Source organism: Kineothrix sp. IPX-CK, from assembly GCF_039134705.1.
Classification (GTDB): domain Bacteria; phylum Bacillota; class Clostridia; order Lachnospirales; family Lachnospiraceae; genus Kineothrix; species Kineothrix sedimenti.
This window is the reverse complement of the sequence record NZ_CP146256.1, coordinates 4,498,376-4,556,046: the sequence shown is the minus strand read 5'-3', so window position 1 is coordinate 4,556,046 and position 57,671 is coordinate 4,498,376. Positions and strand designations below refer to the sequence as shown.

Annotated in this window: 47 protein-coding genes (2 of these 47 running past the window's edge); 35 read left to right on the top strand and 12 right to left on the bottom strand. The window is 42.9% G+C overall.

From position 1 onward, the window contains the following. Together V6984_RS21545 and V6984_RS21540 are read right to left on the bottom strand one after the other, a co-directional pair. Positions 1-281, bottom strand: the beginning of a protein-coding gene (locus tag V6984_RS21545; RefSeq protein WP_342757648.1) for an undecaprenyldiphospho-muramoylpentapeptide beta-N-acetylglucosaminyltransferase. It extends 793 nt beyond the left edge of the window; 281 of the gene's 1,074 nt are visible here — the first part of the coding sequence; it begins with the start codon at positions 279-281; its stop codon lies off the left edge, out of view. A gap of 30 nt (positions 282-311) precedes the next feature. Beyond that, the gene (locus V6984_RS21540; RefSeq protein ID WP_342757647.1) at positions 312-554 is read right to left on the bottom strand and encodes a TIGR03905 family TSCPD domain-containing protein; all 243 of its coding nucleotides are present in this window, start codon (positions 552-554) and stop codon (positions 312-314) included. A gap of 240 nt (positions 555-794) precedes the next feature. On the opposite strand from V6984_RS21540, the gene V6984_RS21535 reads away from it, so the two are divergent. From V6984_RS21535 to V6984_RS21460, 16 genes are all read left to right on the top strand, one after another. Beyond that, positions 795-1,625 (top strand): hypothetical protein, encoded by an 831-nt coding sequence (locus V6984_RS21535; RefSeq protein ID WP_342757646.1) that lies wholly within the window; start codon positions 795-797, stop codon positions 1,623-1,625. A gap of 554 nt (positions 1,626-2,179) precedes the next feature. Beyond that, positions 2,180-3,529 (top strand): glucose-6-phosphate isomerase, encoded by a 1,350-nt coding sequence (locus V6984_RS21530; RefSeq protein WP_342757645.1) that lies wholly within the window; start codon positions 2,180-2,182, stop codon positions 3,527-3,529. A gap of 109 nt (positions 3,530-3,638) precedes the next feature. Next, on the top strand, positions 3,639-4,058 hold the full coding sequence (locus tag V6984_RS21525; RefSeq protein ID WP_342757644.1) for a DUF4430 domain-containing protein: 420 nt from the start codon (positions 3,639-3,641) through the stop codon (positions 4,056-4,058). 27 nt (positions 4,059-4,085) lie between these two features. Then, positions 4,086-4,586, top strand: coding sequence for a hypothetical protein (locus V6984_RS21520; protein ID WP_342757643.1), 501 nt, complete (start codon positions 4,086-4,088; stop codon positions 4,584-4,586). 33 nt (positions 4,587-4,619) lie between these two features. Beyond that, positions 4,620-5,528 carry a LysR family transcriptional regulator gene (locus tag V6984_RS21515; protein WP_342757642.1) on the top strand — a complete coding sequence of 303 codons (909 nt, stop codon included), beginning with the start codon at positions 4,620-4,622 and terminating at the stop codon, positions 5,526-5,528. A gap of 364 nt (positions 5,529-5,892) precedes the next feature. Continuing rightward, a complete protein-coding gene (locus V6984_RS21510; RefSeq protein WP_342757641.1) occupies positions 5,893-7,053 on the top strand; it encodes a site-specific integrase in 1,161 nt (386 codons plus the stop codon). A gap of 356 nt (positions 7,054-7,409) precedes the next feature. Next, positions 7,410-8,228 (top strand): HD-GYP domain-containing protein, encoded by an 819-nt coding sequence (locus V6984_RS21505; RefSeq protein ID WP_342757640.1) that lies wholly within the window; start codon positions 7,410-7,412, stop codon positions 8,226-8,228. Between the two features lie 121 nt (positions 8,229-8,349). Beyond that, a complete protein-coding gene (locus V6984_RS21500) occupies positions 8,350-10,251 on the top strand; it encodes a sialate O-acetylesterase (protein WP_342757639.1) in 1,902 nt (633 codons plus the stop codon). Between the two features lie 42 nt (positions 10,252-10,293). Beyond that, complete coding sequence (locus V6984_RS21495) at positions 10,294-13,761, top strand: glycoside hydrolase family 2 TIM barrel-domain containing protein (protein ID WP_342757638.1); 3,468 nt, start codon at positions 10,294-10,296, stop codon at positions 13,759-13,761. 144 nt (positions 13,762-13,905) lie between these two features. Beyond that, the gene (locus V6984_RS21490) at positions 13,906-14,841 is read left to right on the top strand and encodes an IS481 family transposase (protein WP_342756820.1); all 936 of its coding nucleotides are present in this window, start codon (positions 13,906-13,908) and stop codon (positions 14,839-14,841) included. A gap of 123 nt (positions 14,842-14,964) precedes the next feature. Continuing rightward, entirely contained in the window at positions 14,965-15,594 is a 630-nt protein-coding gene (locus tag V6984_RS21485) for a TetR/AcrR family transcriptional regulator (protein WP_342757637.1), read from the top strand. Between the two features lie 112 nt (positions 15,595-15,706). Continuing rightward, on the top strand, positions 15,707-17,485 hold the full coding sequence (locus V6984_RS21480; protein ID WP_342757636.1) for an ABC transporter ATP-binding protein: 1,779 nt from the start codon (positions 15,707-15,709) through the stop codon (positions 17,483-17,485). After that, on the top strand, positions 17,478-19,217 hold the full coding sequence (locus tag V6984_RS21475) for an ABC transporter ATP-binding protein (protein WP_342757635.1): 1,740 nt from the start codon (positions 17,478-17,480) through the stop codon (positions 19,215-19,217). The genes V6984_RS21480 and V6984_RS21475 overlap by 8 nt, the downstream gene beginning before the upstream one ends. A gap of 32 nt (positions 19,218-19,249) precedes the next feature. Continuing rightward, positions 19,250-19,834: an MptD family putative ECF transporter S component gene (locus tag V6984_RS21470; protein ID WP_342757634.1), complete on the top strand. Its 585-nt coding sequence runs from the start codon at positions 19,250-19,252 to the stop codon at positions 19,832-19,834. Between the two features lie 17 nt (positions 19,835-19,851). Then, the gene (locus tag V6984_RS21465; protein WP_342757633.1) at positions 19,852-20,547 is read left to right on the top strand and encodes an energy-coupling factor transporter transmembrane component T; all 696 of its coding nucleotides are present in this window, start codon (positions 19,852-19,854) and stop codon (positions 20,545-20,547) included. Between the two features lie 14 nt (positions 20,548-20,561). Then, positions 20,562-22,046, top strand: coding sequence for an energy-coupling factor ABC transporter ATP-binding protein (locus tag V6984_RS21460; protein WP_342757632.1), 1,485 nt, complete (start codon positions 20,562-20,564; stop codon positions 22,044-22,046). Positions 22,047-22,051: 5 nt separating this feature from the next. Here V6984_RS21460 and V6984_RS21455 read toward each other — a convergent pair whose 3' ends face one another. Continuing rightward, the gene (locus tag V6984_RS21455) at positions 22,052-23,008 is read right to left on the bottom strand and encodes an AraC family transcriptional regulator (protein WP_342757631.1); all 957 of its coding nucleotides are present in this window, start codon (positions 23,006-23,008) and stop codon (positions 22,052-22,054) included. 361 nt (positions 23,009-23,369) lie between these two features. Here V6984_RS21455 and V6984_RS21450 point away from each other — a divergent pair, with 361 nt between their 5' ends. From V6984_RS21450 to V6984_RS21430, 5 genes are all read left to right on the top strand, one after another. Next, positions 23,370-25,508 carry a glycoside hydrolase family 3 C-terminal domain-containing protein gene (locus V6984_RS21450; protein ID WP_342757630.1) on the top strand — a complete coding sequence of 713 codons (2,139 nt, stop codon included), beginning with the start codon at positions 23,370-23,372 and terminating at the stop codon, positions 25,506-25,508. Positions 25,509-25,529: 21 nt separating this feature from the next. Continuing rightward, on the top strand, positions 25,530-27,548 hold the full coding sequence (locus V6984_RS21445; RefSeq protein ID WP_342757629.1) for an alpha-glucuronidase: 2,019 nt from the start codon (positions 25,530-25,532) through the stop codon (positions 27,546-27,548). 48 nt (positions 27,549-27,596) lie between these two features. Continuing rightward, the gene (locus V6984_RS21440) at positions 27,597-28,535 is read left to right on the top strand and encodes an ABC transporter permease (RefSeq protein WP_342757628.1); all 939 of its coding nucleotides are present in this window, start codon (positions 27,597-27,599) and stop codon (positions 28,533-28,535) included. Between the two features lie 15 nt (positions 28,536-28,550). Further along, the gene (locus V6984_RS21435; protein WP_342757627.1) at positions 28,551-29,429 is read left to right on the top strand and encodes a carbohydrate ABC transporter permease; all 879 of its coding nucleotides are present in this window, start codon (positions 28,551-28,553) and stop codon (positions 29,427-29,429) included. An 86-nt stretch (positions 29,430-29,515) separates the two neighbouring features. Beyond that, positions 29,516-31,213, top strand: coding sequence for a sugar ABC transporter substrate-binding protein (locus V6984_RS21430; RefSeq protein WP_342757626.1), 1,698 nt, complete (start codon positions 29,516-29,518; stop codon positions 31,211-31,213). 99 nt (positions 31,214-31,312) lie between these two features. Here V6984_RS21430 and V6984_RS21425 read toward each other — a convergent pair whose 3' ends face one another. Continuing rightward, positions 31,313-32,071: a MurR/RpiR family transcriptional regulator gene (locus tag V6984_RS21425; protein ID WP_342757625.1), complete on the bottom strand. Its 759-nt coding sequence runs from the start codon at positions 32,069-32,071 to the stop codon at positions 31,313-31,315. 296 nt (positions 32,072-32,367) lie between these two features. Here V6984_RS21425 and V6984_RS21420 point away from each other — a divergent pair, with 296 nt between their 5' ends. Genes V6984_RS21420 through V6984_RS21390 form a run of 7 tightly spaced genes read left to right on the top strand, consistent with a single transcriptional unit; the run spans position 32,368 to position 37,962 of the window. Continuing rightward, positions 32,368-33,711, top strand: coding sequence for a PTS sugar transporter subunit IIC (locus V6984_RS21420; RefSeq protein ID WP_342757624.1), 1,344 nt, complete (start codon positions 32,368-32,370; stop codon positions 33,709-33,711). After that, positions 33,711-34,655 carry a GNAT family N-acetyltransferase gene (locus V6984_RS21415; RefSeq protein WP_342757623.1) on the top strand — a complete coding sequence of 315 codons (945 nt, stop codon included), beginning with the start codon at positions 33,711-33,713 and terminating at the stop codon, positions 34,653-34,655. The genes V6984_RS21420 and V6984_RS21415 overlap by 1 nt, the downstream gene beginning before the upstream one ends. Positions 34,656-34,668: 13 nt before the next feature. Beyond that, positions 34,669-35,343: a PIG-L family deacetylase gene (locus tag V6984_RS21410; protein WP_342757622.1), complete on the top strand. Its 675-nt coding sequence runs from the start codon at positions 34,669-34,671 to the stop codon at positions 35,341-35,343. A 26-nt stretch (positions 35,344-35,369) separates the two neighbouring features. Further along, positions 35,370-35,672 carry a PTS sugar transporter subunit IIB gene (locus V6984_RS21405; protein ID WP_342757621.1) on the top strand — a complete coding sequence of 101 codons (303 nt, stop codon included), beginning with the start codon at positions 35,370-35,372 and terminating at the stop codon, positions 35,670-35,672. Positions 35,673-35,675: 3 nt separating this feature from the next. Further along, positions 35,676-36,014 carry a PTS lactose/cellobiose transporter subunit IIA gene (locus V6984_RS21400; RefSeq protein ID WP_342757620.1) on the top strand — a complete coding sequence of 113 codons (339 nt, stop codon included), beginning with the start codon at positions 35,676-35,678 and terminating at the stop codon, positions 36,012-36,014. 5 nt (positions 36,015-36,019) lie between these two features. Beyond that, a complete protein-coding gene (gene murQ / locus V6984_RS21395) occupies positions 36,020-36,925 on the top strand; it encodes an N-acetylmuramic acid 6-phosphate etherase (RefSeq protein WP_342757619.1) in 906 nt (301 codons plus the stop codon). After that, a complete protein-coding gene (locus tag V6984_RS21390) occupies positions 36,922-37,962 on the top strand; it encodes a MupG family TIM beta-alpha barrel fold protein (RefSeq protein ID WP_342757618.1) in 1,041 nt (346 codons plus the stop codon). Before murQ ends, V6984_RS21390 begins: the two co-directional genes overlap by 4 nt. Here the strand turns inward: V6984_RS21390 and V6984_RS21385 are convergent. Further along, positions 37,954-38,349, bottom strand: a complete 396-nt coding sequence (locus V6984_RS21385; protein ID WP_342757617.1) for an iron chaperone — start codon at positions 38,347-38,349, stop codon at positions 37,954-37,956. The two genes, V6984_RS21390 and V6984_RS21385, sit on opposite strands and share 9 nt — an antisense overlap. A gap of 15 nt (positions 38,350-38,364) precedes the next feature. Next, the gene (locus tag V6984_RS21380) at positions 38,365-39,276 is read right to left on the bottom strand and encodes an AraC family transcriptional regulator (RefSeq protein ID WP_342757616.1); all 912 of its coding nucleotides are present in this window, start codon (positions 39,274-39,276) and stop codon (positions 38,365-38,367) included. A gap of 128 nt (positions 39,277-39,404) precedes the next feature. On the opposite strand from V6984_RS21380, the gene uxuA reads away from it, so the two are divergent. The 3 genes from uxuA to uxaC are packed head-to-tail and all read left to right on the top strand — an operon-like array spanning position 39,405 to position 43,532. After that, positions 39,405-40,478 (top strand): mannonate dehydratase, encoded by a 1,074-nt coding sequence (uxuA, locus tag V6984_RS21375; protein WP_342757615.1) that lies wholly within the window; start codon positions 39,405-39,407, stop codon positions 40,476-40,478. 17 nt (positions 40,479-40,495) lie between these two features. Further along, positions 40,496-42,097: a mannitol dehydrogenase family protein gene (locus V6984_RS21370; RefSeq protein WP_425324268.1), complete on the top strand. Its 1,602-nt coding sequence runs from the start codon at positions 40,496-40,498 to the stop codon at positions 42,095-42,097. 31 nt (positions 42,098-42,128) lie between these two features. Further along, a complete protein-coding gene (uxaC, locus tag V6984_RS21365; protein ID WP_342757613.1) occupies positions 42,129-43,532 on the top strand; it encodes a glucuronate isomerase in 1,404 nt (467 codons plus the stop codon). Between the two features lie 38 nt (positions 43,533-43,570). Here uxaC and V6984_RS21360 read toward each other — a convergent pair whose 3' ends face one another. The 6 genes from V6984_RS21360 to V6984_RS21335 form a co-directional block, all read right to left on the bottom strand. Next, the gene (locus tag V6984_RS21360) at positions 43,571-44,428 is read right to left on the bottom strand and encodes an AraC family transcriptional regulator (RefSeq protein ID WP_342757612.1); all 858 of its coding nucleotides are present in this window, start codon (positions 44,426-44,428) and stop codon (positions 43,571-43,573) included. A gap of 146 nt (positions 44,429-44,574) precedes the next feature. Beyond that, positions 44,575-45,216, bottom strand: a complete 642-nt coding sequence (locus tag V6984_RS21355) for a hypothetical protein (protein ID WP_342757611.1) — start codon at positions 45,214-45,216, stop codon at positions 44,575-44,577. 321 nt (positions 45,217-45,537) lie between these two features. Further along, positions 45,538-47,601, bottom strand: a complete 2,064-nt coding sequence (locus V6984_RS21350) for a methyl-accepting chemotaxis protein (protein ID WP_342757610.1) — start codon at positions 47,599-47,601, stop codon at positions 45,538-45,540. A 31-nt stretch (positions 47,602-47,632) separates the two neighbouring features. Then, complete coding sequence (locus tag V6984_RS21345; protein WP_342757609.1) at positions 47,633-49,456, bottom strand: heparinase II/III domain-containing protein; 1,824 nt, start codon at positions 49,454-49,456, stop codon at positions 47,633-47,635. A 57-nt stretch (positions 49,457-49,513) separates the two neighbouring features. Beyond that, positions 49,514-51,112, bottom strand: coding sequence for a response regulator transcription factor (locus V6984_RS21340; protein WP_342757608.1), 1,599 nt, complete (start codon positions 51,110-51,112; stop codon positions 49,514-49,516). Further along, on the bottom strand, positions 51,109-52,977 hold the full coding sequence (locus V6984_RS21335; protein ID WP_342757607.1) for a sensor histidine kinase: 1,869 nt from the start codon (positions 52,975-52,977) through the stop codon (positions 51,109-51,111). Before V6984_RS21335 ends, V6984_RS21340 begins: the two co-directional genes overlap by 4 nt. A 335-nt stretch (positions 52,978-53,312) precedes the next feature. Between V6984_RS21335 and V6984_RS21330 the strand changes: the two genes are divergently transcribed. The 4 genes from V6984_RS21330 to V6984_RS21315 all read left to right on the top strand — a co-directional run. Continuing rightward, entirely contained in the window at positions 53,313-54,695 is a 1,383-nt protein-coding gene (locus V6984_RS21330; RefSeq protein ID WP_342757606.1) for a sugar ABC transporter substrate-binding protein, read from the top strand. A gap of 71 nt (positions 54,696-54,766) precedes the next feature. Next, a complete protein-coding gene (locus V6984_RS21325; RefSeq protein WP_342757605.1) occupies positions 54,767-55,816 on the top strand; it encodes a sugar ABC transporter permease in 1,050 nt (349 codons plus the stop codon). A 25-nt stretch (positions 55,817-55,841) separates the two neighbouring features. Next, on the top strand, positions 55,842-56,708 hold the full coding sequence (locus V6984_RS21320) for a carbohydrate ABC transporter permease (protein ID WP_342757604.1): 867 nt from the start codon (positions 55,842-55,844) through the stop codon (positions 56,706-56,708). 22 nt (positions 56,709-56,730) lie between these two features. Continuing rightward, positions 56,731-57,671 carry the 5' portion of a glycoside hydrolase family 88 protein gene (locus V6984_RS21315; RefSeq protein ID WP_342757603.1) on the top strand. It continues 223 nt past the right edge of the window, so only the first 941 of its 1,164 coding nucleotides appear in the window; it begins with the start codon at positions 56,731-56,733; its stop codon lies beyond the right edge, outside the window.

Here is a 57,671-nt window from a genome sequence, read left to right as displayed (position 1 = left end):
TCGGGCTTAAGATCCTTAAGATATTTTCTTGCTTCCGAGTAGCCTATCATGACGCGGAAAGGATCTGTAAAATTCTTCGGATCGAAATACCGGCGGAACTTGCCGGTGGCTATACCGTAGTATGGTATGTCGAAATCCTCGATTAATTTTTTCTCAATGCCTTCATAAGAACCTATATAGTATATTTCGTAGTTCAATTCCCGAAGTCTTGGAATTAACGCAATATTTGGAGTTACATGACCGGCTGTTCCGCCGCCGGTAAGTACGATTCTTTTTGCCATATATTAAATGCCTCCAGACTTAATCACTCGTTATTCACCTATCATAGCTGCAAGCGCATTTGCAAGCTGATCGGGACAAGAGGTGGACTTGAAGCCGCACGTAGTTCCCTTCAATTTATCGATTGCTTCTTTCGCATTCATTCCTTTTACCAGCTTAGATATACCTTGTAAATTGCCGTTGCATCCTCCCGTAAAAGAAACAGACTCGATAATCCCGTCATTTAATTCAACATCAATAGATGTTGCACATACGCCTTTTGTCTGATATTTCATATGAATAACCACGCCTTTCTAAAAACAAATTGTCAAAAAATATGCAAACCAAAAGAACGCATCCGCGTTCTTCTCTTAGACATATATACATTGATTGCAATAATTATAACAGAAAAGATTATATTTTTCCAGTGGTATTCCTTCGGCTTGTCGAAAAATGCAATGGATTACAGCCTGCTGTCTATTGAGATGCGGTATACTTTTGTTTATAATATCTAAATCGGGAAAAGGAGGTTTGCCATGCTTGAGGTCTTTTTGGAACACAAGCTTCTTTGCGGAGCTTTTTTGATACTCTTATTATTGAGCATAATATGCCAGATTATGATAGGAGCAATATACCAAAAAATGATAAAAGAGACGGATAATATGTCCTCTACCAACAATAAATTTTTGAAGCAATGCAAATTGAAGTTCGCCAATTGCTATAAGTTGAACGAAGGAGTGTCTAATATCCCCATATTTGTGGATAAGTTTATTTCCAAGGTATCCTTTATGGGGATATCCCTAACAGGATTTAAACATTTATCCGGACAGCTGATGCTCTTGTCTATCGTGGCTGCGGGAGCAGGGGCCTGCAGGGAAATCGTACGCGGAGAAACAGTAGGAAAGGTGCTTCCTTATTATATTATCAGTTTTTTAGGATTATATGTATTTTTTTCTATTTCCGGTTTGGTTGATATACAGGGAAAACGGGAAAGATTGAAGATTAACCTTGTGGATTATCTGGAAAATCATATGGCTAACAAACTGCGTCAGTCCGCTATCGATTGGGCGGAAATTATCGGGGGAGAAAAGGCGGATAATGCCGGAGCCGTTAAAGAAGCGGAGAAGGCGGACAAGCTGGAAAAAAGCAGCGCGGAAACGAAAAGCAGTCTGGAAACAAAGAGGGATATCGAGGCCATGCGGGAGGAAATAGGTCTTGCTCCCAGGCGCAAAGAACAGGAACCCGAATGGAAAAGCAAAATGGAGGAGGGCAAGCCTCAGCCATTTCGTAAGGAAGAGAAGAAAACAATATTTTCCCATCAGGAAAAACAAGAGCTGGAGGAGCTGCTCAGAGAATTTTTCGTATAGGAGTGCTGTAAACATCAGAGAATATATCCTCTGATGTTTACAGACCTTTTTAATTATTAGTCAGAAAATTTCTTTTTACTTATTCACTTAAAGTATCTGGAACTTCAATATCTTGTTCTTCTGTTACCTGGTTACCATCTTCAACAACGACAGAACCATTTTCATCCAGCTTTAAAACTGTTTTTTTGGAAGTTATGTAATTATAAAGCTCCGATACTTGTTCTATATCAGGATGTGCGATTACTACACCGTCGCCGTCAATAATAAAAGAATACTTACTTCTTCACTATATTTTTGCTTTATAGACTTCATTTGTACTTCCCTTTCTTAACAGTATTTTTATCTTTTATGCCCGAATTATAAACAATATGTTAACTGTATCACAAATAGTCAATTCTTTCAATCCAACGAAAACTCAAGAAATGTTTCTCTTGAAAAAGAAATACAACTTTGCTAAACTTAACATGATTACTTAATGAGTGTTTTATACTCATTTATAAAATGAATATAAACCCGGGAAATATCAGTCCGGGCAGATAAAAGGAGCGAGACAAATGAGTAATAAAGTTACATTTGATTATTCCAAGGCTTCACAGTTCATAAGCGGTCATGAAGTGGAGCTTATGAAGAAGCTGACCTTGGATGCAAAAGAAGTTCTGGTTTCCAAGACCGGCGCAGGTAATGATTTTCTGGGATGGATTGATTTACCGGTAGACTACGATAAGGAAGAGTTTGCCAGAATTAAAAAGGCGGCAGCTAAGATTCAGTCCGATTCAGAGGTGCTTCTCGTTATCGGTATCGGAGGATCTTACCTCGGTGCCAGAGCAGCGATCGAATTTTTAAGGCACAGCTTCTACAATTCGGTGGATAAGTCTGTGAGAAAAACGCCTGAAATTTACTTCGTAGGCAATTCCCTCAGCTCCACATATATTAAGCATCTTATAGAGGTAATCGGGGATAGGGATTTCTCCATCAATATGATAAGCAAATCGGGCACTACTACGGAGCCTGCTATCGCATTCCGGGTGTTCAAGGAAATGATGGAGAAGAAATACGGCAAAGCCGAAGCGGCAGAAAGAATCTATGCTACGACGGATAAAGCAAAGGGTTCCCTTAAAAATCTGGCTACGGAGGAAGGCTATGAATCTTTTGTTGTTCCCGATGATGTAGGCGGACGCTTCTCTGTACTCACCGCCGTAGGCTTGCTTCCGATAGCGGTCAGCGGCGCGGACATCGAGCGTTTGATGGAAGGTGCTGCCAGCGGAAGAAAACGTGCGATGGAAGCTTCCTTTGAAGACAATGACGCATTGAAATACGCAGCACTTCGCAATATTCTACTGCGGAAAGGCAAGACAATAGAGATTCTCGCTAATTATGAACCCGGTGTACATTATGTTTCCGAATGGTGGAAACAGCTGTATGGAGAGAGTGAAGGGAAAGACCAGAAGGGTATCTTTCCTGCAAGCGTAGACCTTACTGCAGATTTGCACTCCATGGGACAGTTCATACAGGATGGATCGAGAACTCTTTTCGAGACGGTGATCGATATCGAAACGAGCAGAGAAGAAATTATACTCGGTACGGAGCCGGTGGACTTGGATGGTCTTAACTATCTCGCAGGCAAGAACGTAGATTTTGTAAATAAGAGCGCGATGAACGGAACTATTCTTGCCCATACCGATGGCAATGTGCCGAATCTGGTCGTACGTGTACCTGAGGTGAATGAATTCTATCTCGGTGAATTGTTCTATTTCTTCGAGTTTGCTTGCGGAGTCAGCGGATATCTGTTAGGTGTTAATCCTTTTAACCAGCCAGGTGTGGAAAGCTATAAGAAGAATATGTTCGCACTTCTGGGCAAACCCGGCTACGAAGCGCAGAGAGAAGAATTACTGAAAAGATTATAATAATATAATGGAAAGGGCTTCTATCGTTTAGATAGAAGCTCTTAAAAGTATAAGAAAAATTGGAAGGCCATTCGTCTTTGGTAAAGGACGAAGAAAGTATGAAAGGAACATGGACGTAAGAATGAAACAATGGACTAAGAAACAAAAAGTTATGCTGGTGGCGGTTTTTGCCATCATAGTGGCAGTAGTGGGTATCGCAGCAGGGATAGTGAACTACCGCGTTACGCAGGAAGGTGTAAAGCACTTTCAGGTAGAAGTGACTTCCGAGCGTGACGGATATTCTGAGACAACAGACTGTAAGTCGGAGGAGGAATATCTGGGGAATTTCATGCGTACCTTCGAAGGCTGTGAATGGCAAGAAGCTGAATATGGCATTTATATTACCGGATTTAACGGAATGCAAGAGGATATAGACAATCAATACTGGTGGTGTGTGATGGTAAATGGTGAATCGGCAACGTTCGGGGCTGACGAGATACCTTTGCAGGACGGCGAAATTTATAGCTTTGTTTTGACGCAAGGCTGGTAAAGCCTGAATGCGGAAAGGCGGGAACAGATGCCGATTAGAAAAATAACGAGAATTGCTCTTTTAAGTGCGGTTCTTTATGTTGCGAAGGTGGCGTTAGAATTTTTACCGAATGTGGAACTGGTATCGTTTCTGACCATTATTTATACGCTGGTGTTTGGAGCAGAGGCCTTCCTCATTGTTACTGTTTTCAATATGTTCGAACTGATCCAGTGGGGATTTGGCGTGTGGTGGGTGTCTTATCTCTATGTATGGCCTCTGCTTTGTCTGGCGACGCTTCTATTAAAAAAACTCTTGCGGGAAGAATTCGTGCTGTGGGCTATTGTTTCGGGGCTGTTTGGACTGATATTTGGTTCTTTGTTCGCCATAGCCTATCTTCCTTTGGACCCTTCTTATGCGCTGGCTTATTGGCTCAGCGGATTGACTTGGGACGTATGGCATGGAATCTGCAATTTTATTATTATGCTTCTTATCGGCAAGCCGGTGCATTCTGTGGTAATATTGGCGAAAAAGAAGGATAGTTTTCTTTAGTTTTATTTACAATTATTCAATGGAGGAATTGGTATGACCCTACAACAGTTGAAGTATATAGTAACGGTAGCAGAAACGGGAAATATTACGGAGGCTGCAAAACAGCTTTTCGTTTCCCAACCCAGTCTGACCAATGCAATTCATGAATTAGAGAAAGAAATGCAGGTAACCATATTTAATAGAACCAATAAGGGAGTTGCTGTCTCAAATGAAGGGGATGTGTTTCTGGCTTATGCCAGACAAGTTCTGGAGCAGGCGAACCTTTTGGAGGAAAAGTTTCTGCATGTGAAGGAGCAAAGCCCCCGGTTTTCCGTATCATGCCAGCATTATTCTTTTGCGGTTAACGCTTTTGTGGATGTTATCCGTGAATTCGGCGGAGAAAAATATGACTTTACCTTGCGGGAAACACAAACATATGAAATTATTGAAGATATAAGCCGGCTGAAAAGCGAAATCGGAATATTATACAAATCTTCTAAGAATGAAGAAATCATTGACAAGCTTATAAAACAGTACGGTTTGAAGTTCGAAGAACTATTTACGGCGGCCCCTCATGTCTTTATTTCCTCAAGGCATCCGCTTTCGGTAAAAGAAATTTTGACCTTGGAAGATTTAGAGCAATACCCGTACCTTTCCTTTGAGCAGGGAGATTATAATTCCTTTTACTTCTCCGAGGAAATTCTAAGCACTTTAGACAGAAGCAGGAATATTAAGGTCAGGGACAGAGCTACCTTATTTAATCTGGTAATAGGTTTGAACGGATATACTGTCAGTTCCGGAGTGATCAGCAAAGAGCTGAATGGAGAGCAGATTATTGCCAAATCCCTTCAGGTGGACGAGTATATGACAATCGGAACGATTACGCAGAAAAATATGGCACTGAGCAGATATGGAAAAGCATATATGGAATCATTAAAAAAGTATACCGGCGGCTTGATGTAGTTTAAAGATATATCAGGTTGTTGCTCTTGTATTTTTATAATGACTATGAAAATGTATATTTATTCTTAATATAAACTCATAAAAATGCCTCTTTACAAGAAAGTAAAGAGGCATTTTTTTCACAGTATAATCAATACTGCGATACCAGAATTCTATTTTTACTACATATTATTATACATGAATAGGGTATTTTTTGTCAATTATCTGTTTATATCAGAGGATTTCGCAAAAAAATAAGGGGATTAGTTTTTAAATGGCTCATGTTATATAATATGTCTGGCGCTTTTCAAACGATTTCTATAAATAAACCGTCAGAAAAATCGTCATAGCACACGAATTTGACATTACAGAAAGGAGTAGTATAATGGCGCGAAAAGGCGAGAATATCTACAAAAGAAAAGATGGGCGATGGGAAGGGAGGATACGTCGTTCAGATGGAACATTTAAGTATTTTTATGCAAAAACTTACAAGGCGGTTCGAATGAAAATGAAGGATTTTCTAGTCTTGAAAATTCCATGCAAGGTGCAATCTGTCAGCCGGCCGGAGAATGCTTCGGAATTGTTTGAGCAATGGATAAAAGGTGAAATTTGTTTTCAGGTAAAACCCTCCACTTATGAGAGTTATTTTTTTTGTGTTCAAAATTATGTTATTCCATTTTTTCAGAAAACTGAAAACAGATATATCACGGAAGAATCTGTTTGCAATTTTATAAAATATATATGGAGTGCAGATATTTCGGATTCTTCCAAGAAAAAAAATCTTATCATATTTAAAAGAGCGTTAAAAGAAGTGCTGGCAATGAAGCCGGAGCAGTTATCTTTGTTAGCTTATATTAAGATTCCAAAAATAGAAGATAAAGAAATCAAAATCTTTTCTATTAAGGAGCAGCAAGAGCTGGAGACAACAATCCTTCATTCGCAGGACAAGCGTGCTCTCGGTATTTTACTGTGCTTCTACACAGGAATACGACTTGGTGAGCTTTGTGCACTGAAATGGAGCGATATTGACATCGAAGCCGGAACTATATCAATTTTGCGGACTGTTTCAAGAATAAGGTGTTTTGATCCTGAAAAACCAAAAACAGCGCTGACGGTTCGTACACCAAAGAGCAAAAAATCAATGCGTGTCCTTCCTATGCCGGATTTTTTATTGAAAATGACAGATGAATTCGATGTGAACCACATGGATAAAGGTTGTTATATTATTTCTGGACAATATGAGCCTATGGAGCCGCGTTCTTTTCAAAGTTTATACAAGAAGCAGCTGGCTGATGCAGGCTTGCCGGAACGTAAATTTCATGCGATCCGTCATACGTTTGCAACTCGGGCATTGGAGCTGGGAGTAGACATTAAAACTCTCAGCGAACTATTGGGGCACTCCAGCGTTTCAATTACTCTGAACATTTATACCCACTCTCTTATGGAGCATAAAAAAGTCGCTATAAATAAACTAAATAGTATACATGTTTTGAGTGAGCATAATATTTCTTATGCTGTCAATGATGCCGTCAAAGATAAACAATAGATAGTGTAAATATAGCGATATATACATTTATCTCGCAGTATTGATTATACTGTGAAACGCGAATAAAAAAATAGACGATTATATTATTTCTAACAAAAGACTGTTTTATTCAGAAGTCTAAATAGTGTGCTAACAATTATGATAATTATATTAAATTCCTTAAGAAAGCAAGCGGTATTGGCGGCTGATCGGCAGAACAAGTGTTGCAGACTTTTGGAATTTTCTAGTCCTTTGGCGGGCGCTGCTTTTTATATTTGAAATATACTTGAAGCTTCAGTGTAATAATTACTCATTTACCTATATTGGATTTTTATTGGGAGCTTGTGGTTGGATAATTTGGAAAGGAGTGATTCAATATGAAAGATATTATTGCAAAAGAGAATATTTACAACTCAAAAGGGGTACTATTGGTTGCCAAAGGCCAGAAAATAACAAGAAATATAGAACAGAAATTACAAAGTTTAAGTTTAGGTTCAGAAAACGAAGAGATCTCTGACTTGAATAAACGTATCTCAATAACAGAATGTTCGGAAAAAATCACAAAAACATATCCCTATATTGACAGCGCACTGATAGAAAAGGCGACTGTCATACTAAATAGTAAAATTTTTTATTCAAAATCTGAGCCCTGGTGGTTTCTTATATGTACATTAAGCAATTATGATGAATGGTTGTATACCCATTCTATTGATGTTGCGTTAATTTCAACAATGATGTTAATTAAGTTAACAAATAATGAGAGAGAACAAAATCAAATTTGCCTTGGTGCATTATTACATAATATAGGAAAATTACTAATTCCAAAGCGATTACTACAGGATTTCGACAAATTAAGCGACCAGGAAAAATCCATTGTAAAGCAGCATTGTGAGTTGGGTTATGATATGATAACTAAAATAAACTTATCAAAGGAGTGTGCGGATATCGTATTACAGCATCACGAACGTATGGATGGGAGCGGATATCCTAATCAAATAAAAGAAAAAGAAATTTCTGAATTTGCCAAAATAGTTATGATAGCGGATGCTGTTGATAATATTACATCTTATAGCTCAAATCAAGAAACAAAAGATCTAAGAAACGGCATCCAAACATTATTGGAAGAACAATCCCAATTTAATCCGGGATATGTTCGTCTCCTGTGTGAATGTATAGGTGAAAAAATAAACAAATAAAGAGCAATAATTGCATATCGTTTAACTCGAAATGAAAAGAGAAAAAAATAAAAAGCCCTTATACTGTAGATAAGATAACAGGTTGATCAAGTGATACAGCACGGAAAGGGCACGATATAAAATGAATGATTTTAAACTCCCGAAACTTTTCAGTGACGGTATGATACTCCAGCAAAAAACAGAGGTACATCTATGGGGTTATGACCTGCCGGGAAGGAAGGTCATGATTTCCTTTTTGGGAATCGAAAACACAGTTACGGCAGATGATAACGGGATATGGGAAACCAGACTTTATAACTTGGAACCCGGAGGCCCGTTCGTCATGTACATAAACGACAACAGCGGAAATATGGCCGTAATCTCAGACATTCTTGTTGGAGACGTATGGATGTGCTCAGGACAATCCAACATGGAGCTCCCTATGGAGCGTGTAAAAGATAAGTACCCTGAAGAAATTAAGAATTGTGAAAACTCAAAAATAAGAACTTTCAAAATAACCGAGCACGCGGATTTCCATGGTCCGCAAAGAGAGTTGCGTTCAGGAGAATGGAAACAAGCAGGCCCGGACAACATCCTGCAATTCTCAGCGACCGCATATTTCTTTGCCGAGGAAATGTATCGTCTCACCGGGATACCGATAGGTCTTATCAATGCAAGTCTGGGCGGATCAAGAATAGAATCGTGGATGGGAAGAGATATGCTGTCCGGCTATAAAGAATATCTGGACACGGCAGACCGCTACGGTGAGGATGCCTTCATACAGCATCAGCTGACCCAAAATCAGGAGCAAATGGAACGGTGGCATAGTGCTTTAGATGCCGCAGATGAGGGCTTAAAAGAGCATTGGGAAAAAGATTTTGCTGAATTAAAAGGCAAAGAAGATATAGAAAAATCATGGAAGCCTATTGAAATTCCTTTCTTTTTCAAGAATACGGCGTTAAAAGGTTTTATCGGCAGCGTTTGGTTTAAACGTACTTTTATGGTACCATCGAAACCGGCGGGAAAAGCAGCCGTACTTTGGTTGGGAACTATGGTGGACAGCGATACCGTTTATATTAACGGAATATGGGCGGGCCATACCGATTACCAGTATCCCCCCAGAAAATATCAGATCCCCGAAGGGCTTTTAAAAGAGGGAGAGAATACAATTACAATCCGGCTGAAATGCGAAAATGGAGAAGGCCGTTTCACTCCCGGCAAGAAATATGCTATATGGGGAGACGACGGAAATGAAATCGACCTTACGGGAAGCTGGAAATACAGAATCGGAGCATCCTGCGGGAAAATAGAGGAAACCGACTTCGTAAATTGGAAGCCTACCGGGCTATATCACGGCATGATGGCTCCTTGCCATTCCTATACCATCGGCGGCTTCATCTGGTATCAGGGGGAATCCAATACCCATGAACCGGATAACTATCGCGACCTGATGAATCGGCTGATTGAGGGCTGCCGGAAAAAGTGGGAAAATCAAAACCTTCCTTTTTTCTATGTACAGCTTCCTAACTTTTCCATCGACTTGACGGAGAAAGACAGCGGATGGCCTGAACTTCGTGAGCAACAGCGACTGGCACAAAGCTTGCCCGGTACCGGAATGGTAACGTCCATCGACTTAGGGGAAGACAATGACCTGCATCCTCTGAATAAGAAGGAGGTGGGAAGACGCCTTGCCCTCCTTGCAGGAGCGAAGCTGTACGGGAGCAAAGAGGAATGCGGCGGCCCCAGCGTAGACAAAATAACGGTAAAGGGCAATACAATACATTTAGTGTGTTCTCATGCGGATGGAATGCACGCTGCTTCCTATGATAAAGGGGATTCGATTGAAGACTTTGAGGTAGCAGGAGGCGATGGTATATTTGTCCGCGCCAGGGCACAAATAAACGAAAACTGCATCATATTGACTTATCCGGAAGAAGTGGAGAAACCGGCAGCAGTGAGATACTGTTTTGCCAACACTAACAAGGGTGCATTAATTTATAATTCATCAGCATTGCCGATGAGCCCCTTTACAGTGAAAATATAAGCGATATATAGACGATATGGAAGGCGGCGGAGGTTTCGGGATATGAGGAAGTTATTTAATGACGGATGGCAGTTTTTAAAGCTGGAAGCAGATGCAGATTATAGAAAAGCTATGGGAAAGCTTAAGGAGTTTCGGCCCGTTTCCCTTCCCCATGACTGGCTGATTTATGATTCAGGCCGCTTATATGAGGACAGTTCAGGATGGTATGTAAAGACTCTCGTGTGGGAAAAGGAGGGAAAAAGAGCATTCCTTATCTTTGACGGCGTTTATATGGACAGTACTGTCTATGTAAACGGAGAAAAAGCAGGGGAGTGGAAGTACGGCTATTCCGCTTTTACACTGGATATCACGGATCATATTCGATCCGGAGAAAATCAGATTGCTGTGCAGGCAAGATTTCTAAGCCCTAACAGCAGATGGTATTCGGGAGCGGGCATCTATCGGGATGTGTGGTTCAAGGTGACGGGAGAAACTTATCTGGAGGAGGATGGGATTTACATCAATGTCAAAAGAGTGGGGACCGGCCCCCATAGGGAGGAAGAGGACTTTAAGCTGTCCGTGGATACCGCCGTGGGCGGCATAATACAAGACAGGAAAGTAGACATTGTGCATAAGCTTTTTTTCGAAGGCACAGAAATTCCTATCAATTCACTCCATACCATAGAAGGCGGTGATGCCTTGCAGGAGTTTTTGGTAAAACGTCCCAGGCTGTGGGCTATAGAGTCTCCCTGCCTCTATGTGCTTCATACCAGTCTGTCGGTAGACGGAATCATCGCGGAGGAGGCGGATATCCGCTTCGGTTTCCGTTATCCGGAATTCCATCCTGACAAAGGATTTTTCTTAAACGGTAGAAAAGTCAAGCTGAATGGAGTCTGTGAGCATCATGACTTAGGCTGTCTGGGAGCCGCTTTTAATAAGAGTGCCATGGAAAGAAAGTTCAGAATATTAAAGGAAATGGGAGTCAATGCGGTGCGGGGCACTCATAATATGATGGCACCCGGCTTCATGGACCTTGCGGATGAAATGGGTATACTGGTGATTTCCGAAGCCTTCGATATGTGGGAACGTTCCAAGACCACTTATGATTACGCCAGATTTTTCACGGAATGGGCCGAGAAAGACGTACAAAGCTGGGTAAAGCGGGACAGAAACCATCCAAGTGTCATTATGTGGAGCATCGGAAATGAAATTTATGATACACATGCTGATAAACGCGGACAGGAAATAACGAGAAAATTACAGAAAATGGTAAATACCCACGACCCTGGTCACAACGCCGGTATCACCATCGGTTCCAACTACATGCCGTGGGAAAATGCCAGAAAGTGTGCGGATATTGTAAAGCTGGCCGGATACAATTATTCTGAAAAATATTATCGGAAGCATCATGAAGAACATCCTGACTGGGTGATTTATGGCAGTGAGACCTCTTCTATCGTGCAAAGCAGAGGAGTGTATCATTTTCCCTTAAAGGCAGGCATTCTTGCGGAGGATGACGAGCAGTGCTCGGCGCTTGGAAACAGCGCTACAAGCTGGGGTGCCAAATCTATGGAAGACTGCGTATGTCTGGACAGAGATATGGATTTTTCCATGGGACAGTTTCTATGGACGGGATTCGATTATATTGGAGAACCCACCCCTTATCATACGAAGAACTCCTACTTCGGTCAGGTGGATACGGCGGGTTTCCCCAAGGATGCTTATTACGTATGGCAGTCTGCGTGGACGGACCATAAAAAAGCGCCTATGGTACACATATTTCCTTATTGGGATTTTAACGTCGGTCAGCAGATAGACGTAAGAGTCTGCTCCAACGGGCCTGAGGTTGAGTTGTTCCTGAATGAAAAAAGTCTCGGAAGGCAAAAGCTTACTCATGATCCGGGAAGCGGGAACCATATCATTGCGGATTATCAGGTGCTCTATGAAGAAGGAGAACTTCGGGCGGTAGCCTACGATGAAAACGGGCAATCTATTGCGGTAAAGGTCAGAAAATCCTTCGGCAATTCCCATAGTCTGACATTGAAGGCTGAAAATACAAGGATTCGGGCAAACAGCACAGATTTGTTATTCATAGAAATCGGTACGCTGGATAAGAAGGGCAATCCCGTAGAAAATGCGGCGGACAGAGTAAAGGTAAGCGTAGAAGGCGCCGGACGGCTGATCGGGCTGGATAACGGAGACAGTACCGATTATGACAGCTATAAGGGAATATCCAGGCGGCTGTTCCAGGGTAAGCTTCTGGCGGTAGTCGGAGCGAAAATGGAGTCAGGCGCTATTAAGGTGCAGGTCTCCGGTAAAGGTTTGCTCCCGGCGGAACTAATCTGTGAAGCAACAGAGGAAATAACAACATCAGCTTCGTCAGCTCGGGTGACTTCGTATTCGTCAGCTCACGTTTTTTTAGAAGAGAATGAAGAGCATCCTATTGTTCTTGGAAGCGAAGAAGAGATACCGGTTAGAAAAATAGTTCTGACTGCTCCTGAGGGGAATGTATTTTCCCCTGATAAAAAAGAAATGTGGGTGGAGGCTGCCATCTGTCCTGCTGATGCCACAGATAAAGAACTTTTCTTCCGTGCGGTAAACGATTCAGGAGTGACTACTAATCTTGCAGTGCTTAAGCAGGAAGGGAACCGGGTGCATATAGCGGCGAGAGGTGACGGTTCCTTCCGCCTGCGGTGTATGTCGAAGAGCGGAACGGAAAAGGTGAGACTTATTTCCCAATTGGAGTTTAATATTAAGGGGATGGGAGAAGCCTTCCTGAATCCTTACGAGTTTATATCCGGCAGCCTTTATACCTCTGTTAAGGGAGAAGCGGGAAATGGTAATGAAAGAGGAATAGCCACAGCAAGGGATGGAGAAACCGTTATTTCCTATGAAGATATTGACTTCGGAGATTTTGGTTCCGATGAAATTACGGTTCCTATTTTTGCCCTGAGTTCGGAGGAATATCCTATCCAAATCTGGGAGGGCGTTCCGGGAGAGGAGGGGAGTGAGCTTTTGGCGGAAGAGGTCTATCAAAAGCCTTCCATATGGAATGTATATCAGCCCGAAATCTGGAAGCTGAAAAGGAGAATAAAAGGAGTCAGTACCCTGAGCTTCCTCGTCCGGCAGAAGATTCATATCAAAGGCTTTTCTTTCACTGGAACGGACAAGGCGAGAGCGCAGATAAAAGCTTTGGAAGCGGACGCTATTTATGGCGACAGCTTTGTAAAAACGGCGGACACAGTAGAAAAAATAGGTAACAATGTTTCTCTGGAATTCAAAGAAATGGACTTTAAAGGAGAAGGAACTTCAGCCCTGACGATCTGCGGGCGGGCGCCTGCCGGAAACAACACCATTCATATAAGATTTTTCAATGGGGCGGAGGAAAGTAAACAGATTGTAGAATTCACACAAACCGGAGAATACCAGGTGCAGACCTTTGCGCTGGAAAGGATAACGGGAAGACAAAAGGTAACCTTTGTATTCATGCCCGGAAGTAATTTTGATTTTCAATGGTTTCAGTTTGAATAAGATAAATATTCTCAGCAGGGATATTCTCAGTTGTAGGATTACAATACATATGTTACAAAACTAAATAATAAAAAGCGAGAATACCTTTTTGTGTTATATTTAAGTCACCACAACAAAAACCTACACAAAGGAGCGTATTCTCGCATGGCTAGTATAACACAGGATATGAGGTATCGTCTATCTCTCATTCATTACGCGGATAAGTATGGTGTCTCCAAGGCCGCTGTCAGATATAAGACCAACAGACAGTATATTTATCGTTGGAAACGTCGTTTTGATGGTTCTATCGAATCCCTTAGGGACCGTTCCAGAAAACCTCACCATCACCCCAACCAGCATACCGATGCCGAAAGGAAGCTCATTTCGGATATGCGCAGACGCAATCCAGATGCCGGACTGGTCGTCCTTTGGGTCAAGCTCATGCAGCGGGGATACTCCCGCTCCATCCCCGGACTCTATCGCTTCCTGAGAAAACAGGGCATTCTGGCACGAAGACCTCCAAATCCCAAGTACATCCCTAAGCCTTACGAAGCCATGAGCTATCCCGGACAGCGCATCCAGATCGACGTCAAATTTGTCCCTTCTGTCTGCCTGACAGGTGATGCCAAAGGGAAGCGTTTTTATCAATACACAGCCATCGATGAATTCTCCCGATGGCGTTTCGTGGAAGCCTTTGAAGAACACAGTTCTTATTCTTCCTCACAGTTTTTGGAGCACCTGATCAAAGCATTTCCCTTACCCATCGAGTGTGTGCAGACCGATAATGGGCAGGAATTCACCAAGCGGTTTGCTTCTTATGGTGGTTGCGATAAACCGACTCTTTTTCAGGTAAGGCTACAGCAGCATGGCATCCGTCATAAGTTGATCCGTCCCTTCACTCCAAGACATAATGGGAAGGTAGAGCGCAGCCACAGAAAAGACAATGAACGCTTTTATGCCACCCATCGATTCTACTCATTGGAGGACTTTGGCAGACAGTTAAAGATCTATAACACAAGGGATTATAACCGCTTTCCCATGAGGCCCCTTGGATGGAAATCTCCCGCAGAGATATTAAAGAATTATTTACGGTCACTGTAACATATGTTTGACAAACCTACAATATTCTCAGCAGGGATATTCTCAGTTCTATTGACAAACATAGATCCATATGCTATCATAGATGGCGTTAGCTAACTATGTTCGCTAAGTGGGAGTGATGAAATGCCAAAGGATAAGAGCGGAACACTGGAAAAAATAATTCCGTGCGCGAAAAGGGAATTTTTAGATAAGGGTTTCGAACGGGCTTCTCTGCGCAAGATTGCCGCTGATGCGAATATGTCCGCGGCAGGATTATACCGTCATTTTGAAAGCAAGGAAGCTATGTTCGATGCACTGGTGGCTCCTCTCGTTAATACATATCTTCGCAACTATGAAGAATCCATGCAGCGCAGCTATGAGCTTCTGGATACGAAAGAAATCAAAAAGTTCTGGGAAGTCTCCGAAGAGGAGGGCTTGCAATATATAGACTTTATTTATGACCATTTTGAGGAATTCAAACTCCTGCTAACTTGTTCGGATGGTACAAAGTACCAGAACTTTATGCATGATATCTCCGAAATGGAAGTCAAGGAAATGACCAGACTGATGGACGAGCTGCGAAGCAGAGGTTTTACGGTAAAGGATATTTCGCAGGATGAGCTTCACATGCTCGTAAGCGGCTATGTTGCTTCTGTATTTGAAGTGGTCATTCATGATTATCCGCGGGAAAAGGCCATTAAACAGGCCAAAACGCTGATGGAATTTTTGTATCCTGGTTGGATAAAGGCCTTCGGTATGGAGGGCATGGTTTAATAATGGAACTAATAAAATGAAATGCCGGGGATTCGTCCCCGAATTTTTCATTTTATGGGTTAGTTAACACTAACCAAAATTGTTCGCAAAAAAATCAGGGAGGTGGACGTATTTGGAAAGAGAAAAAGAGCAAAGTCCGTTCAGAAGGCTGATGGGTTTTGCATCGTACCATAGGGGGAAATATGCTGCCTCGGTGCTTCTTGCAGTTGTCGGTGTTATTGGTGGAATGATTCCCTATGTGGGCGTATCCCGGATTATTATTTGCCTGCTGGCCGGTACAAAGAGCGATGTGAGGTTTTATTTGATGTGGTGCGGTATTTCGGGGGGCGGGCTTATCCTCAAAACTATTTGCATGAACTGGTCCACAGCGCTGTCCCATGAGGCCACATTTTCAGTTATCGCCGAGGTGCGCACTGAGCTGGCCCGGAAGCTGGCCCATGTTCCTATGGGATATGTACTCGAGACACCATCCGGGGGATTTAAGAACGTCATTGTGGAAAAGGCGGACAGTCTGGAGACTCCGCTGGCTCATGTACTGCCTGAAATGACATCTAATCTTTTGATCCCGCTTTGCATTATCGTGTATATGTTTATTCTGGACTGGCGCATGGCGTTAGTTTCGCTTATCACACTTCCGCTGGGGTTTATTTTCTACATGATGATGATGCGGGATTATCCTGAAAAATACGCCGGTGTTATGAAGGCAGGTAAGCATATGAGCGCAACCATGGTGGAATACATAAACGGTATTGAGGTTATCAAAGCCTTCAATCAATCCGCAAAGTCTTATGCGAAGTTCACCGATTCGGTAAAGGCAAATGTAAACGTAGTTTTGGACTGGATTCGCTCTACACAGGTGTATTCAGACATTTCGCAGGGGGTCTGGCCGGCTGTGCTGGTGGGCGTATTGCCCGTCGGATGTCTTTTTTACATGGATGGTTCGCTGGGGGGCGGAGAGTTTATTACGATTGCCATCCTGTCCCTTGGCATTTCTGCTCCAATTTTATCCGCCATGATGTATACGGATGATATCGCGAAAATCGGTGCTGTTGTGAGAGAAGTGGGACAAGTGCTGGATTTGCCGGAAATAAACCGTCCTAAGGAAAACAAAAAGCTGGTAAACCGGGATATTGTGCTTGAACATGTTTGCTTTTCTTATGGGCAGGAGGAGGTACTCTCCGATGTAAATTTGGAAATCAAGGAGGGTTCGATTACAGCCTTCGTCGGACCCTCCGGAGGAGGAAAGTCCACCATTGCAAAGCTCATAGCCTCCTTCTGGGATGTTAGCGCAGGGCGCATTATGCTGGGCGGTGCAGATGTCCGTGATATACCGCTTAAACAGATTATGGACGAGATTGCCTATGTATCGCAGGACAACTATCTGTTTAACGACACCATCCGCAACAATATCCGAATGGGAAAACCAAGCGCCACGGACGAAGAGGTCGAAGCGGCTGCGAAGGCTTCCGGCTGTCATGACTTTATTATGAAGCTGGAACACGGTTACGAGACCGCCGCCGGTGGAGCCGGAGGGCACCTTTCCGGTGGAGAAAGGCAGCGTATTGCTATTGCCCGGGCCATGCTTAAGGATGCAGACATTATTATCTTCGACGAAGCAACAGCCTATACCGATCCGGAAAACGAGGCGGTGATTCAAGCGGCGGTATCCAAGCTCATCCACGGTAAAACGCTGATCGTTATTGCGCACCGCTTGTCCACCATTACCGATTCGGATAAAATCGTGGTCATTGAAAATGGCAGGGTTCTGGCAGAAGGAATGCATGAGGTGCTTTTGGAGGATTGTAAACTGTACCGCCGTATGTTTGCCGCACACATGGAAGTGCGGGATGCTTACGCAGCAGATATTGAGGGGAGGGATATCCTTGCTTGATATATTCAAAAAGTTCTTCCGGTTTGCGGACAGCCAGAAGCCAAAATGGGTGAAAAGTATTATCTTTACCTTGTTCAAGTCCGTTTTTGCATCCACTCAGCTTCTTGCCATCGCTATCGTGCTGCGCGGGATTGCCACGGACTCCGTGACCCATACAACGGCACTGTCCGCACTGGGAATCATGCTGGTAAGTATCATAGGCACCATTGTTATGCGGCATATGGCTCAAAACAGCCAGTCCTTCGGATGTTATATTATGAGCGGAGATAAGCGTATACAGATTGGTGACCGGCTGAAGCTGATGCCTATGGGGCATTTTAACAGCCATAGTCTGGGCAACATCACTGCTGCTGCGACTTCTACCATGGAGGACATTGAAAATACCGCGCCGCGTATCATCGTCAGCTATCTTAACGGCCTTATCCACGGTTTTGTCATAACCCTTGCGCTGATTATCTTCGAGTGGAAGATTGGGCTGATCGCTATGGCAGGGTTGGTATTGTTTCTGCTTATTAATATTTTGCTTCACAAGCGCGCACGCAAAGCATCACAGATCAGGCAGGAGGCCCAAGCCGAGCTGGTGGATGCGGTGCTGGAATACATACAGGGAATGAGTGTTGTAAAATCCTTCGGAATGGAGGCGGCAGCCGGACAAAAAATCCACCGGGCAATTGCCGATAGCGAGCGAAGAAACATTGGCCTTGAAAAAAGGACCATACCTTTTATGGCCATGCAGCAGCTTGTCCTGCGCGTTATCAGCACAATTATGATTACTCTGTCGGTAGTACTGTACCTTTACGGGGCTATGGATCTTACCATCTGTCTGCTCATGCTTCTTTCCGGTTTTATTGTATTTAGCGAGCTGGAGAGCGGCGGCAGCATGTCAGCCTTCCTGCGTCTGATTGACGCTTCCATTGACCGGGTGAATGAAATACAGAAAATCCCTGTTATGGATCTCGAGGGGATACAACAAAAACCAGGTAATATGGATATTGTCTTCAAGGAGGTATCTTTTTCTTATGGTGAAAAAACTATTATCGACCATGTCAGCTTTGCGATACCTGCGAAAACGACCACAGCGATCGTCGGGCCTTCGGGCAGCGGAAAGACTACACTGTGCAACTTAATCGCCCGTTTTTGGGATGTGGGTGAAGGCAGCATTATTTTGGGCGGTATAGATATTCGGGAATACAAGCTGGACAGTCTCTTACAAAATATCAGCATGGTTTTTCAGCAGGTATACCTGTTCAATGATACCATTGCCAATAATATCCGGCTCGGAAAGCCGGAAGCGACCAAGGAAGAAATCAGAGAAGCTGCCCAAAAGGCCTGCTGTCATGATTTTATAAGCCGGTTGCCGGACGGCTATGACACGGTCATCGGCGAGGGCGGCGCGACGCTCTCCGGCGGAGAAAAGCAGCGCATCTCCATCGCCCGTGCGCTTTTGAAGGATGCACCCATCATTATATTGGATGAGGCGACTGCAAACGTAGATCCGGAAAACGAAAATGATCTGCAAAAGGCAATCAGGTCACTGACAAGAGACAAGACGGTTATTATGATTGCGCACCGTCTCAAAACGGTACGAAACGCCGATCAGATCATCGTGCTGGATGCGGGGAAAATCGTGCAGACAGGCACACATGATGAGCTGTTCTCACAAAAAGGACTCTATGCGGACTTTATTCATGTTCGTGAAAAAGCCGTGGGCTGGAAAATTGCCGGCAAGTAACGCTAATTTATCATTTTATGGAGGATATCGGAATGACAAAGAAAAAACTGGATGTAAAGGATTTGATCAACGTAGGAATCTTCACCGCAATTTATTATATCTTATTGATTGTTGCTGGCTTTTTGGGGTATATTCCCATCTTTTCAGTACTGTTTCCGCTTATGGTTGCTCTTCTTTGCGGGATTCCCTTTGTTCTCTTTTTGACAAGGACCAAGACCTTTGGCATGATTACCATTATGGGCGTGCTTTTGGGAATTTTGAATTTTGCTTTTGGGCAGGGTTGGTATTCAATTGCCACAGGCCTTCTCTGCGGCCTGCTTGCAGACCTGATATGCAAGGCCGGAGAGTATAAGAGCTGGAAGCATATGGTTGTGTGCTTTTGTGTGTTCAGCGAATGGATAATCGGCTCGATGCTTCCTATGTGGATTATGAAAGACAGTTATTTTGAAATGGTGCGTGATATGCAGGGCGTCGCTTTTGCCGGATCGCTGGAGTCTCTGATCACCGGCTGGATGCTGGTGCTGCTTATCGTTCTGACGGCAGTCGCAGCCGTCATTGGAGCATATTTAGGTAAAACTGTACTAAAAAAACATTTTATAAGGGCAGGAATCGTATGATGCCGCAGCCTGAGTTAATGAAAGCGGCAAAAGATATACAGCTTGACCCGCGGACTAAGATATATCTTTTACTACTCATAAATATCGTCATATTCTCTACCAATCCCAGCGGCTGCCAACTGATCGCAAAAGGGGCACTGGCGGCAGTACCCCTTGCTCTGCTGTGCAGCACCGGGATGTGGAGGCAGGGCTTTATCTACGCTGTCTTATATGTGGCAGGTCAACTGGCCGAAATCTATCTTACCGCATATGCTGCCGGAGCGTGGGGCCTTCTGATGCGCTTTACTACACAGATGCTAAGCAGGTTCGTTCCAATTGTCATCATGGCCTACTATTTGGTCAGGACAATGGAAGTCAGCGCATTTATTGCGGCAATGGAACGGATGCATGTTTCCAGAAAAATTATTATCCCGTTTGCAGTTTTATTTCGCTTCTTTCCAACTATTGCTGAAGAATCCCGTGCGATCAATGACGCCATGCGCATGCGCGGTATCGGTTTTCGCGGGAGTCCTTTGGCGGTGCTGGAATACAGGCTTGTTCCCCTGATGATGTCGATTGTCGGGATCGGCAACGAACTGTCGGCGGCGGCAGTCACAAGAGGACTGCGCATCACAGGAGAGCGCACCAACATATATAAAATCGGATTTGGCATACTGGATGCTGTGTTTGGCCTCTGGGCGACGACGGCTGCAATCCTGTTTTTTATTTTGTAGAAGGAGGGATGTACGTGATCAATTTGAGAAATGTATCCTTTTCCTATGCAGGAAGTGAATGGGAGCGCGGAATAAGAAACATCAATCTGTCGGTCGGAAAAGGCGAAGTGGTATTGTTGTGTGGTGAGTCCGGCTGTGGAAAAACAACGGTGACCCGGCTGATAAATGGACTGATACCCCATTACTATGAAGGACAGATGAGCGGAGAGGTTCTGATCGGCGAACAAAAAATCCATGAACTGCCATTGCATGAGACATCCCGGCTGGTGGGTTCGGTCTTTCAAAATCCTCGTTCTCAATTTTTTAGTGTCAGCACTACCAGCGAAATTGCCTTTGGCTGTGAAAACATGGCTCTTCCCGTTCCTGAGATTTTCCGGCGGATCGATCAAACAGTGCGAGAGTTTAAAATTGAAAGTTTAATGAATCGGAGTATCTTTAAGCTCTCCGGTGGGGAGAAACAGAAAATCGCCTGTGCGTCCGTTGCTGCATGCGATCCTCCCATATTTGTGCTGGACGAGCCATCTTCCAATATGGACATGGATGCGGTGGAGGAACTGCGCAGGATCATTGAAATATGGAAAAGAAAAGGAAAAACGATTATCATTGCCGAACACCGGCTGTATTATCTGAGGGAATTGATTGACCGTGTGATATATATGAAAGATGGAGTAATTGCAGGAGAATATACCGCCCGCGCATTCAGGGCTCTCCCTCCGGAGAAACTCACGGAGATGGGACTGCGCCCGCTTTCCCTTTCAGGTATAGTAAGAAAGTATGCTACAATGCCTGAATCGAATGAGACTATGACTCTTTTAGGTTTTTCCTATTCTTACAAGCATGCCGCATCCACAAGGGCGGCACTTAACATGAAGAATTTTTCGATCCCTCGAAATGCTATTATTGCTATAGTAGGAAAAAACGGAGCAGGGAAATCCACCTTTGCCCGGTGCCTGTGTGGGTTGGAGAAAAATTTCGGCGGAACGGTGGAAGAAGAAAATCAAGCGCTGCGGTCAAAACAGTTGCTGAAAAAATCTTATATGGTAATGCAGGATGTAAATCATCAACTTTTTACTGAGAGCGTGCTGGATGAGGTGCTGCTCAGTATGAAAAATGAGCAGGAAGCATCGGCCGGGCATATTCTTGACAGCCTGGATCTGCTTCCTTTGAAGGAATTACACCCTATGTCGCTTTCCGGAGGGCAGAAGCAAAGAGTAGCGATCGCCGGGGCCGTTGGAAGCGAACGGGAGATTATTATTTTTGATGAGCCTACAAGCGGCCTTGACATATATCATATGAAAGAGGTCGCATTAAATATAGAACGCCTGAAAATGCAAGGAAAAACCGTTTTTGTAATTACGCATGATTTGGAGCTTGTCATGGAGTGCTGTAACCATGTATTGCATTTTGAAAACGGAAAGGTAATAGGGAACTATCCCCTTAATTCTGAAGGCTGCAAAAAACTCAGATTATTCTTCGGTCATATACCTGCAAGTGATTAATATAGTTAACCCCGCTTTTGTTTTTTTGCCTTATAATTCAAATTCTTATACTCTGATGGAGTACAATTCTTTGCCGCTTTAAATATTCGATTGAAGGTGGAAAGACTGTTAAAACCCGACTGCATTGCAACCTCGGTAATGGAGATATCAGGCTTAATAAGAAGTCTTTCTGCATGTGCGATTCTCTTTTGCGTTAAATAATCATAGCACGACATATTGGAAAACTGCTTAAATAATCTGGCGAAATGAAACTTGGAAAACCCTGCCAGATCGGCGAGGTCGTCCACGCTTATATTTTCCGTGCAATGATCGGTAATATAGTTGCAGACCATCATGAACTTCTCCACATATTCATGCTGTTTGCTGTTAGTAATGCCTGGGAACCGGGTATTAGCGTTCAGACTGACACGTCCCAGCGTGACAAAAAAGCGTATCATAAAGGAATAAACACAAGCCTCCGCAAAAGGAGATTTCGTATCGTACTCCCGGCTGATTTCCCCCAGATAAAACTGGAGTCTTCTGCGCAGGTCAGGTTGTTCGTCTTCTGTAATTAACGTATAGGGATGGAGCATGTGAAGAAGAGAATCCATTCCCTTCAAATTGCAGATCAGACTGTAGTCGAAAAGCATAATCATGCGCTCTCCGTCCGGGGGAGCCAACAGCGCGTGAAGCGTTCCGGGAGGAGTGATCCATATATCGCCTTCTGCGATTTCATGAGTCTTTCCGTCCACCAATACAGTATATTTATTTTTGACAGGCATTATGATTTCCAAAGCTGTATGCCAGTGCAGGGGGTAATCCTCTACCTGTACGTTATGGTATAGCTTTAATCCATTCACGGCATCATATGCTACGGTTTCATGAATTCCATTTAATATTTCTATCATAAGCCATTCTCCCCCGCCTACGGCAGTGTATACTGCCGTATTATCTTTGTTTATCGTATATTTTATTTTAATCACATAATTTGAGAAGTGTCAATTCAAATATTGCTAAAATTATTAGTGTACAATATGCACAAAAAATTAAATAATATTTTTAGTAATAATTTCAAAAATGCAAAAAAATATTAATAAACCTAGAATTTTTATAATATTTAAATACAAATATAAATAAATAATCAAAAAATATAGCATAATTCGATAAGTTAAAATAATCAAAAAATAAAATATAGCAATATTTGATTATAATAGTGCAAAATATAAAGAGAAATGATTGTCAGATTGACATATACTTCCTTTGTAAACAAACAGTAAGTATACAAATTATACAACTGTTGTAAGTGAAAAAATAAATGATACATTATATCAGGAGGAACATAGCGTGGAGCTGATAAGAGACGAAGCGAAAATAGATGAGTTCAGAAAACGTGCCCGTAAGCTGGTGGCAGAGATGACATTAGAGGAAAAGGTGTTTCAGACTTTGAACGGTGCTCCTGCAATCGAACGTTTGGAAATACCGGCATATAACTGGTGGAACGAAGCCTTGCACGGCGTGGCGAGAGCCGGTGTGGCGACAGTGTTTCCTCAGGCGATTTCCATGGCAGCAACCTTTGATGAAGACCATTTGGAAAAAGTGGCGGATGCCATTTCCACAGAGGGACGTGCCAAATTCAATATGCAGCAAAAATACGGAGATACAGATATTTATAAAGGGCTTACATTCTGGTCCCCCAATGTTAATATATTCAGAGATCCCAGATGGGGGAGAGGTCATGAAACTTTTGGAGAAGACCCGTATCTGACATCCAGGTTAGGTGTGCGGTTCACGCAAGGGCTTCAGGGACATGATGAGAACTATATGAAATCGGCAGCCTGCGCTAAGCATTTTGCAGTTCACAGCGGACCGGAGGATATCAGGCACAGCTTCAACGCCGTAGTATCTAAGCAGGATCTGTATGAAACTTACCTGCCCGCATTCAAAGCATGTGTACAAGAAGGAAAGGTGGAAGCGGTCATGGGGGCCTACAATAGAACAAACGGAGCACCCTGCTGCGGAAGCAAAGAGCTTTTGACGGATATTTTGAGAAGTGAATGGAACTTCCAAGGACACGTGGTTTCGGATTGCTGGGCAATCAAGGATTTCCATCAGGGGCACGGAGTGACCTCAGGACCGGTAGAGTCGGCAGCGATGGCGATGAACAATGGCTGTGATTTAAATTGCGGCAATCTTTTTATTTATCTAGTGGATGCTGTGAACAAAGGGATGGTGCAGGAGGAAAGAATCGACGAAGCGGTAGTTAACCTTTTTACTGCAAGAATGAAACTGGGTGTATTTGATGATAGGGGAAAGAATCCTTTCGATGAGATTCCTTACAGCGTGGTGGATTCCAAGGAAATGCAGCAATTGAATCTGGAGACTGCTGCAAAATGTGTAGTGCTTCTGAAGAATGAGAAAAATCTGCTCCCCTTAGATAAGTCCAAAATAAATACTATCGGAGTGATAGGACCTAATGCCAATAACAGAAGAGCACTGGTAGGAAATTACGAAGGAACGGCCTCCAGGTATTATACTGTCCTGGAAGGAATTCAGGACTATGTAGGCGAAGAAGTAAGGGTAATGTACTCTGAAGGCTGCCATTTATATAAAGACAAAATAAGTGGACTGGGAATAAACAATGACCGCATTTCAGAAGTAAAGGGCGTCTGTGACGCCAGCGATATCGTAATTGTTTGTCTTGGTTTGGATGCAGGCTTAGAGGGAGAAGAAGGCGATGAGGGAAATCAATATGCCAGCGGTGATAAACCGAATCTGGATCTTCCCGGAATGCAGCAGGAGGTTCTACAAACCGCTTATGCCAGCGGAAAGCCGGTAGTCCTTGTACTCTTATCGGGGAGTGCGCTGGCGGTAGGATGGGCGGATGAACACATTCCTGCCATTCTCCAGGGCTGGTACCCCGGAGCTCAGGGAGGGAAGGCCATTGCTCAGATATTGTTCGGCGATAGAAACCCGGAGGGAAAACTTCCCATAACCTTCTACAGAACGACAGAGGAACTTCCTGATTTCCTGGATTATGCAATGAAGGGAAGAACCTACCGTTATATGGTAAATGAAGCGCTGTATCCCTTCGGATTCGGGTTATCTTATACGGAATTTACATACAGCAATGAAAGGGTATCTAAAAGCGTGCTTGACAGGCACGGAGTCAGCGTGAAGGCTACGGTTACCAATACCGGGAGCAGGGAAGGAACGGAAACGGTAGAAGTCTATGTGAAGGCCCTGAGAGAAGGGACGCCGTGCGCTCAACTAAAAGGAGTCAGGAAGATAACGCTGCAGCCAGGGGAAAGCAAGGAAATCACCGTAAGTCTTCCGATAGGAGCGTTTGCCCTCTATGATGAAAACGGCGTGTCCGGAGTGGAGAAGGGCGAATATCTCGTATCTATTGGAGGAACCCAGCCGGAGAAACGAAGTGAAGCTCTTACCGGCAAGAAGATAGCAGTATTGAAGGTAAAAGCGGAATAAGAAAAAGGGATGGATATTAATATGAATTTTGAACAATTATGGCTGACATATGTAAAAAAAGAAAACAATAAGGAAATTTGCGGAATCCGCCATATATATGCAGACTGTGATAATCCAACCGCCACCCATGGAGCGGAAGAACTGCTCCTGGCCCTGGAGGTCATGACCGGTTCGAAACCGGTTCTACATAAGACTCCCATGGGCGATGATGCCGAAGAGAAAAATGCGGAGTCAGCGGAAATAATAGACAGAATTAAGCTGTGTATTGTTCCCGGCATGAAGGCGGAGAGTTATCATATTTATGAAAACGAAAACTGGATTATGATAGAAGCCTCCGATGGAAAGGGCATTTTATACGGGGCCTTCGCCCTTATCAGGCAGATGCAGAGAGAGAAATCCTTAAAGGGGCTGAATGTTTTCAAAGAGCCCGCGGCTCCGTTAAGAATGCTGAATCACTGGGATAATATGGACGGAAGCATCGAAAGGGGTTATTCGGGGAATTCCTTTTTCTTTGAAAACAACGAAATCATCGTTAATGAACGAACCAAGACCTATGCGAGGCTGTTAGCATCCATCTCCATCAATGCTGTGGTAATCAATAACGTAAACGTGAAGGACAACGCCACATGTCTCATAACCGACAGATATTTCGACAAATTAAAGGAACTGTCGGAAAGTTTCGCCGGATATGGCATCAGGCTTTTCTTAAGTCTGAATTATGCTGCCCCCATGGAGCTTGACGGTTTGGACAGTGCTGATCCCTTGCAGGAGGATATTAAGCAGTGGTGGAGGGAAAAGATGGCGGAGGTATTTACAAAAATTCCTAATCTGGGCGGGTTTTTGATCAAGGCGGATTCGGAAGGAAGGCCCGGACCCTTTACCTACGGGAGAAACCACGCGGACGGTGCCAATATGCTGGCGGAAGCGGCGGAGCCTTACGGCGGACTGATTATATGGCGCTGCTTTGTATATAACTGCAGGCAGGACTGGCGGGACAAGAAAACGGACAGAGCCAGATCGGGTTACGACAACTTTATGCCCCTCGACGGAGAATTTAAGGATAATGTCATCTTACAGATAAAGAACGGACCCATGGACTTTCAGGTCAGAGAACCTGTGCTTCCCTTGTTCGGCGGCTTAAAGGCAACAAACCAGATGCTGGAGGTACAGATCGCGCAGGAATATACGGGACAGCAGAGACATGTCTGCTATCTGATTCCCATGTTTAAGGAAATAATGGATTTCCATACTTATGTGGCGAAGGAGAAGGATACTGTCTGCGATATTGTAACCGGCAGGACTTTCGGCCATACCAATTGCGGGATGGCAGCGGTGGCTAACACGGGAAATGATGCAAACTGGACAGGGCACGATTTAGCGGCAGCAAACCTATATGGTTTCGGAAGGCTCGCCTATGAGCCGGAGCTCACGGCGGAGGAAATTGCCTCCGAATGGATCGATCTTACCTTTGGGAAAGACGAAGAGATAAAACAAATCCTTCTTTTCATTCTAATAAATTCCCGCGGTATTTACGAGAAATATACATCACCTCTGGGAATCGGATGGATGGTGAATCCGGCTCATCATTACGGACCCAGTGTAGACGGCTACGAATATGACAGATGGGGAACCTACCATAGGGCGGATCACTTAGGTATGGGAGTGGACAGAAGCGATAAAGGAACGGGATATGCAATGCTTTACAACGAGCCTAATGCTTCTGCATATAACCATATGGAAACTTGCCCGGAGGAGCTGCTCTTGTTTTTCCACCATGTTCCTTATACATATCGCTTAAAGAACGGAAAGACTTTGATTCAGCATATTTATGACACACATTTCGAAGGAGCCGCCGAAGCAGCGCAAATGCGGAAACAGTTTGAAACTTTAAAAGACAGATTGCCGGAAAAGATATACAAAAGAATCGATGAAAGGCTGCTGCATCAGGAGGAACATTCCAAAGAGTGGCGGGATCAGATTAATACGTATTTTTACAGAAAATCAGGTATTATGGATGAACTGGGAAGAGAGATTTACTGATCGATCGGTTGGAATGGGTGAAGAACACCCAAAGAAAGAGGTAGTGAAATGGCAAGAGTAAAAGAAAACAATCAACATTTGGGAAAGATTTCCTTAAGAAAGCATTTGAAGAAGGAATGGAGGTTATATACCTTCCTGCTCATTCCGATTCTGTATTTTATCATCTTCAAATATGTGCCCATGTTCGGCAATATTATCGCTTTTCGTAAATACAAGGGCGGTACTAATATCTTCGGTACGGAGTGGGTAGGCCTCAGATATTTCCTGCAGTTTATGGGAGACGCCTCCTTCTGGAGAGCCTTTAGGAATACGTTAACGCTAAGTGTTTCCTATCTGGTGGTGCGATTCCCGCTTACATTGATATTCGCTTTACTTCTTAATGAAATAAGAAATATCAGATGGAAGAAATTCGTACAGACGATATCTTACCTTCCGCACTTTATCTCTATGGTCATTATTGCCGGCATGATCAAGGAAATCGTGTCCTTGACCGGGCCGATCAATACCTTAATGGCGAACTTCGGACTGGATAAGATTTCCTTCATTCAAGAAGCGGACTGGTTTCCGGCTATCTATATTATTTCCGGCGTATGGCAGGGACTCGGCTGGGGAACTATCCTCTATCTGGCAGCAATGACCGCCATCAATACGGAGCTGTATGAGGCAGCCAAAATCGACGGAGCGGGACGCTTTAAGCAGGCGCTTCATGTTACCATTCCCGGAATACTTCCGACGATCACTACCTTGTTAATTCTGGATATTGGAGGTATTATGGGTTCCAACTTCGAAAAGATTATCTTGCTGTATTTGCCTTCCACCTACGAAAAGGCGGATGTTATTGCAACCTACGTATACCGGATGGGTATTACGGGCGGAAAGTTCAGCTATGCGACGGCGGTCGGTTTATTCGAGGGAATCATAGGATTGGTTCTGGTAATCAGCGCCAACCTAATATCGAAAAAACTAACAGAATCAAGTTTGTGGTAGAAAGGAGGAAAGAAAATGAAAGTAAAAGAATCGAAAGGATATCGCGTATTTCAGGTGTTCAATCTTCTTATTATGCTGTTTGTCGTATTTGTTACTTTATACCCTTTCCTTTATCTGCTGGCGCAGTCTTTTAGCTCGGAAGCGGCAATCTATGCAGGAAAAGTATCATTTTTCCCCGTAGATTTTACCACAAGAACTTACAGTATTATTTTAGGAAAACAGGACTTCTTCGTATACTACGGAAATACGGTTTTCTATTCTGTAGTGGGAACTGTGATTTCGTTAGTGGGAACCGCTGTTTTGGCATATCCCTTATCCAAGAAGAGGCTGGTGTTAAATAGATTTTTCACGCCCTTTGTAGTATTTACCATGTTTTTTGCCGGCGGCATGATTCCTAACTATGTATTAGTCGCACAAGCGCTTCATATGCGGGACACCATGTGGGCAATCGTCATTCCGGGAGCGATCAGCGCTTATAACGTTTTATTGATGAAATCTTTTTTTGCAGGGCTGCCGGATGAATTAGAGGAAGCGGCAGCCGTAGACGGAATGAATGCGTATGGAATTTTTATAAAAATCATTGTTCCTTTATCCAAGCCAATTATAGCAACAATGTTCCTGTTCTACATTGTAGGCATCTGGAACAACTGGTGGAGCCCCTTCCTTTATCTGGACAGCAAGGATAAATGGCCGATTGCTCTTTACCTGAGGCAGCTCATTATGGGAGCCATGGGAACACAGGAAGTAGGAGCCGGTCTGGATGAGTCCAGCCAGATAGCAGCTACGGTTAAGTCAGCCTGTATGGTATTGACAGCGGCACCGATTATTTGTGTGTACCCTTTCATCCAGAAATACTTTGTGCAGGGTATGATGATGGGATCTGTCAAGGGTTAGGAGACATAACAACGTATTTAAACCAGAGAGGATATATTCTGGATTGAATAAGCAACCAATTAACATTTAAAAGGAGGAAATGAGTTATGAAAATGAAGAAAGTGCTTGCCATTGTGCTCGCATCAGCTATGGCACTTTCGCTTGCTGCCTGCGGGAGCGCAGGAACGCAGACGACGGAAGAAACTACTTCCGAGGAAACAACGACAGAACCTTCAACCGTAGAGGATATGGTTACCACGGATGTAGTGGAGGATGAAGCGGAAGGCTATGAATATGGTGCCGGAGTTACCTTCCATTCTGAAGAACCGGTAACCTATTCCATGATGTTTTCGGACCATGAGAATTATCCTTATAAGGATGATTGGAGAATCATGACGAGAATCCAGGAACTCACTAACGTAAGCTTTGACCTCACATTAATTGCGAGAAGTGATTATGAGGATAAAAAATCCGTATTAGTTAATTCAGGCGATTCACCGTATATTATTCCAAAGACTTATGAAGAAAATGCATATGTTAACGGCGGTCAGGTAGTAGCTATCAGCGATTGGGTACAGTATATGCCCAATTACCAGAAATGTGTTCAGGATTGGAACATGGTAGACGACTTAAAGCAGAAAATGAAGTCCGACGGCAAATACTACGTTCTTCCCGGACTTTGGGAAAATGCCGGTGCAGGTTATTCTTACATCATCAGAAAAGATATATTTGACGCAGCAGGCGTAGACGTTACACAATTAGAAAAGAACTGGACCTATGAGGACTTCTATGAGGCCCTTAAGAAGGTAAAAGAATATACGGGCAGTGATTATGTATTCTCCGATCGTCACAAAGGGGAGTCCACCTTGAATATAGCAGCCGTGTCCTATGGTGTGACCTCCGGATGGGGTATAGCAAACGGCATGAAATTCGATACGGATAACAATCAATTCTACTTTGCTGAAACTACAGATAACTTCAAAGAATTCGTTTCCTACTTTAATAAATTGTTGAATGAAAAGATTATGGACCCCGAGTCTTTCTCTCAGGAAGACGATGCGGCTCTTTCCAAGTTCTATAGAGGAGAAACCTACGTAATTAACGGTAACTATCAGAACCTGGCAGATATCACCCAGCAGATGCAGGTAGACGATGCAGAGCTTTATATGGTTGTTCAGCCCGGCGGGCCGGCAGGTAACATGCAGATCGAGAACTCCAGACTTGAAAACGGCATCATGATCGCGCAGAATGCACTCGATGATCTGGGCGAAGAAGGATTCATCAAAATGCTGCGTTTCGTCGACTGGTTATGGTATTCTGAAGAAGGTCAGACCCTGTGCTTATGGGGCGTTGAAGGGGAAACCTATACGAGAGACGGAGATACGATCACTCTGAATTCCGATATTACATACAATGGAATCAATCCGGATGCCGAGAAGCTGTTAAATGCTGACTTCGGCTTCGGGGGCGGCGTATTCGCATACGGCGGACCTACATGGTTAAAGATTTCTAAGTATACAGAAGGTGAAAAGGATTACGCCAACAGAGTTGTGGAATATAAGGAAGCACGTCCGGTAGATCCTCCGATCATGGGTAATGAAGAAGAGACCGAAGAAATGGATTTAATTAAGACACCTTTGATAGACAGTGTAAAGGCATGGACCTTGAAATTCATCACCGGTCAGGCAGATATCGAAGCCCAGTGGGATACTTACGTTGCTGAATGCGAAAGCTTAGGCTCTGCTGCTTACGCGGATCAGTGTAACGAAATCTTTAATAATACAAAATCTATGCTCGGTTATTAATTAGCTATTAACAAGAGGGGCTGCATTCTGGCAGCCCCTCTTTGTATATAGAAGGAAAAGCTTCTAAAAAAGACCATGAAGTTTATCGAGGCAATAAAATCAGAGCATTTTAGATAACTTATTAATAATCAGGTCGATAGTAATGAATAAAATTGCCTGTGAATCAAGGAACAACTGGTTTTTATCCAAATTAAGAGAGGGAATAGCGATAAAGCAATCATATTTATTGAAATATTTAGCTTTGTTGTTCTGTGTAATAATTGCACAGGGAGTATGGCGGTCAAAAGAAGTTTTGGCGGCCGCTGTGATACAATCGGTAGTGCCTGATACAGATATAAAAATGTGAAAATCAGAAGCAGTAGAAAAAGAGGCTTTTTCACTGAAGATACCACTATGGGTTATTGCTTCGGAATCAATTCCCAGCGCGGAAAGACGATAAGTAAAATAGGTGGCGGAAAGGCCGCTTTCATGAAGGCCGAAAATTCGTATGCGGGAAGCGTTGGTAATATAGTTGCCGAAAGAAATAAACCTGTCTTCACTTATACCGTCTGGAATCTTTTGTATACAACTCAAGTAATTTTCAATGATATCCATATTAGATTTAACAACGGTCGGATTTTTAAAATTACCGGATAAGAGATATTTGGAAACCTCATATTTAAATTCAGAATATCCATTATACCCCAGCTTTTGGCAGAAACGCAGCAGGGCAGATTTGGACACGCCTGCTTTAGCGGCAACATTAATAATAGGATAGGATGACACATAGTCCGGATTATTAATGACATATGTTTTTATTTTCTCATCCGATTTTGTAAATTCTGATTCATGTAAATTAATTAACTCTATAGGGTTCATATAATTTCTCCGTATGTATTGAAATAATATTATAACTATGAAAATTATAACATATCATAAAATCTAATGCATCGTTTTTTCTATGGATAACACCTTGTTATTATGTCCTTCGATTCTTTAATTCATTATAATATCGTCGGTTTTCTTCCCTGATAAAAAGACTGTTTCTTTGTAAAAAAATTAATTTTGGTAAATTTACCAAAATAATTGAGAAATTTATTGAAATGATGTCAGAAGTATAATATAATTAAAAAAATAAAACAAAAGCAAAATTTAGAGAGGGTAAGGTATTCTATATGGAAAAGCAAGCAAAAAAAACAGCATTGGAAAAAACCACAGATTTTATTGAGCAAAAGATTGCACCACCCCTGTTGAGACTGTCACAGGTACGGTATCTTGAAGCGCTGCAGAGAACTTTTATAACATTGATGCCGTACATGGTATTAGGTGCGACGGCAACTCTTATTTTAAATCTGAGCGGATTGTTCGCTGAGGGAACCGGATTAAATATGCCTGGTGTTGCCCAGGCGATTGATAGTGTGATTACTCCGTGCAGGCCGTGGCTTCTTCAGATTGTTTTCGTGACAATCAACCTGCTGGCATTGATTGCGGCTATGCTGAATGGTTACTTCCTCGGAGATTATTATAGCAAGAAAGATTCCAATGTTACTGCGGTAACATCTGCAGTCGTGGCTATGATAGCATTTCTCAGCTTTATTGATTTTTCAAAACTCAGTGAAAATTTTGACTGGCCGGCATATATCCTGGGCTCTCCCAGCTTATTTGGAGGATTATTGATCAGTATTTTCGCAGTAGAGATTTACAGATTCCTGATTGGAAGAAAGATTACGATTAAGATGCCTGAAGCAGTACCTCCGATGATAGCATCGGCATTTACCGGTATGATTCCGGTTTGCGCGGTTATTATATTTTGTACTTTGATTGGACAAGGTTTGGGGGCCTTTGATTTTCTGAGTATGTTAAATAAGGGGACGGCATATCTGGTAGTAGGAGGAAGCGGGCCGGTCGCACAGGGAATTGGTTTTGTTTTGGATAGAATTCTTTGGTTTGTGGGATTACATGGATCGAATATTGTCTCTTCTGTTATGCAGCCAATCTGGACGACTATGATAACCGATAATATTAATGCATTTGCGGCACATCAGGATATACCATTTATGTTTACAGAGCAATGGATTAATTTTTATGTAAGATGTTCGGTATTTCCGATAGCACTTCTTTGCTGTATGAGTAAAGTGAAACGTTTTAAAGTATTAGGAAAGTTATCTCTTCCCGGAACTATTTTCAATATAGCAGAACCGGTTATGTATGGATTGCCAATCGTGTTAAACCCACTTATGTTTGTTCCGTGGGTGCTCGGATTTACTGTGCTTTACATTTTTAATGCCATTCTTGGAGTATTAGGAATCACTCCGCCCATTATTGCAATGACCGTGTGGACCATGCCTGCGCCATTGGCCTCCTTTATCGGCAGTGGGTTTAATATCGTAGCTCCGATAATTACTTTAATAAACATTGCGATTATTTTCTTTATGTTTCTACCTTTTTTCAAAGTAATGGAGAGGCAGATTTTAAAAGAAGAAGAACAATACGAAGCGGAACACGGCGAGGATAAATAATGGAAGAATATCAAATAAAGCCATATAAGCAGGAATATATGGAGCAGCTTGTTACTAGGTGGAATGAGACATTAATTTTTGATCCGATCAGTGAAGAAAGATTTTTGCAGCAGATTTTAATGGATGAAAATTTTGATCCCGATTTAGCTCTCGTTTTACTTGTAGAGGATAAGGTGATAGGATTTTGTCTGGGAATTAAAAGAAAATATCCATATTTGACACGAGGTCTTGAGGAGAACAGAGGTTGGATCAGTATTATGTTTGTTCTGACTAAGTATCAAGGAAAAGGATATGGAAAAGCGCTGTTAAATGAAGAGGAAAAACGTTTGAAGAAAGAAAAGGTAAAAGAAATCACGCTATGTGCTTATAGTCCAAATTATTTTACCCCAGGAGTCGATCTGAAATATGAAAGGGCACTGTCTTTTTTTGAACAAAATGGCTATGTAAAAGGATTGGATGCCGTAAGTATGCAAAAGGACTTATTTACTTATAGTATTCCGGAGAAAACTCAAGAGATGATAGAACGATTGAAAGGAGAAGGAATAAGTTTCAATAAATATTCGATTTCCTATATGGAAAAACTGTTAGCTTTTGCTGAAGCTGAATTTGATGCCGGCTGGGTAAGGAATATTCTACAGGCAATTCGTAATGGGGAAGCGGAAGATACTATTCTGATCGCAACAGGCATAGAAGATCAGGTAATCGGATATTGTATGCGGAAGATCGATGGCAATGATGCGAGATTTGGACCTATCGGAGTAAAAGAATCCATTCGCTCAAAAGGAATTGGAGGAATCTTGTTTGATTTACAGATGAGAGAAATGCAGAAAAGAGGAATTTTTTACGCATATTTTTTATGGACTCATGGTGCGGCGATGAGATTCTATGAACGTCATGGAATGAGTACATATAGAACATACCAGCTCTACCGTAAAAAAATATAGGAGGAATATTGGAATGGCAAAATACAATAGAATCGTATCTGTTGGTGCACATCCATTGGATGCAGAGCTTATGGGCGGACCAATGATGATAAAATACGCTGAGCAGGGAGCTGCCTGTACATTCGTACATGTGACGAAAGGGCGCCTTACAGATCCGGCAGCAACTGAGGAAGAGAAAAAGGCGTATGAGGACGCGTTGAACGACGAGAATAAAAGTGTGGCTGCTGCTATGGGGTGCGATAGCTTTAGTATGGATTACATATCGGCGGAATTGCCGGTCGTGGAAGAATTTAAGGATATAATATTGGAATACTTAAGAAGGGAAAAAGTAGATTGCGTAATAACTCATGCGCGTGGAACATTACATCCCAGGCACTATTATACTTATGAGGCAGTAACGCAGGCGGTAAGAATACTTCATTCTGAAGGAAATCCGATACAGCTTTATTATGGAGAGAATTGTGAAGATTTGGCTGGATTTATTCCAACTGTATATGTAAGTATGAGTGAATCAAAGATGAAAACCTGGTTTGAGGGATTACAGCATTATAAGATCTTTAACGGTAAGGTTAATGATGTTCCATATTATGACTATTATCATTCTATGGCGACTGTAAGAGCGATTGAAGCAGGAAGCCATGGACTTGTAAAAGCATATATGCATGGAGCATTAATCGATAATGAGTAGGGGAAAAAGAAAGGCGGGTTTGCAATATGAAAAAAATTGTTTTGGTATGTGTGGCAGGAATGTCGACAAGTCTGCTGGTATCCCGTATGCGGGACGCTGCAAAAGCAGATAATTATCCATGTGAAATAAATGCATATCCTATAGCAGATGCATCGGCAGTAATTCCTGAGGCAGACATTGTTTTATTAGGCCCACAGGTAAAATATATGACTAATAAACTGAAGAAAGAATATTCTGAAAAAATAATTGAAGCAATAGACATGCGAATTTATGGAATGGTCGATGGAAAAGGTGCATTGATGCAGGCCAGACAGCTTATGGGAGAATAGAGGATGGAAAACTTTGAATCTATTTTATTTGAGATTATTTCTTATGTCGGAAGTGCCAGAAGCAGCTATATAGAAGCAATTGAACAGGCTAGGCATGGGGACTTTGATAAATCAAATGAATTAATAAAGTGCGGAAAAGACCAATTTAATGAAGGACATCATGTGCACATGGATTTGATACAGAAATCAGCATGCAAAGAGCTGGATATAGAAAGTTACCAAATGCTTTTGATGCATGCGGAAGATCAATTGATGAGTGCGGAAGCATTTGGAATTCTGGCAGAGGAATTCATAGAATTATACAAAATCTTGCAAGAAAAAGGCATAATTGGAAAGGTATAAATGAAATGCTGAATTTGGCAGTATATACAACAGAAAAAAGAAATATGGATACGATGAATCTGGATAGTATGAGTTCTATGGAAATTGCTACAGCCGCAAATAAAGAAGATGAAAATGTGGTAAAAGCGGTTCGGGCAGTGATACCACAGATTGCGGATGCCATTGATATGGCGGCGGAAACACTTGACCAACAGGGGCGGATGATTTATATCGGTGCCGGAACATCAGGGCGTCTGGGAGTTCTGGACGCCAGTGAATGTCCGCCAACCTTCGGGGTGTCAGAGGAATTGGTGACCGGTATTATAGCAGGAGGAAGAGAGGCACTTTTTCATGCGGTGGAGGGGGCAGAGGACAGTAAGATACTTGCGGAAGCAGATTTAAAAGAACAGAGACTGTCACCAAGAGATATGGTGATTGGATTGTCCGCAAGCGGCAGAACCCCTTATGTATTATACGGATTAAAGTATGCATCGAGCATAGGATGTAAAACAGCCGCCATAGCGTGTAATAAGGATTCCATCATAGGAAAAGAGGCAGATATAGCCATAGAGCCTGTTACCGGCCCGGAGATACTGACCGGTTCTACAAGATTAAAAGCAGGGACTGCACAAAAAATGATTCTGAATATGATTTCTACAGGAAGTATGGTTAAAATTGGAAAAGTATACGAAAATTTAATGATCGATCTACAAAATACCAATGAAAAATTAGCGGTCAGGACAGAAAATATTGTAATGAGTGCAACCTCATCTGACAGAGAAAAGGCCAAGAGATTATTAAAAGAAGCTAACGGAAGTGCCAAATTGGCAATAACAATGTCTCTATTAAATAAGCCCGCAGATGAAGCAAAGGATATATTAAAGTCCGCTCATGGAAGCATTCGTAAGGCAATAAGGGAGAATAAAGAGTGAAGATAGGAATTTCCATTTATTTAGGTACAAACATGGATATGAATATAGAAATCTTAAAAAAAGCAAAAGCAGCGAAGATTTCTTATGCATTTACGTCTTTGCAAATTCCGGAAGAAGATGTTGATGATTATGAAATAGGAACCAAAAGTCTTCTGGAAAAGTGTAAAGAGTTTGGAATACAACTGATTGCAGACGCCAGTCCTGAGACGGTAAAAAAACTGTCTTGTAATACAATAGAAGAATTAGAAACCTGGGGAATTACATCAATAAGACTGGATTACGGATATTTGCCGGAAGAAATAGCAAGGCTGTCAAAGGTATTTCAAATTGTGGTAAATGCGTCTACAGTCACTGCAAAAGACATACAAGGCTGGAAAAATGCCAAAGCTGATTTGTCAAAATTCATTGCCTGCCATAATTATTATCCAAAGGAATATACAGGGCTTTCTATTGAAAGAGTACATGAGATTAACGAAAACTTAAAAATGGAAGGCCTTCAGACAATGGCATTCGTATGTGGAGATATGACAATGAGAGGGCCATTGTATGCAGGATTGCCTACAGTAGAGGAACATCGTTTTAATAAGAAGGATATTATGTTACATATACTGGAACTGTATTTTGATGCAAAATGCGATATGGTTATGGTCGGAGATGTTGATATATCAGAAGAAGCATGGAAAAATATTGAGACATTAAATCAGAATACTATCGAGATAAAGGCAAAGTTGAATGAAAAATATCATTTCATTTCCGATATGATTCATCACGATCGCATTGACTCCAGCGGCTTTATTTTCCGTTCTACGGAGTCGCGGATGCTAAAAAACAGAATTCAGCCGGAGAACTGTATTGAACGTAAAAAAGGAAGTATTTGCATCTCCAATGGTAAGTATTTAAGATACGAGGGAGAAGTTGAAATAGCTAGACAGGATTTACCCCAGGATGAAAGGGTAAACGTAATTGGTCATGTGGATTCGGCATATTTAAAGTATCTTCCCTATATTAAAAATGGAATGGGGATTAAATTAATATAGGCTTTTCTCCATTTCATAGCTCCATTTAGCAATTTCGGCAATCAGCTCCAACGGAAGCGGCTTGCTATGCGGAAGCTGCAATGCACCTTTACTTGTTTTATATTCCGCAAGTCTTGGTAAGAAATGTACCATGGCTTTTTCGCCGGGATATATTCCGATATGATTTTTGAACGATGCGAAATGGATGATATTGTGTTTGTTCCAATATGTGGGCATTTGCCATGATATTCGTTCTTCTGCATCCGGAATTGCAGTCCGAATCGTATTCCTTACCAGATGCAAAAGCGGCTGAACGCTCTCCGGCTGTGCGGCAATATATTCGTCGATTGTTTTTGCCGGATCATTGCGATGGTTAGCTTTATTGGTATTATTTGATTGTTCTTTCATCTGCTGCCTCCTTATTTAACGTATTTTATCTTTTTTATACGCACCCAAACACTGTGCTTTCAGCTCAAATTTCGTATCTTTGAATTCTTTTGGCGAAACCCCGAACTCCTTTTTAAATGCTCTGTAAAAACTAGAATAGTCCTTGAAACCAAAGGACTGGTATACTTCGCTGATATTAGCATTTCCTAGCAGTGCTTCCTTACAGGCAAACAGCCTCTTTTTGAGAATATACTGATGGACGGATATTCCCATGCTGTCTTTGAAAATATGGGAAATATGATACTTGCTCACGAAAAATTCATTTGCAATTACATCCAGCGTAAGTACCTCCTCCAAGTGCTCTTCAATGTAATAGATCAGATTCTGATATAAATTATTCCCATCCTCCGAGTATTTTATATGTCTTTGATCATATATTATCCGGTTCAGATGTATGATTAGACCGTTGATGCCTAGCGCAATTCGGACATTCTTTCCGAACCGCTGCCCATGAATCTCCTCCAGAAGCCCGAACACCTTTGCCTGAATCGTATTAAAAGCGATGACATCGTTGTGGATAATGTATTCTCCTGTATCCGATACATGCTTCATGAAATAAAGGTAATCCTCAGACAGTTCTCGAAGCTGATTGCAATATTCTTCGCTGATCCAAAGAACAAACCTTCTGTAAGGCCTGCCCGAATCATGTATCACCGCCTGATGATATGTCCTGGGGGGAATTAATACGATGTCGCCCGGCCTCAGTTCCCAGATCTGATCCTCGATCCGGATGGACACATCTCCCTCCAGAAAAAAATAGAATTCATGGTAACCATGCATATGAATTTTTCCCTGCGGAAGATTTCTATCGTTATAATAATATATTTCGAAATCTTCGGAAAGCATGTATTGTCTTTTCGTAAATTCAGCTCTTAAATTCTTTTTCATACTTACAGTATACCACCAAACCGCAACTTTTACAATATGAGCAGCAACTCTGTCAATAGACTTTTCCTGCCCGCAATTTATAATGAAATTTATAAACAAACTATTGTTAGAGAGAGGAACTGTTGACTATGGAAATGACATTAAGGTGGTTTGGTTCAAAATTTGACACTGTTACGCTGAATCAAATCAGGCAAATACCCGGAGTAACAGGAGTCATCACAACATTATATGATACAGCCCCGGGAGAAGTATGGAGCAGGGAGAGGATTCGTGCGTTAAAAGAGGAAGTAGAAGGCTCCGGCCTTCATATATCGGGAATCGAGAGTGTAAATATCCATGAAGCCATTAAAGCAGGTACAGAGGAAAGAGACCAATATATTGATAATTATATTGAAACACTTGAGAATCTGGGTAAGGAGGACATTCATCTCGTATGCTACAACTTTATGCCCGTATTTGACTGGACCCGTACCGAACTTGCCCGTGTGCGGCCTGATGGCTCTACGGTGCTCGCTTATAATCAGGCGGCTGTAGACGCATTAAATCCCGAGGACATGTTCGACTCCATCGCAGGAGATTTAGGCGGTGCGATCATGCCCGGCTGGGAACCGGAGCGGATGAAGAAAATCAAAGAATTATTTGCAATGTACAAGAATATCGACGGAGAGAGGCTATTTGAAAATCTGAAATATTTCCTCGAAAGAATTATGCCTGTTTGTGACAAGTATGACATTAACATGGCGATACATCCCGATGACCCTGCATGGAGCGTGTTCGGACTTCCCCGTATTATTATCAATCAGCCTAACATCCTGCGTATGGTGAAAATGGTAGATAATCCTCATAATGGGGTGACATTTTGCTCAGGTTCCTATGGAACCAATCTGGAAAATGACCTTCCGGGCATGATTCGCGCTTTAGAGGGAAGGATACATTTTGCCCATGTACGTAATCTGAAATTCAACAGTCCTGATGATTTCGAAGAATCCGCTCATCTTTCCAGAGACGGATCCTTCGATATGTACGAGATCATGAAGGCACTCTATGATATTAAATTTACCGGACCTGTCCGTCCCGACCATGGACGTATGATATGGGGAGAGGTCGCAATGCCCGGATACGGACTGTATGACCGTGCGTTAGGAGCGGCCTATCTGAATGGCTTGTGGGAAGCCATCGAGAAAGAGGAGAGCAGGAAGTGAGATTAAATCAAACTATTATGAATAACGAAAAAGAGTGGATTGAAAAAGGATATGCTATTCCGCTCTATGACCGGAGAGCAGTGGCAGAAAAGACTAAGTCTGCTCCTTATTGGATTCATTTCGGTGCAGGCAACATTTTCCGTGCCTTTCAGGCAAATGTTGTTCAGAATCTTCTGAATGAAAGAATTTTGGATAAAGGGCTTATTGTTGCCGAGGGCTTCGATTATGAAATCATACAAAAGATGAATCATCCCCATGACGACCTTTCTATCCTCGTCACCCTGAAGGCTGACGGTTCCGTAGAAAAAACGGTGGTCGGAAGCGTGGTGGAATCCCTATGTGCGGATACGCAAAACCATGAAGATTTCTTTCGCCTGCGAGAGATCTTCGCTAATACTTCTTTACAGATGGTCAGCTTTACCATTACGGAAAAGGGATATCTCCTTACGGACGGCAAAGGAAATACGCTCTCTTCCGTAGCCGCAGACATGGAGAACGGACCGGAAAAGCCAAAAAGCTATATTGGAAAAATCACGAGCCTTCTTTACACACGTTTTCAGGCGGGAGCAACACCGGTGGCTATGGTCAGTATGGATAACTGTTCCCATAACGGCAACCGCCTTTATGAGGCAGTCTATGCGTTTGCGGATAAATGGAGCGAGTCCGGTTTGACAGAAAAAGGCTTTAAGGACTATATAGGCAATTCCGGCAAGGTTTCTTTCCCATGGACTATGATAGATAAGATCACGCCGAGACCCGACCCCTCCATAGAAGAGATTCTTAAAAAGGATGGGGTGGAAGAGACGGCACCCGTCATTACTGACAAACATACTTATGTGGCTCCTTTCGTAAATGCGGAAGAATGTCAGTATCTCGTCATCGAAGATGACTTCCCTAACGGACGGCCCCCGCTGGAAAAGGGCGGTATTATTTTTACCGACCGTGAAACGGTGGATAAGGTGGAGAAAATGAAAGTCTGCACTTGCCTGAATCCGCTTCATACGGCTCTTGCAGTGTTCGGCTGCGTACTCGGTTATGATTTGATTTCGAAGGAAATGAAGGACGATGTTCTGCGCAGACTGGTAGAGGAGATCGGATACGAGGAAGGGCTTCCCGTAGTAATCGATCCCGGCATTCTTGACCCGAAGCAGTTTATCGATACCGTTTTAAACGTGCGTATTCCCAATCCGTTCATGCCGGATACTCCGCAGCGCATCGCAACAGATACTTCCCAGAAGCTTGCTATCCGTTTCGGCGAAACCGTTAAGGCATATATTGCTTCTCCTCAGCTTAATGTTTCCGATCTGAAGAGGATTCCCTTGGTATTCGCAGGATGGCTCCGTTATCTTATGAGTATCGATGACGACGGAACTCCTTTCGAACTCAGCCCAGATCCTCTTCTGGATGATCTTCTCCCGCGTATGGTTGGGCTGAGCCTTGGTTGTGACGATAACACGGAAGAAAAAATAGAGAAGAGAATAAGACCTGTTTTAGAGAATAAGAACATTTTCGGAGTAAATTTATACGATGCAGGCCTTGCGCCCCTTGTGTGTATCTATTTCCGGGAGATGCTTGCCGGGCCCGGAGCCGTAAGAAAAACACTGGAAAAGTATGTATAGGTTATAGGCGATTTGAAAGGAGCCTCTGTTTATGGAATCATTTATTCATGAAGATTTTATGCTCGGCACCGCCACTGCAAGGGAGCTATATCATCAGCATGCGGAAAAGATGCCGATTATTGATTTTCACAATCATCTGAATCCCCGGAATATCTATGAGGATTCCTGCTATAACAATATGACCGAGGTATGGCTTGGCGGTGACCATTACAAATGGCGGGTTATGCGCGCTGCCGGTGTTCCGGAAGAGCTGATAACCGGTAACAGAGAACCTCTGGAGAAGTTTGTAGTGTGGTCCTATACCGTACAAAACTGCATAGGCAATCCGTTGTACCATTGGACTCACCTGGAGCTTAAACGATACTTTGGCATCGATACGGTCCTCACTCCTGATTTTGCCGGAGATATATGGGATGCCTGTAATGAGAAGCTGAAAACCAGGGAATATTCCAACCGCAATCTGTTAAGGATGCAGAACGTTGAGGTACTGTGTACTACAGATGACCCTGCGGACGATTTGGAATGGCATAAAAGTATGGCGGGAGAAGATTTCAGCATCAGAGTACTTCCAACCTTCCGCCCGGAAAAGGCTTTAGGCATAGAAAAAGCAGATTTTCCTTCTTATATAAGACGGATAGAGGAGAAGACCGGACTTAATATCTCTTCCCTGGCGGATGTGATTTCGGCGCTGAAAAAAAGGCTGGATTATTTTATTGGGGCCGGATGCCGTGTAACGGATCATAGTCTGGAGGGCAGCTTTTACATGCCGTCCGATTATGAAGAAGGAAATATTATTTATAAGAAACGTATGGCAGGAGCATCTTTGTCTTCGGAGGAAGTAGCCAAGTACCGCGGTTTTCTGCTGACAGAGCTTGGCCGGGAATATGCCCGCCGCAATCTCGTCATGCAGCTCCACATCGGAGCGATTCGCAGCAATTCCACAAGAATGCTGAAAAAACTCGGGCCGGATACCGGCTTTGACAGTCTGAACGATTTCAATTATGCCCCTCAATTGTCCGCCCTTTTGGATGACATGGATCAAACGGAGGAACTTCCCAAGACCATTCTCTATTACTTGAATCCCAAGGATGCTGAAATGCTCGCATCCATGGCCGGTAACTTTCAGAGCAATACTCACGGAATCAGAGGAAAAATACAGCTCGGCAGCGCATGGTGGTTCTGTGATCACAAGAACGGTATGGAAAGGCAGATGAACGCCTTGTCGGATGTCGGACTGATTTCTACCTTTATCGGAATGCTGACCGATTCCAGAAGCTTCCTGTCCTTCCCAAGACACGAATATTTTCGCCGAATTCTTTGTAATAGGATCGGAGCCCTGGTCGAAAACGGGGAGTATCCGAAGGATATGCATTATTTGGGCGAGATGATTGAAAATATTTGTTATAATAATGCAAAGGCGTATTTTAATTTATAAGGTTCGGATTTACATGTTAGTATAATCGGGGTGCTTCATCAGGAGTTAAACCGGGCATATTTCTTCGGAGATATGCCTACTGCCTTAGTAAAGGATTTTAAAAAGTTACTATAGTCGTTAAAACCGCACTTTTCACAAGTCTCCGTTACAGAAAGTCCTTCATTTAGCAGAGACTTTGCGATGGTAATTCTTCTCGCGGTAATATATTTGTTGATCGTAGTTCCGGTGGTGGACTTGAAGATACGGCATAAGTAAGAACCGCTTAAGTAAAAGTTTTCCGACAGCATTTCAAGTGTCAAATTCTCAGAAATATGCTGATTGATGTAGGAAAGGATATCATCCACCTGAGCATGATTCGTTGTGACTGCTTCCTTATATTTGCGGTGGCAGGATTCATTAAAAAACTTATTTAAAAACACCATAAGTTCAGTAAGAGCCGAACGCTCCGTCAAGTCCATGCCGAAGCCTTCGGCTTCCGCTATTTTATGTATCAGGTAAATAAATCGCTTGCTCAAATCGGAATCGAGGTGAAATTTATGAGGATAATCGGCATTTCTGTGAGTAAAACAATGAGTTAAGTCAGTTGTCTCAGACGAAATACGGCTTAAATAATCGGGATGAATGGAGAGGACGATCCTTTCATGAATGCGTGCATCTATCTGTGTCAAATGATGACTTTCATACTGGTTAATAAAGAAAATATCTCCCGGTTCAATCGTATAAAACCGATTATCGATTAAGAACTGTTTACCTCCGGATATGGAATAATAAATTTCGTAACAATCGTGAATGTGCATGTCCAGCGGTTTTTCATCGCTGTAAAGATGTGCAAGAGAAAAATACTTATTTGTAATGCAATACTGAATCGCTTCCATGTTAGATGTAAATTCTTTCATGATCTGCACCCTTCCCTTTTCTTTTGTTTTAGCTATAATTTCAAGCTTTGCATAGCTCCAGTTACCATTATAAGGGGCATGTTTAGTATTTACAACATTTCCATCAACTCCATGCCTTACTTATAGCCGGAAGACTTTGGGTCATACTATACTAATAATTTCTTTGAAACAGTCTTTGTAAAAAACTGTATGGAAGGTCCAAGCATCAAAACAGTAAGGAGCGTTCCGATACCAACAAATCCGCCGGCTATGAAGGCTATGATTACTGCGGTTCCATCACAGGCAATACGGCAGAAAAGATAAGGTATATGAGTTTGTTCTGATAGCCCAAGCGAAAGATAATCATAGGGAGAGATGCCGGAGGCTGAAGTTTGATAGAGGGATACACCCATTGCCGTTATAAGAATAGCAAAAAGCAGAGCGATCAGCCGGATTGGATATGTATCGGGGAGTGTAATGTAACGGGTATCCAAATACATGAATAGATCTGCTATATAGCCGATCAGAGTCCAATTTACCAGAGTTCCGATTCCAATATATCTTTTACCGAAAAAGAACTGAAAGCTGAAAAGAAACAAGTTAAATAACAAAAGAAAAGTTCCATAATTTAAAGGAATATTCATAGATAAGGATAGTGTCATCGCAGAAAAAGGGTCATTGCCCAATGCCGCATGACGGTAAAAAGCGATTCCCATACCAAGAAAAGCATTGCCTACAAACATGCAGAGAATTCTGCGGGGACCAAGGCTGGATAAGTATTTTGTTAAAATAACAAGTGTTTTCTTCATTTCATTAAGTTTCTCCCTCACCATATTAAAAGAGCTTCCCAACGAAAGTGCTTGCAAACAACATCGTATAGGAAACCCCTTATTATCTTGGTAATTATACATTACTAATTTAGTTTTGTAAATATTATTTACTATATGTTGTTAAACCCGATCACAATTTATGTTACTGTTCACTCCATTCACAGTAACGCATGATGTTCTGCAATGCAAACTTTTTGCATGTAAATTCGCTACGCGAAGCAGAAATCATCTCTTGAATCACGTTCTTACGTAGCTTAACAGCAAGTGTTAAGCTACTGTGTGAACAATAACGAAATCATTTCATTCCACCACAAAATGTTCCATTTTCTTTTCCAGCGTACCCATATCCTCCATCAGGTTCTGAGATATAGAGTCCATTTTCTCCGCATTTATCAGAAGCTCATCCGCCAGTACACCGACCTTGGCGGCAAAGTTGGAGGTGGCTTCGGTGACTTCGGTGATTCTTCCAACGGCTAGTTTAGTCGCATGGCGCCCGGCGTTTACGCTTTCCACGTTCTGGCTTATTTCATCTACACTCATGATGAGTTCCGCCATTCCGAGGCTTAGCTTGTCGAAAATGGCAGACATATCTTTTACACCCTTCTCCTGCTCGCTAACAATTTCCTTCGCCTCCTGTGCGTTTCCCGTAGTCTCCTGCATTTGAACCATAATGTCATTTACCGTATTTTGAATTTGCTCCGCCGCGTGCAGGGAGTTGTCAGCGAGCTTGCGTATTTCTTCTGCGACCACTGAGAAACTGCGGCCTGCGGCACCTGCGCGGGCCGCCTCAATGGAGGCGTTTAAGGAAAGGAGCGTGGTTTGTTCCGAAATATCGTTGATAATGCCGATAAATGCTTCGATGGATTTTGCTTTCTGCGACAAATAGGAAATGTTGTCGATGACCTTCGCCGTAACCTGCGAGGTGGAATCCGAACTTTGAGATAAAGAATTCATTTGCAATACTCCCGATTTAATCATTTCATGGCTGGAAGAGGCGAAGGTTTCAATCTTCTTTATTTCCTGCAATACCGTCTTTATCTCTCCGGACAGCAGATCCATTTTCTGCTGGCACTCATTGGCATTTTCCCGTTGGTTTTCGATTCCCTGGCGAATTTCTTCGATGGCATGATTGATGTCTCCGGAATGGCTGTTTACCGTGTCAGAAGTATTTTTCACTTCGCCTGAGGTTTCCGATACCCGGGAAACGCTCTCTTTGAAGTCGTGAACCAGAATGCGCATATGATCTAACATTTGTGTGACGCTCTGCCCGATGCTGCTGAATTCGTCATTTCCCCGTATTCTTATCTCGGCCGTAAGGTCACCGGAAGAAGACTTGTTCAGGCCAGCCATAATAAGCTTCATTCTCCTGCTGATCTTTGTAGAAATCAAAGCTGCAAGAACGCTTGCGATGATACAGGATAAAATAACGAGAAGAATGGTAATGGTTTTGATGCTGTCCGCCTTTTGGGTCACAATATTTCTGGGTATTAAAGCATATACAACGATACCTGCGATGTTGCTTTTGGAAGCAAGAAGAAGATAGTTCATACCGCCTTCCTTTATATAGCCGATAGTCTGCGTTTCATCAGAGTCCTGAAATTGCTTATAAAATTCCATGTTCATTAAAGAAAATTCCAGCTCGCTGCCGGTAACTACTTCTCTGCCGCCGCCTGTTATGAGCCCTATTGTACTGCCTGCACCAATATCCGTTTTATCGAGAATGTCCAGAATCGTACTTTTGCTTATATCCACAACAACCCCCGCCTTTGAATTGTTAGAAGCGCAGTAGTAGGAAAGAAGATAGTCCTCTGCGCTAGTCCCCAGTCTCTCATCGATGAGGGCATGGGAATCCAGCCAGGCGGAAAATATGCCGGGACCGTGGGTTTTTTGAATCTCACTCTCCAATTCATCGTAAAAGCCAGTGCCGCTTCCCTTTTTCATATCCTTTGTAGTCTGCATAATAACACCGGGTTGAGTGATGATATGTATATCATGAATAAACTTATTGGTGGTGCGAGCGGTCTCCATGCCGGATTTCATACTGTCTATGGTCTGTATTTTTTTGGAGTTGTCCCCTTCGTATAAACCCAGATAATATTTATTCATGTTGGCATCGTTGGCATATTTCAAGGCTTCGGCTTCTCCCAGCTGCAGGCCCAGGTCGATATACTGGTCGGTCATTTTTATGGCAGCCAGAGATGATTCCTCATATTTTTCCCTTATGCCTTTTTCTGCCTGAGAGTAAGCCAGTACACCCACGAGAATGACACAGAGAATGGGAATAATAAAGGCAACGCTTATTTGCTTTATGATACCGTATCTTCTGAACAATTTAATCTTCTTTATTTCCTTGATCTTTTTCACTGCTTCCTCCTTTTGTATACCTTAATGTACTTTATGAAATCAACATTTTCAATTTACCTTTATCCGGTATGACCAAAATGCGGTAGATTTCGTGCTCCCAGACAACCGCCAGGCGAGGGTCGGTTATTGGAATTTCTTCTATATTATAAATATTTCCGCCCTCTATCTGTATCTTCCCCAAAGTACCTATGGAAACAGTGACACTGCTCCCGCCGGATGAATGACTGACTACAGGCTTTTCATAGGACATAAGGCTGATAACGACCTGAGAAGCAGGGGCAGAAAAGCTGTCCTCAATAGCGATATATTTGCCCTTGTATAAGGCTGCACGCCGTTTATAGAAAAGAAGGTTACATTCCATAGGATAAGCCCCGGAGATATCCATTTCGATATCGCATATATCTTTTTCCATTCGGCAGATCACATCCTTTGCCTTATATTCGGCCCCGTCCTTTTGCATAAAGCCGTTCACCGTAGGAAGGTTGTGATAGGCTGACTGCATGGTCCATATTTCGTAACGCCGGGATGAGAAGGTTTTCTTTGTATAGCTTTCCACTCCGATGTCGATGAACATGGGCCTGCCGTCTTTGTATACGGTAAAGCTTCCGGTATCGTTATGGTTATGGCTGTCTCCGTTATCTCCGGCTTTTACGGCAAGGAAAAGCCGTTCGTCCCTTGCAATAAAGAGACCTGTACTGGGATAAAAAATATCCCGGCGGGGAAGCGGAAAGCTGGTATCACAAGCCTTTATCTCCGCAGCGGTAAATGCGTTCTGCAAACGATAGTACAGATTATTTTCCGAAGACAGAAGGAAAGATGCAGGCAGGTCCTTCTTGAAATCGTCAGCGGCAAACTGCTCCATCACCTTATTGCCGGTCCGCCTGGCAAATAAATATTCCCGTACTCCTGCGCGTCCTGCGGCCGGAGAGCAATCCGCAAAGTTCACATAATATTTATCATCGATATGAACGTTCAGTATGTAGGAAGCAATATTTTGGATTTTCGTATCCTCATAGAGGGGTGCGAAGTGACCTTTCGTTATTGCATTTAGTATTTCCATGGTATTGAACAGGCAAAGACCGGCATGGCGGTAGTATTGAGCGCCTTCGTCACAACAGCCGTCCTCTTCGTATTCGGCAAGAAAGTGATCGGTGCTTTCACAAGCCTTCAGAAAAACGTCGTGTCTGATATCCTCATTCTTATCCGTTAAGAAAACGGAAAGCAGGACATTCTGCGTGCACCAGATCGTCCAGTTATTCATCGGCTCAATTCCGTTGCCCATCCACCAGAAATGGACGTTTAGATAAGGGGTAAAGATGCGGTGCTTAAGCTCCGAGAGAATCCTTTTCGTTATGAAGGGGCTGATTTCATCCAGAGGGTTCTTCATCAGATAATAGGCAGCAGCCAAAACTGCACCTGTCTCGCAGGCAAACAGGTCCAATACGGGAGATGTCGCATCGGGGAGAGGAAGCTGTTCGCAGTCGCGGATATAGGAATTGTGTGCCGGAAGCTGCCATGCACTTTCCTCGCAAATAGAAAAAATACCGTTTATAATATCTTGCATGAACCTCCCTTCATTTTCCGTACATTCCGCAAGTATCAACGCACTGAGAGCCAAACGCTTAGAGAAGGATTTGGACTCGAAACGGACCCTGTTTCCTGTCTTCAAAAAATCCATGAAATCAGAGGCTGAGATATAAGGAAAGGAAAATCCCAGGTATTTTTCACCCAGTCTGATTGATTCCTTCCGCCACTGCATATCCAAAGCATTCCAAGCCTCCCTGTTGGTAATGGGGGCAAAGGGGGTAAAGGGAATAAGTGATTGCTTGTACTCCTTAGCAAATTCAAAAAACATACGGATAACCATTCCTTTCTAGAACAAAAGACCAATCGTCACTTTCTTATTTAGTATTTATATAATTTGGCTCATATAATCCCTGGGAGAGACTCCGGTTACCTTTTTAAACACGCGGCTGAAATAAAATGCACTTTCAAAACCGAGGACATCAGATATTTCATATATCTTAAGATCACCATTTGTCATCATCTTTTTTGCGGAGTCGATTTTACTCTGATTGATGTAATCGGTAAATCCTAAATCATTGTATTTGGAAAAAAGGACGCTTAAATAGTTTGGGCTTATATTAAAAACCTCGGCCACTTTATTTAAGGTTAGCTTTTCCTCTACATGTTCAGTTATATACTTTTTCACGTTGATAACGATATGGTTCTTATAATCCTTGTTGTGGGTAGCGAAGCTTTCGCACAGCCCGTCACGGAATATGGTCAGCCAAGCCAATATCTGTTCCACATTGGTAAGCTCGTAAAGAGAACGATAGCCGTTGCTTTTATTTTTGAATATTTCCGATACTATCTGTTCGCCGTTATTCAAAAGGGAAAGGGACAGATATAAAATATTCCCGGCAGCGTCCAGGGCTTGTACGTAGTGGGCGGGCCGATTCTGGAACAGCTCCATGATAGAAGTAAAAATAGCATAAAGGGCCTTTTCGTCGAATTCGGCATAGGCCTTTCGTATGTCCTCTTTGAATAAAGACATATTGAAAACATTTCTAAGAGGCTTGTCGTAAGGAGTATCCTCTGCAAAAAGAAGAGGCTGCTCCGGTGTCAGCTGTGAAAATATCTGCTTAGCATCCTGAAAGGAAGAAGCAATTTGAATTGGCTTTTTTACCACCGCTCCGATACTGGCCAGTATGGTGACACTGTAATAGTTGTAGAGCATGGAAGAGACCTGTTCTATGGTGCTGCGGATAATCTCCTTAAACTCTTCGGTGTACTTATCCAAAAAGAAGATAATAGCAAAATGCTTCGTATCCAGTGACAGAACATGGCAGGGAATGTATTTAGCCGTAAGCTCCCTTACAATTTGCAGGCTGCTGGTGTATAGGTTAAGTTTCTTTTCTGAGGACATGGAAGGCAGTTTCGTACTTTGTATTTCGATATAAGAGGCGGCAAAGGCTTTGTAATTGAAATCGATGTTGAGGTTATTGAATTGAGTTTCAAATTGATGCTCAGATTCGAACAGGTTCAAAACCAGCCTCGTGTAAAACTGCTCCTTTAATAAGTAAATACTGCTGATAGAAGTATCTGTACCGCTTATTTTTTTCTGCAGCTCGGACATCTTTCCGATAGCGCGCTTTAAGGATTCTCCAAGAATCTCAGGAGTCAGCTCCAGCTTTACAAGGTAATCGACGACCTGATAGGTAAGGGCTTCCTTTACGAACTGGAATTCTTCGTAGCTGGTAAGGATGATAAATACAGGCAGAGACATTCCTTCTTCATAACATTTCTTAGCCAGTTCAAGACCGCTCATGAGAGGCATCTTAATGTCCGTTATGACTATTTCAGGAGAATGCTCCTTTATCATATTGTAAGCGACGGCGCCATTGGTCGCTGTTCCTATAATATTTATATCGTAATCCTCCCAGTTCAGCATGGATTTGATGCCCGCCTGCACCAACGGCTCATCATCGGCTATAAGTAAATTAATCATGAGATCCCCCCCTGGGTCTGAGATTCTGAATCCTTCGAATCGCAAGGCTCTAATTGGAACGGCAGCAATATAGAAATAGTTGTGAATTCACCTATTTTGCTTTTCGCGGATAGTCCGTATTTATCGCCGAATTCATATTGCAAACGCTTGTGAACGTTGCTGATGCCGAATTCCTTAAAGAACGAGGATTCCGCCGGAATCTCCGTATCAAGAAGATGAGCGGCCACCTCCGGCGTCATGCCTACTCCGTCGTCGGTAATATCGATATGTACGTCATAAGCCTCATCCCGGTAGATATGAATTTCGATGCTTCCTGCGTTTCCTTTCGGCTCAATACCATGAAAAATGGAATTCTCCACAATAGGCTGTAAAGTGAACTTCAATATCCTGCAAGAGGTTAAGGCTTCGTCTTCAATATTATAATGAAGTGTGATAGTACCGCCGTAACGGTATTGCTGTATGGTAAAATAATCATTGATTAAAGAAATTTCATGCTCTAAGGTAACGAGATTGGTAGTCCCTTTGGCAATGTCCTTCAACAGACGGGAAAGAGATGTGGTCATCTCGGCGATACCCGAGGCATTCTGAATAGTAGCCATCCATTTAATGGAATTGAGTGTATTGTATATAAAATGGGGATTAATCTGACTTTGCAGCATTTTATATTCATAATCCTTCTTCTGCCGCTCATCTGCTATTCTTTGATTTATCAGCAATTGTACATTTTCTGACAAGTCGTTGATATTCTTACCGATGTCACCCAGTTCATGCTCCCACTCCGTTGAAGGGTCTCTTTCGAAATCGCCGCCTGCGATTCTCTTCATCCTTTCCTGAAGTTTATGGACCGGAACATTTACCGTTTTGGACAAGAACCAGGAAAGAAGGATTCCGATTATGCTGGCGGAAGTAAGAATGATCAAAGCTATTAAGAAAAACGTACGGTAAATGTTTTGGGACAGTACTGTTTGGTCCAGGCACTCGGTCACATACCAGCCCTTGGTGCCGAGAGGGCGTGTTATCATAATGGAATAACCTTTACTTTCCGGATTATAGACCTTTTGTATGACGGTATCGCTGCTTAGAGAGATATCAGACAAATCTTCTTCTAATTCGAACTGGATCGAAGCGGGAACCAGTGTATGGTCGCTATACTCATAGAGGTAATCTCCTATCTGAAAGAAAAAACGGCTGTCCGTTTCCGACAAATAGTTCTTAATGGGGCTGGTAATAACGGAGAGGGACATCTCCGTATAAATATATCCAAGTTCGCCGGCTTCATAAGGATGATCGATGGTATGGACAAAAGGAATCATGGGGACCTGCTTCGTAGTAAAAAAGGGGTCCATTAATATTCCTGTGGATACCTCCCCCGGATTGGAGTGAAGTGTATCGAAATAAGAAAGAGATAAAATGGCATTGGCGGAAACCGCTACGGTGGAATAAGGAGATTCCACCACTTGTACGATGTCGCTTCTTTCCTTGCCGATGATTACGAGACGAATGAGCGAAGAAGGAAGAGCGGCATTGGCCGCGTAGGTTTCCATGATAAAATCGTGGGCCTCCCGTTTAATGCTGTTGCTGCCCGTATCCGCTTCCGCAGCGAAGTTTTTGATTTTACTGCTGATCTGACAGGAGCGGATGAAGCCAATAACGTTGCCTATGTTAGCATCTATGGACGAGCATAAAAAGGCCAGCTTAGTCTCTGAAGTTTGGATTAAATTCTTCTGTAGGCTGGTAGAAACCACGAAATAGCTGATAGAGGTTATGATAATGCTTATAATGACGATTAACATGACGGTGCTAAGCAAAATACGTGCACGTATTGTATGAAGGTATTTGCTCAGTTTATATCTTGCAGGAATCATATTGTTCCCCCTTCCCAATCTAAGAGACCTTTACGCTGAACTGTGCAATACGATGTCTTTGAATGTATTCTAGCACAACCGAAGTTTTGTTGAAAAGGAAAAACCAATAAAACGACAAAGTAGAAAAAATAGTGCATCTTAATCAAAAAAAGTGAAGCTTTTTTTCCGGATGATCGAGAATTAAGAATGAATTATGAATGAAATAAAGAAATTTTTCATGTAAAATAAAACAAATAATTTATATACTTAAACCACATTAGCCCATCGGGTTAATAACCTTAAGGGTATGTTTGCTACTATTAAATTAATTATCGTGAAAAGGGAGGAATCTATTCATGAAAAAAAGGCTTTTAGGAATTTTTCTTGCAACAACAATGATGGCAACCTTGTTCGCCGGATGCGGTTCTGCGGCAGCAGATACGCCGGCAGCTACGACGGAGACGGAAAGTACGGCTGCGGAGACACCGGCGGCTGAGGAAGCAGCGGAGGCAGAGGATACCGGAGAGGCGGATACGGCGGGGCCCGTTACACTTAAGTGGGCGATATGGGATAAAGACATTACGCCTTACTGGGAAGCGCTGAAGGAAGCGTATGAAACGGCTAATCCTAACGTTACAGTTGAAATGGTAGATTTAGGATCTACGGATTACATGACAGTACTTGCGACGGAATTATCCGGTAGCGGTTCTGATTTCGACGTAGTTACGATCAAGGATGTTCCCGGTTATGCGACCTTGGTTTCCAAAAATACGCTGGAACCTCTTGACAGCTACATTTCCGCGGCAGGCATCGATCTTAGCCAGTACGGCGGCGTTGATAAGCAGGTTACGGTAGACGGAAGCCTTTATGAGCTTCCCTTCAGAAATGACTTCTGGGTAGTTTTCTACAATAAGGACATTTTTGATGCAGCGGGTGTTGATTATCCTACAAACGATATGACCTTCGATGAATACGATGCTCTGGCAAGACAGGTAGCAGACCCTACCTTCGGTTCTCAGATTTACGGTACACATTATCATACATGGAGAAGTGCTGTCCAGTTGTTCGGCGTGCTTGACGGACAGCATACCATCCTGGATGGAAACTATGATTTCTTTAAACCGTATTATGAAATGGTCCTGAAGCAGGAAGATGACCAGATCTGCAGGAATTATGCTGATCTGAGTGCAGAAGGCTTACACTATTCCGCAGCATTTTCAGGCGGAGATGTAGCGATGATGAATATGGGTTCATGGTTTATATCTACTTTGATGTCCAATATTGCCAGCGGCGAGTATGATGCTTCTCTTTGCGGCAACTGGGGTATGGTAAAATATCCTCACGCAGAAGGCGTAGAAGCGGGTTCCACACTCGGTACGATTACGGGTCTGGCAGTAACAAGCGTATCCGATCAGAAACAGGCAGCATTTGATTTCGTAAACTGGGTATCCAGTGCGGAAGGTGCGAAAGTTATGGCTGAAACAGGCAACTTCCCCGCACTTATGAACGATGAAGTTGCAGGCATTATTTCCGGCCTTGACGGATTCCCGCAAGACGATGCGAGCAAAGAAGCTCTTAATGTATCTAACTTATATCTGGAAGTTCCTTATGCAGAAAATGTATCCGCAGTTAACGATATTCTCGATACATATCACAAATCCATCATGAATCGCGAAATGACCGTTGACGAAGGTATCGCAGCGATGAATGATGAAGTCGGAAAAATTTTAGGACAGTAATCCTTAAGTAAATATGACAATTCCGGGGCTGGTAAATACCGGCCCCGAACTATCAGAAAGAGGTTATTTAAATGGACGCAAAAAAGACAGCCCGGATGAAAAAGCTGGAAGTGGAGTCCTCGGATTTGATGAAGCAGATTCGTATCGAAATGGATATGAAGAAAAAACAAAAGCTGATTGCCAAAAGAGAGAGCGTGCAGCGTAAGGCCACGGCAATCAGAAATAACAGAAGGATAAGCAGAGAAGCGAAAAGAGACTTGGTAGCCTACTCGTTTATTGCGCCCAATTTTATAGGATTTGCCGTATTTACTCTCGTTCCTATCGTATTCGCCTTTTTGCTCGCCTTCATGAAATGGGACGGAAACAACACGATTGAATTCGCTGCCCTGGATAATTTCAAAAGGCTCACTGGAGATACTTTTTTTGTGGCGGCGCTTAAAAACACGATCATTTACGTTATAGGAACGGTACCTCTTACGATGATAGCCTCGTTAGCTCTGGCTATCGTGCTGAATCAAAAAATCAGAGCGAGGGGATTCTTCCGAACAGTGGCATTTTTCCCTTATGTAGCATCCTTAGTGGCAATAACAGCGGTATGGAGCATGATTTTTCACCCGTCGAAAGGGCCGGTAAATTATCTGCTGTTAAACGTATTTGGAGTGCCGCAGGATAATCTGCCCAAGTGGTTCAGCGGAAGTCTTATACTCCTTACCTTAATATTATTCAGTGTGTGGAAATACATGGGTTATTATATGGTAATCTATCTGGCAGGACTTCAGGGTATTTCTGCCGAATTATACGAAGCGGGCAGTCTGGACGGTGCCAATACATGGCAGAAGTTCAAGTTTATCACATGGCCGCAGCTTCGTGCCACCACATTTTTTGTTGTGGTGATGCTAACCATCAATTGCTTCAAGGTATATGATATTGCAATTATGCTGGCCGGAGGCGGAGATGGAAAGCTGAGCATTTCTTCCACGGTCCTTGTTTATTACATTTATCAGAATGCATTCAATTATTGGGATTTGGGATATTCCAGCGCTATCGCGATGGTATTGTTCGTATTGGTGCTTATCGTTACGCTGATACAGTTCCGGTATGAAAAAAAGCTGGGGGAATAAAATAAACCAAAAAGGAGGAACCGTAATGGGAAGTAGTGTTTCAGTAAAAAAATTTAAATCGAGAAAAAGAAATAAGATTGCCGGAAAAGTTGGTATATATCTTATTCTGCTTATAATTACCGCGATTATGATCGTTCCGTTTTTGTGGATGCTATCCGCATCCATTAAATCCAACAGAGAGGTTTTTCTGATGAATCCTTTTGTCTGGATACCGGAAGTTCCCAAATGGGACAATTATATTAAGATATGGACAAAGATTCCGCTTTTGCAATTCGTTCAGAATACGATATTTTTAACGATTGTAGTCACCTTTTTACAATTGCTCACATCGAGCTTTGCCGCCTATTCTTTTGCGAAGTTGGAGTTTAAACATAAAAATGTACTTTTTTTGGCATATATATCCACGATTGCAATGCCTTGGCAGGTATATATGGTCCCCCAGTTCATTATGATGAGAGGAATGGGGCTCAACGATAAGCTGCTGGCTATGATTTGTCTGCAGGCGTTTTCAGCCTTCGGGGTATTCCTAATGAAACAGTTTTATGAAGGAATCCCTAACGATTTATGCGAGGCAGCGAGGATCGACGGCATGAGCGAATACCGGATTTACCTTAAAATAATGCTTCCTCTGTCGAAGCCTGCGCTATCCACGCTCACTATTTTTACCTTTGTTAACACGTGGAACGACTATCTGGGACCGTTGATTTACTTAAAAACAGAGACAAAGAAGACGATACAGCTCGGATTAAAGATGTTCATCGGACAGTATTCGGCGGAATACGGGCTTATTATGGCAGGCTCCGTGGTATCCTTGATTCCGGTTATTATAGTATTTTTGTGCTTGCAGAAATACTTTGTAGAGGGAGTCGCGTCCACCGGATTAAAAGGTTAAGATTTTAAAAGGAGGCAAGGGCATGCTATTTGGAAATATGCCGGTAATCACCGGAGAAGAAATAAAACGAGCGCTTCAGTTTTGCTCAGAGCAGACAATCCGCAATCTGCCCGAATTTACCGACAAGTTTCAGAACGCCTACAGCGAAAACAATTTTTACAGGCCCATAGAGAACAACTATTGGACTACGGGCTTCTGGACAGGAGAAATATGGCTGGCCTACGAGTACACGGGAGATGAGAGGCTGAAGAAAGCCGGAGAGATTCAGATAAACAGTTTTTGGAATAGGATAAACAATAAAATAGAAGTGGATCACCACGACATGGGCTTTCTATATTCGCCCTCCTGCGTTGCCGGTTATAAGCTGGTTGGAAGCAGGAAGGGAAGGGAGGCGGCAATTAAAGCTGCAGATCAGTTGCTCACCAGATTTCATCCGATCGGTGAGTTCATTCAGGCGTGGGGGCCTATGGATGCGCCTGAGAATTATAGGCTGATTATAGACTGTCTGCTGAATCTGCCTCTTCTGTATTGGGCTTCGGAGGAAACCGGGGACGAGAAATATCGGGACATTGCTGAAAAGCATATACATACAGCAATCCGAAATGTGATCCGCAATGACTATTCCACGTGGCATACCTTCTTTTTCGATATGAATACCGGAGCGCCTGACCATGGATCGACTTGCCAGGGCTATAGAGACGGGTCCGCATGGGCGAGAGGGCAGGCATGGGGAATCTATGGAAGTGCACTGGCCTATAAATATACGAAGAGAAGAGAGTATATTGGAATATTTAAGAATGTAACACAGTACTTTTTAGAGCATTTGCCAAAGGATATGGTTCCTTTCTGGGATTTGGAATTTACGGATGGGGATGACCAGCCGAGGGATTCGTCATCAGCTTCTATTGCTGTCTGCGGTATGCTGGAAATGGTCAAATTCATGGATAAAGAGGATAGAGACGT

Bases quoted from the DNA above. Each gene is read 5' to 3' on its own strand.
- V6984_RS21540 (WP_342757647.1), bottom strand. From the start codon at position 554: ATGAAATATCAGACAAAAGGCGTATGTGCAACATCTATTGATGTTGAA.
- V6984_RS21535 (WP_342757646.1), top strand. From the start codon at position 795: ATGCTTGAGGTCTTTTTGGAACACAAGCTTCTTTGCGGAGCTTTTTTG.
- V6984_RS21530 (WP_342757645.1), top strand. From the start codon at position 2,180: ATGAGTAATAAAGTTACATTTGATTATTCCAAGGCTTCACAGTTCATA.
- V6984_RS21525 (WP_342757644.1), top strand. From the start codon at position 3,639: ATGGACGTAAGAATGAAACAATGGACTAAGAAACAAAAAGTTATGCTG.
- V6984_RS21520 (WP_342757643.1), top strand. From the start codon at position 4,086: ATGCCGATTAGAAAAATAACGAGAATTGCTCTTTTAAGTGCGGTTCTT.
- V6984_RS21515 (WP_342757642.1), top strand. From the start codon at position 4,620: ATGACCCTACAACAGTTGAAGTATATAGTAACGGTAGCAGAAACGGGA.
- V6984_RS21510 (WP_342757641.1), top strand. From the start codon at position 5,893: ATGGCGCGAAAAGGCGAGAATATCTACAAAAGAAAAGATGGGCGATGG.
- V6984_RS21505 (WP_342757640.1), top strand. From the start codon at position 7,410: ATGAAAGATATTATTGCAAAAGAGAATATTTACAACTCAAAAGGGGTA.
- V6984_RS21500 (WP_342757639.1), top strand. From the start codon at position 8,350: ATGAATGATTTTAAACTCCCGAAACTTTTCAGTGACGGTATGATACTC.
- V6984_RS21495 (WP_342757638.1), top strand. From the start codon at position 10,294: ATGAGGAAGTTATTTAATGACGGATGGCAGTTTTTAAAGCTGGAAGCA.
- V6984_RS21490 (WP_342756820.1), top strand. From the start codon at position 13,906: ATGGCTAGTATAACACAGGATATGAGGTATCGTCTATCTCTCATTCAT.
- V6984_RS21485 (WP_342757637.1), top strand. From the start codon at position 14,965: ATGCCAAAGGATAAGAGCGGAACACTGGAAAAAATAATTCCGTGCGCG.
- V6984_RS21470 (WP_342757634.1), top strand. From the start codon at position 19,250: ATGACAAAGAAAAAACTGGATGTAAAGGATTTGATCAACGTAGGAATC.
- V6984_RS21465 (WP_342757633.1), top strand. From the start codon at position 19,852: ATGAAAGCGGCAAAAGATATACAGCTTGACCCGCGGACTAAGATATAT.
- V6984_RS21445 (WP_342757629.1), top strand. From the start codon at position 25,530: ATGAATTTTGAACAATTATGGCTGACATATGTAAAAAAAGAAAACAAT.
- V6984_RS21440 (WP_342757628.1), top strand. From the start codon at position 27,597: ATGGCAAGAGTAAAAGAAAACAATCAACATTTGGGAAAGATTTCCTTA.
- V6984_RS21435 (WP_342757627.1), top strand. From the start codon at position 28,551: ATGAAAGTAAAAGAATCGAAAGGATATCGCGTATTTCAGGTGTTCAAT.
- V6984_RS21430 (WP_342757626.1), top strand. From the start codon at position 29,516: ATGAAAATGAAGAAAGTGCTTGCCATTGTGCTCGCATCAGCTATGGCA.
- V6984_RS21425 (WP_342757625.1), bottom strand. From the start codon at position 32,071: ATGAACCCTATAGAGTTAATTAATTTACATGAATCAGAATTTACAAAA.
- V6984_RS21420 (WP_342757624.1), top strand. From the start codon at position 32,368: ATGGAAAAGCAAGCAAAAAAAACAGCATTGGAAAAAACCACAGATTTT.
- V6984_RS21415 (WP_342757623.1), top strand. From the start codon at position 33,711: ATGGAAGAATATCAAATAAAGCCATATAAGCAGGAATATATGGAGCAG.
- V6984_RS21410 (WP_342757622.1), top strand. From the start codon at position 34,669: ATGGCAAAATACAATAGAATCGTATCTGTTGGTGCACATCCATTGGAT.
- V6984_RS21405 (WP_342757621.1), top strand. From the start codon at position 35,370: ATGAAAAAAATTGTTTTGGTATGTGTGGCAGGAATGTCGACAAGTCTG.
- V6984_RS21400 (WP_342757620.1), top strand. From the start codon at position 35,676: ATGGAAAACTTTGAATCTATTTTATTTGAGATTATTTCTTATGTCGGA.
- murQ (WP_342757619.1), top strand. From the start codon at position 36,020: ATGCTGAATTTGGCAGTATATACAACAGAAAAAAGAAATATGGATACG.
- V6984_RS21385 (WP_342757617.1), bottom strand. From the start codon at position 38,349: ATGAAAGAACAATCAAATAATACCAATAAAGCTAACCATCGCAATGAT.
- V6984_RS21380 (WP_342757616.1), bottom strand. From the start codon at position 39,276: ATGAAAAAGAATTTAAGAGCTGAATTTACGAAAAGACAATACATGCTT.
- uxuA (WP_342757615.1), top strand. From the start codon at position 39,405: ATGGAAATGACATTAAGGTGGTTTGGTTCAAAATTTGACACTGTTACG.
- V6984_RS21370 (WP_425324268.1), top strand. From the start codon at position 40,496: ATGAATAACGAAAAAGAGTGGATTGAAAAAGGATATGCTATTCCGCTC.
- uxaC (WP_342757613.1), top strand. From the start codon at position 42,129: ATGGAATCATTTATTCATGAAGATTTTATGCTCGGCACCGCCACTGCA.
- V6984_RS21360 (WP_342757612.1), bottom strand. From the start codon at position 44,428: ATGAAAGAATTTACATCTAACATGGAAGCGATTCAGTATTGCATTACA.
- V6984_RS21355 (WP_342757611.1), bottom strand. From the start codon at position 45,216: ATGAAGAAAACACTTGTTATTTTAACAAAATACTTATCCAGCCTTGGT.
- V6984_RS21345 (WP_342757609.1), bottom strand. From the start codon at position 49,456: ATGTTTTTTGAATTTGCTAAGGAGTACAAGCAATCACTTATTCCCTTT.
- V6984_RS21340 (WP_342757608.1), bottom strand. From the start codon at position 51,112: ATGATTAATTTACTTATAGCCGATGATGAGCCGTTGGTGCAGGCGGGC.
- V6984_RS21335 (WP_342757607.1), bottom strand. From the start codon at position 52,977: ATGATTCCTGCAAGATATAAACTGAGCAAATACCTTCATACAATACGT.
- V6984_RS21330 (WP_342757606.1), top strand. From the start codon at position 53,313: ATGAAAAAAAGGCTTTTAGGAATTTTTCTTGCAACAACAATGATGGCA.
- V6984_RS21325 (WP_342757605.1), top strand. From the start codon at position 54,767: ATGGACGCAAAAAAGACAGCCCGGATGAAAAAGCTGGAAGTGGAGTCC.
- V6984_RS21320 (WP_342757604.1), top strand. From the start codon at position 55,842: ATGGGAAGTAGTGTTTCAGTAAAAAAATTTAAATCGAGAAAAAGAAAT.